Origin of the sequence: Pseudomonas sp. Irchel 3H7 (assembly GCF_900187605.1) — a bacterium.
Taxonomy (GTDB): domain Bacteria; phylum Pseudomonadota; class Gammaproteobacteria; order Pseudomonadales; family Pseudomonadaceae; genus Aquipseudomonas.
In genome coordinates this window covers 1-57,671 of the sequence record NZ_FYEA01000009.1, presented here as the reverse complement: position 1 = coordinate 57,671, position 57,671 = coordinate 1, and the positions used below count along the sequence as shown (strand labels likewise).

The 57,671-nt window shown below is 60.2% G+C and carries 53 protein-coding genes and 1 pseudogene (1 of these 54 running past the window's edge); 31 read left to right on the top strand and 23 right to left on the bottom strand.

What is annotated here, in order from left to right; translation table 11 throughout:
• The 7 genes from CKW38_RS17980 to CKW38_RS17950 all read left to right on the top strand — a co-directional run.
• Positions 1–683 carry the 3' portion of a class I SAM-dependent methyltransferase gene (locus CKW38_RS17980; protein WP_095113445.1) on the top strand. 43 nt of this gene lie to the left of the window's left edge, so 683 of the gene's 726 nt are visible here — the last part of the coding sequence; its start codon lies off the left edge, out of view; its stop codon occupies positions 681–683.
• 140 nt (positions 684–823) lie between these two features.
• The gene (locus CKW38_RS17975) at positions 824–1,291 is read left to right on the top strand and encodes a hypothetical protein (RefSeq protein ID WP_095113444.1); all 468 of its coding nucleotides are present in this window, start codon (positions 824–826) and stop codon (positions 1,289–1,291) included.
• Positions 1,288–2,484: a beta-ketoacyl-[acyl-carrier-protein] synthase family protein gene (locus CKW38_RS17970; protein WP_095113443.1), complete on the top strand. Its 1,197-nt coding sequence runs from the start codon at positions 1,288–1,290 to the stop codon at positions 2,482–2,484. The genes CKW38_RS17975 and CKW38_RS17970 overlap by 4 nt, the downstream gene beginning before the upstream one ends.
• The gene (locus CKW38_RS17965; protein ID WP_095113442.1) at positions 2,481–2,945 is read left to right on the top strand and encodes a hotdog family protein; all 465 of its coding nucleotides are present in this window, start codon (positions 2,481–2,483) and stop codon (positions 2,943–2,945) included. Before CKW38_RS17970 ends, CKW38_RS17965 begins: the two co-directional genes overlap by 4 nt.
• Entirely contained in the window at positions 2,938–3,666 is a 729-nt protein-coding gene (gene fabG / locus CKW38_RS17960; protein WP_007909450.1) for a 3-oxoacyl-ACP reductase FabG, read from the top strand. The genes CKW38_RS17965 and fabG overlap by 8 nt, the downstream gene beginning before the upstream one ends.
• Positions 3,666–4,892 (top strand): beta-ketoacyl-ACP synthase, encoded by a 1,227-nt coding sequence (locus CKW38_RS17955; protein ID WP_007909449.1) that lies wholly within the window; start codon positions 3,666–3,668, stop codon positions 4,890–4,892. Before fabG ends, CKW38_RS17955 begins: the two co-directional genes overlap by 1 nt.
• Before the next feature lie 25 nt (positions 4,893–4,917).
• Complete coding sequence (locus CKW38_RS17950) at positions 4,918–5,721, top strand: hypothetical protein (RefSeq protein WP_007909448.1); 804 nt, start codon at positions 4,918–4,920, stop codon at positions 5,719–5,721.
• Positions 5,722–5,934: 213 nt separating this feature from the next.
• On the opposite strand, the gene CKW38_RS17945 is transcribed toward CKW38_RS17950, so the two are convergent.
• On the bottom strand, positions 5,935–6,318 hold the full coding sequence (locus CKW38_RS17945; RefSeq protein WP_042704943.1) for a type II toxin-antitoxin system PemK/MazF family toxin: 384 nt from the start codon (positions 6,316–6,318) through the stop codon (positions 5,935–5,937).
• Between the two features lie 216 nt (positions 6,319–6,534).
• On the opposite strand from CKW38_RS17945, the gene CKW38_RS17940 reads away from it, so the two are divergent.
• Positions 6,535–6,972 (top strand): hypothetical protein, encoded by a 438-nt coding sequence (locus tag CKW38_RS17940; protein ID WP_007909447.1) that lies wholly within the window; start codon positions 6,535–6,537, stop codon positions 6,970–6,972.
• Between the two features lie 86 nt (positions 6,973–7,058).
• Here CKW38_RS17940 and CKW38_RS17935 read toward each other — a convergent pair whose 3' ends face one another.
• Positions 7,059–7,955: a LysR family transcriptional regulator gene (locus CKW38_RS17935; protein WP_095113441.1), complete on the bottom strand. Its 897-nt coding sequence runs from the start codon at positions 7,953–7,955 to the stop codon at positions 7,059–7,061.
• Positions 7,956–8,073: 118 nt separating this feature from the next.
• On the opposite strand from CKW38_RS17935, the gene CKW38_RS17930 reads away from it, so the two are divergent.
• Entirely contained in the window at positions 8,074–9,348 is a 1,275-nt protein-coding gene (locus tag CKW38_RS17930; RefSeq protein ID WP_095113440.1) for an MFS transporter, read from the top strand.
• A gap of 178 nt (positions 9,349–9,526) precedes the next feature.
• On the opposite strand, the gene hemE is transcribed toward CKW38_RS17930, so the two are convergent.
• The 11 genes from hemE to CKW38_RS17870 all read right to left on the bottom strand — a co-directional run bounded on the left by hemE (position 9,527) and on the right by CKW38_RS17870 (position 25,336).
• Complete coding sequence (gene hemE / locus CKW38_RS17925; RefSeq protein WP_016983859.1) at positions 9,527–10,594, bottom strand: uroporphyrinogen decarboxylase; 1,068 nt, start codon at positions 10,592–10,594, stop codon at positions 9,527–9,529.
• Positions 10,595–10,842: 248 nt separating this feature from the next.
• A complete protein-coding gene (locus tag CKW38_RS17920) occupies positions 10,843–12,261 on the bottom strand; it encodes an FAD-dependent oxidoreductase (RefSeq protein WP_007909438.1) in 1,419 nt (472 codons plus the stop codon).
• A gap of 33 nt (positions 12,262–12,294) precedes the next feature.
• Complete coding sequence (gene gltB, locus CKW38_RS17915) at positions 12,295–16,740, bottom strand: glutamate synthase large subunit (protein ID WP_095113439.1); 4,446 nt, start codon at positions 16,738–16,740, stop codon at positions 12,295–12,297.
• 350 nt (positions 16,741–17,090) lie between these two features.
• Positions 17,091–18,683, bottom strand: coding sequence for an AAA family ATPase (locus CKW38_RS17905; RefSeq protein ID WP_095113438.1), 1,593 nt, complete (start codon positions 18,681–18,683; stop codon positions 17,091–17,093).
• Positions 18,684–18,693: 10 nt separating this feature from the next.
• Positions 18,694–19,794 carry a 3-dehydroquinate synthase gene (gene aroB / locus CKW38_RS17900; protein ID WP_095113437.1) on the bottom strand — a complete coding sequence of 367 codons (1,101 nt, stop codon included), beginning with the start codon at positions 19,792–19,794 and terminating at the stop codon, positions 18,694–18,696.
• Between the two features lie 152 nt (positions 19,795–19,946).
• Positions 19,947–20,465, bottom strand: a complete 519-nt coding sequence (aroK, locus tag CKW38_RS17895; RefSeq protein ID WP_025110261.1) for a shikimate kinase AroK — start codon at positions 20,463–20,465, stop codon at positions 19,947–19,949.
• 4 nt (positions 20,466–20,469) lie between these two features.
• Positions 20,470–22,548, bottom strand: coding sequence for a type IV pilus secretin PilQ family protein (gene pilQ / locus CKW38_RS17890; RefSeq protein ID WP_095113436.1), 2,079 nt, complete (start codon positions 22,546–22,548; stop codon positions 20,470–20,472).
• A 13-nt stretch (positions 22,549–22,561) separates the two neighbouring features.
• Complete coding sequence (locus tag CKW38_RS17885) at positions 22,562–23,089, bottom strand: pilus assembly protein PilP (RefSeq protein ID WP_095113435.1); 528 nt, start codon at positions 23,087–23,089, stop codon at positions 22,562–22,564.
• The gene (gene pilO / locus CKW38_RS17880; protein ID WP_007909415.1) at positions 23,086–23,709 is read right to left on the bottom strand and encodes a type 4a pilus biogenesis protein PilO; all 624 of its coding nucleotides are present in this window, start codon (positions 23,707–23,709) and stop codon (positions 23,086–23,088) included. The genes CKW38_RS17885 and pilO overlap by 4 nt, the downstream gene beginning before the upstream one ends.
• Positions 23,706–24,272, bottom strand: coding sequence for a PilN domain-containing protein (locus CKW38_RS17875; RefSeq protein ID WP_095113434.1), 567 nt, complete (start codon positions 24,270–24,272; stop codon positions 23,706–23,708). Before CKW38_RS17875 ends, pilO begins: the two co-directional genes overlap by 4 nt.
• A complete protein-coding gene (locus tag CKW38_RS17870; protein WP_095113433.1) occupies positions 24,272–25,336 on the bottom strand; it encodes a pilus assembly protein PilM in 1,065 nt (354 codons plus the stop codon). Before CKW38_RS17870 ends, CKW38_RS17875 begins: the two co-directional genes overlap by 1 nt.
• A 219-nt stretch (positions 25,337–25,555) precedes the next feature.
• Between CKW38_RS17870 and CKW38_RS17865 the strand changes: the two genes are divergently transcribed.
• The gene (locus tag CKW38_RS17865) at positions 25,556–28,000 is read left to right on the top strand and encodes a penicillin-binding protein 1A (RefSeq protein ID WP_371857969.1); all 2,445 of its coding nucleotides are present in this window, start codon (positions 25,556–25,558) and stop codon (positions 27,998–28,000) included.
• A gap of 315 nt (positions 28,001–28,315) precedes the next feature.
• Here the strand turns inward: CKW38_RS17865 and CKW38_RS17860 are convergent, their stop codons facing one another.
• The 3 genes from CKW38_RS17860 to rpmE form a co-directional block, all read right to left on the bottom strand.
• The gene (locus CKW38_RS17860; RefSeq protein WP_007909407.1) at positions 28,316–29,584 is read right to left on the bottom strand and encodes a malic enzyme-like NAD(P)-binding protein; all 1,269 of its coding nucleotides are present in this window, start codon (positions 29,582–29,584) and stop codon (positions 28,316–28,318) included.
• Between the two features lie 183 nt (positions 29,585–29,767).
• Positions 29,768–30,568, bottom strand: a complete 801-nt coding sequence (locus CKW38_RS17855) for a thermonuclease family protein (RefSeq protein ID WP_095113554.1) — start codon at positions 30,566–30,568, stop codon at positions 29,768–29,770.
• A 14-nt stretch (positions 30,569–30,582) separates the two neighbouring features.
• A complete protein-coding gene (gene rpmE / locus CKW38_RS17850; RefSeq protein WP_007909403.1) occupies positions 30,583–30,810 on the bottom strand; it encodes a 50S ribosomal protein L31 in 228 nt (75 codons plus the stop codon).
• 288 nt (positions 30,811–31,098) lie between these two features.
• Between rpmE and CKW38_RS17845 the strand changes: the two genes are divergently transcribed.
• Positions 31,099–33,318 carry a primosomal protein N' gene (locus CKW38_RS17845; protein ID WP_095113431.1) on the top strand — a complete coding sequence of 740 codons (2,220 nt, stop codon included), beginning with the start codon at positions 31,099–31,101 and terminating at the stop codon, positions 33,316–33,318.
• A gap of 93 nt (positions 33,319–33,411) precedes the next feature.
• On the opposite strand, the gene CKW38_RS30400 is transcribed toward CKW38_RS17845, so the two are convergent.
• Complete coding sequence (locus CKW38_RS30400) at positions 33,412–33,534, bottom strand: hypothetical protein (protein WP_256579857.1); 123 nt, start codon at positions 33,532–33,534, stop codon at positions 33,412–33,414.
• Between CKW38_RS30400 and argS the strand changes: the two genes are divergently transcribed.
• The 9 genes from argS to CKW38_RS17800 all read left to right on the top strand — a co-directional run bounded on the left by argS (position 33,533) and on the right by CKW38_RS17800 (position 43,994).
• Complete coding sequence (gene argS, locus CKW38_RS17840; protein ID WP_095113430.1) at positions 33,533–35,269, top strand: arginine--tRNA ligase; 1,737 nt, start codon at positions 33,533–33,535, stop codon at positions 35,267–35,269. The genes CKW38_RS30400 and argS overlap by 2 nt on opposite strands.
• A 1-nt stretch (position 35,270) precedes the next feature.
• Positions 35,271–35,987 (top strand): SPOR domain-containing protein, encoded by a 717-nt coding sequence (locus tag CKW38_RS17835; RefSeq protein ID WP_007909385.1) that lies wholly within the window; start codon positions 35,271–35,273, stop codon positions 35,985–35,987.
• A 232-nt stretch (positions 35,988–36,219) separates the two neighbouring features.
• Positions 36,220–36,750: an ATP-dependent protease subunit HslV gene (hslV, locus tag CKW38_RS17830; RefSeq protein ID WP_003186641.1), complete on the top strand. Its 531-nt coding sequence runs from the start codon at positions 36,220–36,222 to the stop codon at positions 36,748–36,750.
• 54 nt (positions 36,751–36,804) lie between these two features.
• A complete protein-coding gene (gene hslU / locus CKW38_RS17825; protein ID WP_007909384.1) occupies positions 36,805–38,142 on the top strand; it encodes an ATP-dependent protease ATPase subunit HslU in 1,338 nt (445 codons plus the stop codon).
• Positions 38,143–38,268: 126 nt separating this feature from the next.
• A complete protein-coding gene (locus tag CKW38_RS17820) occupies positions 38,269–38,646 on the top strand; it encodes a gamma-butyrobetaine hydroxylase-like domain-containing protein (RefSeq protein WP_095113429.1) in 378 nt (125 codons plus the stop codon).
• A gap of 258 nt (positions 38,647–38,904) precedes the next feature.
• Entirely contained in the window at positions 38,905–40,584 is a 1,680-nt protein-coding gene (gene phaC / locus CKW38_RS17815) for a class II poly(R)-hydroxyalkanoic acid synthase (protein ID WP_007909380.1), read from the top strand.
• An 85-nt stretch (positions 40,585–40,669) separates the two neighbouring features.
• Positions 40,670–41,524: a poly(3-hydroxyalkanoate) depolymerase gene (gene phaZ / locus CKW38_RS17810; protein ID WP_007909378.1), complete on the top strand. Its 855-nt coding sequence runs from the start codon at positions 40,670–40,672 to the stop codon at positions 41,522–41,524.
• Positions 41,525–41,663: 139 nt separating this feature from the next.
• Positions 41,664–43,343, top strand: a complete 1,680-nt coding sequence (phaC, locus tag CKW38_RS17805) for a class II poly(R)-hydroxyalkanoic acid synthase (RefSeq protein ID WP_095113428.1) — start codon at positions 41,664–41,666, stop codon at positions 43,341–43,343.
• 30 nt (positions 43,344–43,373) lie between these two features.
• Positions 43,374–43,994, top strand: coding sequence for a TetR/AcrR family transcriptional regulator (locus CKW38_RS17800; RefSeq protein ID WP_007909369.1), 621 nt, complete (start codon positions 43,374–43,376; stop codon positions 43,992–43,994).
• Between the two features lie 268 nt (positions 43,995–44,262).
• Here the strand turns inward: CKW38_RS17800 and CKW38_RS17795 are convergent, their stop codons facing one another.
• The 3 genes from CKW38_RS17795 to CKW38_RS17785 form a co-directional block, all read right to left on the bottom strand.
• Positions 44,263–45,186 (bottom strand): phasin family protein, encoded by a 924-nt coding sequence (locus CKW38_RS17795; protein WP_007909367.1) that lies wholly within the window; start codon positions 45,184–45,186, stop codon positions 44,263–44,265.
• 10 nt (positions 45,187–45,196) lie between these two features.
• The gene (locus CKW38_RS17790) at positions 45,197–45,619 is read right to left on the bottom strand and encodes a phasin family protein (RefSeq protein WP_095113427.1); all 423 of its coding nucleotides are present in this window, start codon (positions 45,617–45,619) and stop codon (positions 45,197–45,199) included.
• Between the two features lie 205 nt (positions 45,620–45,824).
• Entirely contained in the window at positions 45,825–46,100 is a 276-nt protein-coding gene (locus CKW38_RS17785) for a polyhydroxyalkanoic acid system family protein (RefSeq protein ID WP_007909364.1), read from the bottom strand.
• A 166-nt stretch (positions 46,101–46,266) separates the two neighbouring features.
• Here CKW38_RS17785 and ubiE point away from each other — a divergent pair, with 166 nt between their 5' ends.
• The 11 genes and pseudogenes from ubiE to CKW38_RS30675 all read left to right on the top strand — a co-directional run bounded on the left by ubiE (position 46,267) and on the right by CKW38_RS30675 (position 54,457).
• On the top strand, positions 46,267–47,037 hold the full coding sequence (gene ubiE, locus CKW38_RS17780) for a bifunctional demethylmenaquinone methyltransferase/2-methoxy-6-polyprenyl-1,4-benzoquinol methylase UbiE (RefSeq protein ID WP_008080626.1): 771 nt from the start codon (positions 46,267–46,269) through the stop codon (positions 47,035–47,037).
• Positions 47,037–47,660 carry an SCP2 domain-containing protein gene (locus CKW38_RS17775; protein ID WP_007909360.1) on the top strand — a complete coding sequence of 208 codons (624 nt, stop codon included), beginning with the start codon at positions 47,037–47,039 and terminating at the stop codon, positions 47,658–47,660. Before ubiE ends, CKW38_RS17775 begins: the two co-directional genes overlap by 1 nt.
• Entirely contained in the window at positions 47,657–49,261 is a 1,605-nt protein-coding gene (gene ubiB / locus CKW38_RS17770) for a ubiquinone biosynthesis regulatory protein kinase UbiB (protein WP_007909358.1), read from the top strand. The genes CKW38_RS17775 and ubiB overlap by 4 nt, the downstream gene beginning before the upstream one ends.
• 81 nt (positions 49,262–49,342) lie before the next feature.
• Positions 49,343–49,744 carry a phosphoribosyl-AMP cyclohydrolase gene (gene hisI, locus CKW38_RS17765; RefSeq protein WP_007909357.1) on the top strand — a complete coding sequence of 134 codons (402 nt, stop codon included), beginning with the start codon at positions 49,343–49,345 and terminating at the stop codon, positions 49,742–49,744.
• Positions 49,737–50,069 (top strand): phosphoribosyl-ATP diphosphatase, encoded by a 333-nt coding sequence (locus tag CKW38_RS17760; RefSeq protein ID WP_007909355.1) that lies wholly within the window; start codon positions 49,737–49,739, stop codon positions 50,067–50,069. Before hisI ends, CKW38_RS17760 begins: the two co-directional genes overlap by 8 nt.
• A gap of 25 nt (positions 50,070–50,094) precedes the next feature.
• Positions 50,095–50,376 (top strand): twin-arginine translocase TatA/TatE family subunit, encoded by a 282-nt coding sequence (locus CKW38_RS17755; RefSeq protein ID WP_003220847.1) that lies wholly within the window; start codon positions 50,095–50,097, stop codon positions 50,374–50,376.
• Between the two features lie 10 nt (positions 50,377–50,386).
• Positions 50,387–50,845: a Sec-independent protein translocase protein TatB gene (tatB, locus tag CKW38_RS17750; protein ID WP_095113426.1), complete on the top strand. Its 459-nt coding sequence runs from the start codon at positions 50,387–50,389 to the stop codon at positions 50,843–50,845.
• The gene (tatC, locus tag CKW38_RS17745; protein ID WP_007909342.1) at positions 50,842–51,633 is read left to right on the top strand and encodes a twin-arginine translocase subunit TatC; all 792 of its coding nucleotides are present in this window, start codon (positions 50,842–50,844) and stop codon (positions 51,631–51,633) included. Before tatB ends, tatC begins: the two co-directional genes overlap by 4 nt.
• Complete coding sequence (locus CKW38_RS17740; RefSeq protein ID WP_095113425.1) at positions 51,630–52,337, top strand: 16S rRNA (uracil(1498)-N(3))-methyltransferase; 708 nt, start codon at positions 51,630–51,632, stop codon at positions 52,335–52,337. The genes tatC and CKW38_RS17740 overlap by 4 nt, the downstream gene beginning before the upstream one ends.
• Before the next feature lie 203 nt (positions 52,338–52,540).
• Positions 52,541–53,602 (top strand): annotated as a pseudogene (locus CKW38_RS30680) (methyl-accepting chemotaxis protein); the annotation flags it as partial.
• Positions 53,585–54,457, top strand: coding sequence for a methyl-accepting chemotaxis protein (locus CKW38_RS30675; RefSeq protein WP_371857741.1), 873 nt, complete (start codon positions 53,585–53,587; stop codon positions 54,455–54,457). The pseudogene CKW38_RS30680 and the gene CKW38_RS30675, both read left to right, overlap by 18 nt.
• 155 nt (positions 54,458–54,612) lie before the next feature.
• Here the strand turns inward: CKW38_RS30675 and CKW38_RS17730 are convergent, their stop codons facing one another.
• From CKW38_RS17730 to CKW38_RS17720, 3 genes are all read right to left on the bottom strand, one after another.
• Positions 54,613–55,347, bottom strand: coding sequence for an amino acid ABC transporter ATP-binding protein (locus CKW38_RS17730; protein ID WP_095113423.1), 735 nt, complete (start codon positions 55,345–55,347; stop codon positions 54,613–54,615).
• Complete coding sequence (locus CKW38_RS17725; protein WP_095113422.1) at positions 55,340–56,299, bottom strand: amino acid ABC transporter permease; 960 nt, start codon at positions 56,297–56,299, stop codon at positions 55,340–55,342. Before CKW38_RS17725 ends, CKW38_RS17730 begins: the two co-directional genes overlap by 8 nt.
• A gap of 153 nt (positions 56,300–56,452) precedes the next feature.
• A complete protein-coding gene (locus CKW38_RS17720; protein WP_007909335.1) occupies positions 56,453–57,250 on the bottom strand; it encodes a transporter substrate-binding domain-containing protein in 798 nt (265 codons plus the stop codon).
• Positions 57,251–57,671 lie beyond the last annotated feature (421 nt).

The window sequence follows — 57,671 nt, the reverse complement described above, 5'->3', positions numbered from 1 at the left end:
GTGTCTGGTTCCTGCGCAGCCACACCTGGCAGCACCATGTGTTGCGGGTGGCGATCAATGATTTGCGTGGTTTGTTCAGTGAAGCGCTGCCGGAACATCCGGTGTTGCTGGACGCTGGTTGCGGACAGGGCAAGTCGTTCGGTCATCTGCGCCAGACCTTCGCGCCACAGCGTTTGATCGGTGTTGACGCCGATCCGCACAGCCTGGAGTTGAGCGCTGAAGAAGCGACGCGTCTGGGCCTCGATGTAGAGCTGATCGGCAGTGACTGCGCGACGCTCAATGTGCCGGACGCCAGCGTTGATCTGCTGTTCTGCCACCAGACCTTTCATCATCTGGTCGAGCAGGAAAAGGCTTTGGCCGAGTTTTACCGGGTGCTGAAACCGGGTGGCTATCTGCTGTTCGCCGAGTCCACCGAGGCTTACATTGATACTTGGGTGATCCGCTGGTTGTTCCGCCATCCGATGCACGTGCAAAAGAGTGCGGCGCAGTATCTGCAGATGATTCGCGGGCAGGGTTTCGAGTTTGCCGAGAAGAATGTCTCGTACCCGTATCTGTGGTGGAGCCGGTCGAAGGATTTTGGCTTGCTGGAACGGTTTGGCTTACGCAAACCGAAACCGTTTGGGCAGCGTGAGGAAACGCTGGTCAACGTGGTAGCGCGCAAGCCGCTGCAAGGTACTTTCTGATGCACAGCTATCGACCTGCACACCCGAAACCCTGTTGGAGCTGGCTTGCCAGCGATAGCGGTGTGTCAGTCAACAAAAATGCTCGATGTGCCGGCGCCATCGCTGGCAAGCCAGCTCCCACAAGGTTTGTGGTGTGGCTAATGTTGGTGGTATTTGTCCTCCTGAGTGCCTGCGCCAGCCAGGCGCCGTTGCCGGCGGGCAATCCGACACTCCCGCTGCCGCTGCAATTGCACATTGAACGCAATCAAGCCGAACAACGCCAGGACTGGCTGCTGGTGATCCAGCGTGAAGGCCCGGGCATCCGCTGGTCGATGATGGATCCGCTGGGTATTCCGCAAGCGCGTCAGCAACTGATCGACGGCCACTGGCAGGCCGATGGGCTGTTGCCGCCGAACCCGGAAGCCCGCGAATTGTTTGCTGCGCTGTTATTCGCCCTGACCCCGTCCGGCGAGCTGCTGCGAAATTACCCCGCCGCGCAACAACAGGGACAGCAACGCGCTCTGCCGGCGCGCTGGGATATCCGTTATTCACAACCGTTGAGCTTCGAATTGAACCTGCCCCAAGGCCCGCACTACCGCGTTTCTCCGCTGGGTGAACCGACACCATGACCGCTTACCTGAATGCCCTCGGCGTGATTTGCGCACTGGGCCGCGACAAACATGCCGTCGCGCGCAACCTGTTCGCCGGCGACTGCTCAGGCATGCGCCGCGAGTCCGGCTGGGTGGCGGAGCGTGAGTTGCCGGTCGCTGCCGTCCAGGGTGAACTGGCGCCGATCCCGGCAGAACTCGCCGATCAGCGCAGCCGCAATAACCAGCTGTTGCTGGAAGCGGCATTGCAGATTCGCAATGAGATCAACCAGGCGATCCAGACTTATGGCCGCGAGCGCATCGGCGTGGTCCTCGGCACCAGCACTTCGGGCATCGACGAGGCCAGCCGTGGTCTGGCGCACTACATCCGCGAGCAGCGTTTCCCGGCGGAATACGACTACCGCCAACAGGAGCTCGGCGCCCCGGCCAATTTCCTCGCCGACTGGCTGCAACTGAGCGGCCCGGCCTATGTGATTTCCACGGCGTGCACCTCCAGCGCCCGCGCATTGATGAGCGCTCAGCGTCTGCTCGATCTGGGCCTGTGCGACGCGGTGCTGTGTGGCGGCGTCGACAGCCTGTGCAAACTGACCCTCAACGGTTTCTCGTCACTTGAAGCGATATCCGACGAGCGCTGCAATCCATTCTCGGCCAACCGCAGCGGCATCAATATCGGCGAAGCAGCTGTGCTGTTCGTCATGAGCAAACAACAGGGCGAAGGCCCGGCCATTGCCTTGCTCGGCGCCGGTGCCAGTTCCGACGCGCATCATATTTCCGCCCCCGAGCCGACCGGGCGCGGTGCCCTGCAAGCCATGCAAAAAGCCTTGAACCGCGCGCACCTGCAAGCGACGCAGATCAACTACCTGAACCTGCACGGCACCGCCACCCAACACAACGACGCGATGGAAAGTCTGGCGGTTGCGACGCTGTTCCCTGAGGGCGTCGCCTGCTCCTCGACCAAACCGATGACCGGCCATACCCTCGGCGCGGCCGGTGCGCTGGAAGCGGCGTTCTGCTGGCTGAGCCTGAGCGCCGACAACCCCGCTCACGCCTTGCCGCCGCACGTCTGGGATGCGCAGGCCGATCCCGCGCTGCCGTCGCTGCAGTGGGTGACCGCGAGCGAGCGCCTGACGTCCATTGCACCCCGCTACCTGATGAGCAACTCGTTTGCCTTCGGCGGCAACAACGTCAGCCTGATTATCGGAGACGCCCCATGACTGATTGGCCGCTCGCCGAACTGCTGCCCCATGCGGGCGACATGATTCTGATCGACAGCATCTCAAGCTTTGACGATGAGCAGATTTTCACCTGCCTCACGGTCAAGCCCGATGGCTTGTTCAATCTGCCCGACGGCAGCCTGCCAGCCTGGGTCGGCATCGAGCTGATGGCGCAAAGCGTCGCAGCATTTGCCGGTTGCCACGCAAAGCAGAAAGGCAATCCGGTGGAGTTGGGCTTTCTGCTCGGCACACGCAAGTTCGAGTGCAACGTCGAAGCGTTTCCCGCCGGCACCGATCTGACCATTCATGGTCTGCGCTCGCTGGAAGACGACAACGGCATGGGTGTCTTCGAATGCCATATCAATGGCGATGGCATTCATGCCAGCGCGCGCCTGAATGTGTTCCGTCCGCCTCAGGTCAATCAATATCTGCAACAGACACAGGAGTCGAACGATGACTGAATCCGTACTGGTCACCGGCTCCAGCCGTGGCATCGGCCGGGCCATTGCCTTGCGTCTGGCGCAGGCCGGGCACGATATCGTCCTGCATTGCCGCAGCGGCGTGACTGAGGCGCAAGGCGTTCAGGCGCAAATCGAAGCGCTGGGGCGCAAGGCGCGGATTCTGCAATTCGACGTTGCCGACCGGGAAACCTGCAAGGCCATCCTTGAAGCTGACGTGGAAACTCACGGCGCCTATTACGGCGTGGTGTTGAACGCCGGGCTGACCCGCGACGGCGCGTTTCCAGCGCTGAGCGACGACGATTGGGACGTGGTCCTGCGCACTAACCTCGACGGTTTCTACAACGTTCTGCACCCGGTGATGATGCCGATGATCCGCCGCCGCGCCGCCGGTCGCATTGTTTGCATCACCTCGGTGTCGGGGCTGATCGGCAACCGTGGCCAGGTCAACTACAGCGCCTCCAAGGCCGGCGTGATCGGTGCGGCAAAGGCGTTGGCGATCGAGCTGGGCAAGCGCAAAATCACCGTTAACTGCGTCGCGCCGGGCCTGATCGACACGGCGATGCTCGACGAAAACGTGCCGGTGGAAGAATTGATGAAAATGATCCCCGCGCAACGCATGGGTACCCCGGAAGAGGTCGCCAGTGCGGTGAATTTCCTGATGTCGGCGGAAGCCTCGTACATCACCCGCCAGGTCCTGGCGGTCAACGGAGGCTTGTGCTGATGAAGCGCGTCGTCGTCACCGGCATGGCCGGCATCACTTCGCTGGGCAGCGACTGGGAGACCATCGCCGGCAATTTCGCGGCCAACCGCAGCGGCATTCGCCGCATGGACGAGTGGGATCGCTTCAGCGAACTCAATACGCGCCTGGCCGGGCCGATCGATGACTTCGAAGTACCTGCGCACTGGACCCGCAAGCAATTGCGCAGCATGGGCCGGGTATCGCGGCTGGCGGTTCGTGCGGCGGAAAACGCCCTGGCTGACGCCGGTTTGCTCGGTGACGAATCGATCAAGGATGGGCGCATGGGCGTGGCTTGTGGTTCGTCCACTGGCAGCACCGACGAGATCAAAGCGTTCGGCAACATGCTGCTCAACTCGGTGGCCGAAGGCCTCAACGCCAACTCCTATGTGCGGATGATGCCGCACACCACCGCCGCCAACATCAGCATCTTCTTTGGCCTCACCGGGCGTTTGATCCCGACGTCCAGCGCCTGCACCAGCGGCAGCCAGGGCATCGGTTACGCCTACGAGGCGATCAAGTTCGGCCGTCTGCCGTTGATGCTCGCCGGCGGCGCCGAAGAGCTTTGCCCGACCGAGGCCATGGTCTTCGACGCACTCTACGCCACCAGCCTGAAAAACGATGCGCCGCAAACCAGCCCACGCCCGTACGACAAGGGCCGCGATGGCTTGGTGATCGGTGAAGGTGGCGGCATGCTGGTGCTTGAAGAGCTGGAACATGCTTTGGCGCGCGGTGCGCACATCCACGCCGAGATTGTCGGTTTCGGCAGCAACGCCGACGGCCAGCACACCACGCGCCCGGAGCAAGTAACCATGCGCCGCGCCATGGAACTGGCGCTGGAAGACGCCGGACTCGCGCCGGATGCCATCGGTTATGTAAATGGCCACGGCACCGCTACAGAACAGGGCGACATTGCCGAAACACTGGCGACCAGCAGTTTGTTCGGTGAACACATGCCGATCAGTTCGCAGAAGAGCTTCCTCGGCCACACCCTCGGCGCCTGCGGTGCGCTGGAGTCATGGTTCAGCATCGAGATGATGAACCGCGATCTGTACGTGCACACGTTCAACCTCGACGAGGTCGATCCGCACTGCGGCAAGCTCGATTACCTGCGCGGTGAATTCCGCCAGATGCATCACGACTACGTGATGAACAACAATTTCGCTTTTGGTGGCGTCAACACCTCGTTGATTTTCCGCCGCTGGCACTGACCGCAACACCTTTGGAGTGAAGGGAATGACTCAGTTTCACCGCATCGCCGCTCTGTTGGCACTGTTTTTTGTGCTCGGCGGTTGCACCAGTAAACCGGTTTACAACGCCAGGGAAGAATTCTCGCCCAATCTCGGCTTCACCCAGCAACAGATGAGCCGCGCGATCGTCACCGCGCTCAATGACCGCCAGTGGGTCGTGCAGTCGGTACGTCCGGGCATGATCAAAGCGGCAATCACTGTACGCGGTCGCCATCACGCCGAAGTCGACATCCCGTTCACCCCGACTTCGTTCGAAATCGACTACCGCAGCAGCTACGGCCTCGATGCCAAGGACGGCAAGATCCACGGCAACTACAACCGCTGGGTCAACCGCCTGCGCGACAACGTGCTCAAAGAGCTGTCGATCAACCCCGACATCGAGTTCGTCAACGATCTGGGCATCGTTAAACAGGGCGCCGACGAGCCGACCTACCTGAGCTTCCGCGAAGGCGTCAAACGCGCTACCGACGCCGGCCTGCTCGACGGCAGCGTGAAGTTCTACCTGGCCGGCGAAACGCTGCCCAAGCAAGTGCGCAAACTCGACACCGTGAGCAGCAGCCGCAAGACCAACGGCTCGAACAAATCCGACGAAGACGCCTGCTTCTGGGCTCTGCAATCGGCGCTGGCCACCCTGCAGAACGCTGCGAAAAAAGCCGACGCCAATGCGGTGATCAACATCGCCAGCGTCGACCAGCGCGATCTGTACAAAGACACCGAGAAATTCCAGTGCCGTGCCGGGCTGGTGGTGTCGAGCGTGGCGTTGCGCGGGGACTTGGCGCACGTGGATTGATGGGATTGTAGAAACGACAAAGGGCGCCATTCGGCGCCCTTTCACAAACAGGTTGGCTTGTCATCGCCGATCACCTGTCCGGCTCTGCGATGGCTGGTCGCCCAGGATCCTCAGAGTCTCACAAGCCCCTTGCGGGAACGCTCGCAGTATTGCCCGAATCATCAATCAGGACAACGGCTGGCGTTTGGCCTCACTGCGCCACTTCTGTTGCCATTACAGCCCAAGCGCCCGCCTGACTGCGGCTTTAACGGCGCAGAACTCTTCTGTTTCAAGGTGTGAGATCAAATAGACGCGCCGTCCTTCACGATCTCTGCTTTTGATCCGGTCCAGTCGGGAAAGGCTGACAGTGGCCACCATATCGCACTTCGCCCAACAGATCGGGCTGGCGCCTTGAAGATGGCTGGAGAGTTCGAAATGGTGATCAAGTAAACAATCCGGTGCAGTGGTACTGAGCGGTACGACCGTCACCAACATACTGTTGGTTCTGTGTTTTCGTATCACGACAACGGGTCTGACCTTGACCATCTCAGGTACTTCATAACCTCTGAAGTCGCAGATCAGAACACTACCTTCCTTGGGCTGGTATCGAAGTGGCATCCATGGCACTCACTTAAAGAAATCGATTCTGCGCAAGAAAACAAACGCTCGCTAAAACAGTTCGTAACCGCAAATGTGGTGAACACGGCTCCACAAGCTGAACACTCGCCACACAGCATCTACACTCGCTCATGCAGGCCATCGATACGCCTGTCAGAACGGCGGGCCCGGTCGGTCGAGCACTCGCGGTTCTCTTTCACCGTCAAGGAGATGACCATGCAAGTGAAAGCCCTGATCGCCGCTGCGCTTTTCGCGCTACTGCCCAGCGCCAGCCACGCCACCAACCTGATGTACATGCCCTTCGAAACCGTGCTGTCGGACGCGATTCGCGCCGGGCGGCTGGATGGCAGTGTGAAGTTCTATCTGCTCGGCAATGGGCCGCAGGGCACGCAGCAGTTGTTGCGGCGTGGGGTAGTCAGTGATCTGAAAACCAACGGTTTCAACAAGAGTGACCACGATTCCTGCGAGTGGGTGTTGCAGTCAAATCTGATTAAGTTACAGGCTGATGCCAAGCGGGTCGGGGCGAATGCGGTAGTGAATATCGTCAGTTACTACGACCAGCATGTGCGCAAGGATTTGAATACGTACGAGTGCCGGGCGGGGATATTTGTCACGCGGGTGGCGCTGAAGGGGGATTTGGTGCGGTTGCCCTAACGGCAAGATCAAAAGATCGCAGCCTTCGGCTACTCCTACAATGGAATTCGCGTTTCCCTGTAGGAGTTGCCGAAGGCTGCGATCTTTTAAGCGGACTCGACCTTGCGTGTGAGCAGTTCGACAAACGCCTTGGCCATCGGTGACTTCTGATCCTTGCGCTGCACCAGCCACACCGCAGACACCGCTTCCGGATCGAGCAACGGTCGGTAGACCACGCCGTCGATGCGCATCCGCTGATAGGACGCCGGCAGCACCGAAACCCCCAGCCCCGCTGCGACCAGACCGATAATGGTCATCGCCTCGCCCGCCTCTTGGGCGAAGTGCGGGCTGAACCCGGCATCGCGCGCCAGGCTCAGCAATTGCGCATAGAGCCCGCTGCCGTAGCTGCGCGGAAAGAACACGAACGGCTCCAGCGCCAGCGCCGAGAGGAACAGCCCTTCTTCACTGCCCTGCGCCAGTGGATGCTTGGAACCAAGCACCGCGACCAGCGGCTCACGCATCAACTCCACCACGCTGAGCGAATCCGGCAAACCCAGCGGGCGCATGATACCGACCTCGATCGACTCATCCACCAAACCCTCGGCGACTTGCGTGCTACTCATCTCGCGAAGGTTGAGATGCACCGCCGGAAAACGCTGACGGAAGGAAAAGATCGCCTGTGGAATCGTCGAGTTGAACGGCGCCGACGAGGTGAAACCAATCTTCAACTCGCCCAGTTCACCGAGTTGCGCACGCCGGGCGACATCCGCCGCCTTATCGACCTGCGCCAGCACCAGCCGCGCCTCCTCCAGAAACAATCGCCCGGCCTCACTCAGCTCGACCCGGCGATTGGTGCGTTCGAACAGCCGCGCGCCAACCTCTTGCTCCAGCGCCTGAATCTGCTGGCTCAGCGGCGGCTGCGAGATGCCAAGCACCTGTGCGGCGCGGCCGAAATGCAGTTCTTCGGCAACGGCGATGAAGTAGCGCAGATGACGCAATTCCATGGAAACCCAATTAGGTCGTTAAAGCTATCAAACAGGTCGAACAATATATTGGATAGAAACATTAGCCAGCTATATGATTTTTTCATTGCCTGCCTGGCCGTGCCCTCCGAGGTCTGAAGTGAAAACTGCTGTCGCGCCCCTAGCCCATGAAGTCCCGCCTGCTGCGGCCGACGATGTCGACGCCGAGCTGCAAGAGATCTACATCGAAAAAGGCACGCCGATGTTCATGCGCACGGTGCTGGCGCTGTTCAGCGGCGGCTTCGCGACGTTTGCCCTGCTCTATTGCGTGCAGCCGATGATGCCGCTGCTGTCCCACGAGTACGGAATCAACGCCGCGCAGAGCAGCCTGATCCTCTCGGTGGCCACCGGCATGCTCGCCATCGGCCTGCTGATCACCGGGCCGATCTCTGATCGGATCGGGCGCAAACCGGTGATGGTGACTGCGCTGTTCGCAGCGGCGCTGTGCACCATGGCCAGCGCAATGATGCCGAGCTGGGAAGGCGTGCTGATCATGCGTGCGCTGATCGGGCTGTCGTTGAGCGGTCTGGCAGCGGTGGCGATGACCTATCTGAGTGAAGAAATTCACCCGCAACACATTGGCCTGGCGATGGGTTTGTACATCGGCGGCAACGCGATTGGCGGGATGAGCGGGCGCTTGATCACCGGCGTGTTGATCGACTTTGTCAGCTGGCACACGGCGATGCTGGTGATCGGCGGTCTGGCGATGATTGCCGCAGCGGTGTTCTGGAAGATCCTCCCCGAATCGCGCAACTTCCGCTCACGCTCACTGCACCCGCGCAGTCTGCTCGATGGTTTCACCATGCATTTTCGCGATGCCGGTCTGCCGTTGCTGTTTCTTGAAGCGTTCCTGTTGATGGGCGCGTTTGTCACGCTGTTCAACTACATCGGTTATCGCTTGCTGGCCGCGCCGTACAACCTCGATCAGGTGTTCGTTGGCTTGCTGTCGGTGGTGTACCTGTCGGGGATCTACAGCTCGGCGAAGATTGGTTCGCTGGCGGATAAGCTGGGGCGACGCAAAGTGCTGTGGGCGACCATTGCGCTGATGTTTGCCGGCCTTGCCTTGACGATGTTTACGCCGCTGTTGCTGGTGATTGTCGGCATGTTGATTTTCACCTTTGGCTTCTTTGGCGCGCATTCGGTGGCGAGCAGCTGGATCGGTCGACGCGCGACGAAGGCCAAGGGGCAGGCCTCATCGTTGTATCTGTTCAGTTATTACGCCGGGTCGAGCATTGCCGGGACGGCGGGCGGGGTGTTCTGGCATCTCGGCGGGTGGAACGGGATTGGCCTGTTTATCGGCTCGTTGTTGCTGATCGCGCTGCTGGTAGCGTTGAAACTGGCGAAGTTGCCGCCGTTGCAGGGTGTTAAGGCCTGACACAAAACCCCTGTAGGAGTGAGCCTGCTCGCGATAGCGGTGTGTCAGCCAACACATCGGTCGACTGACTCACCGCTATCGCGAGCAGGCTCACTCCTACAAATGATCTGTGTCCGACGTTGGATCGCGGAAACAAAAACGCCCGGCATTTAGCCGGGCGTTTTTTATTGTGTGGCGATCACTCGTGATACTGCGCCGACAGCTCATGCACCGCACGCAGGAACGCACCCGCATGCTCCGGATCAACCTCAGGGGTGATGCCATGGCCGAGGTTGAACACGTGGCCGCTGCCCTTGCCATAGCTGGCCAGAATGCGCCCGACTTCAGTGCGGATCGCTTCCGGTTTGGCGTAAAGCACGGTCGGGTCCATGTTGCCTTGCAGCGCAACTTTGTCGCCAACGCGGGCGCGGGCGTTGCCGATGTCGCAGGTCCAGTCCAGACCCAAGGCGTCGGCGCCGGCGTCGGCGATGCTTTCCAGCCACAGGCCGCCGTTTTTGGTGAAGAGGATCACCGGCACTTTGCGACCGTCGTGCTCGCGGATAAGGCCGCTGACGATTTTCTTCATGTAAGCCAGCGAGAACTCCTGATACGCCGCTGCCGACAGGTTGCCGCCCCAAGTATCGAATATCTGCACCGCTTGCGCGCCGGCCATGATCTGGCCGTTGAGGTACGAAGTCACCGACTGCGCCAGTTTATCCAGCAGCAGGTGCATGGCTTGCGGGTTGTCGTAGAGCATCGCCTTGGTCTTGCGGAAGTCCTTCGACGAGCCGCCTTCAACCATGTAGGTCGCCAGTGTCCACGGGCTGCCGGAGAAACCGATCAGCGGCACGCGACCGTTCAGTTCGCGACGGATGGTGCTGACCGCGTCCATCACGTAGCCGAGGTCTTTGTGCGGATCAGGGATCGGCAACGCTTCGATATCAGCGAGGGTGCTGACGACTTTTTTGAAGCGCGGACCTTCACCGGTCTCGAAGTACAGGCCCTGGCCCATGGCATCGGGGATGGTGAGGATGTCGGAAAACAGGATCGCCGCGTCCAGTTGTGGATAGCGGTCGAGCGGTTGCATGGTGACTTCGCAGGCGAATTCCGGATTCATGCACAGGCTCATGAAATCACCGGCCTGGGCGCGGCTGGCGCGGTATTCCGGCAGGTAGCGACCGGCCTGACGCATCATCCACACCGGGGTGACGTCAACGGGTTGCTTGAGCAGGGCGCGGAGGAAACGGTCGTTCTTCAGGGCAGTCATGTCGGCATCCGGAAAAAAAGTGCGGGCATTTTCTCAGAGCGCGACGCAAAAGGCACGGATGCAGGTCAGCCTTTTGTCTATCGGGTCAATTTATTGCGTTGGAATGCAGATTTTTGCAGCAACACAAAGCACTGTGGGAGCTGGCTTGCGAGCGATGCAGACACCTCGTTTTGTCAGATTGACCGAGGTGATGCTATCGCTGGCAAGCCAGCTCCCACAGGTATTGCATTGCGGTCAGCTAGAAGGGTTTAGACGCCCAAGTAATCGAGGATCCCTTCGGCAGCATTGCGGCCTTCGAAGATCGCCGTCACCACCAGGTCGGAACCGCGCACCATGTCGCCACCGGCAAAGATTTTCGGATTGCTGGTCTGGTGCTTGTACTGACCTTGCTCAGGCGCAACAACGCGGCCCTGGCTGTCGGTCTGGATCTCGAACTGCTCGAACCACGGCGCCGGGCTCGGGCGGAAGCCGAAAGCGATAACCACGGCATCGGCCGGGATAATCTCTTCGGAACCCGGGATCGGCTCGGGGCTGCGACGGCCACGGGCGTCCGGTTCGCCGAGACGGGTCTCGACCACTTTGACGCCTTCGACCTTGTCCTCACCGACGATAGCGATCGGCTGGCGGTTGTAGAGGAATTTCACGCCTTCTTCCTTGGCGTTCTTCACCTCTTTGCGCGAGCCGGGCATGTTCGCTTCGTCACGACGATAAGCGCAGGTCACCGACTTGGCGCCCTGACGGATCGACGTGCGGTTGCAGTCCATCGCCGTGTCACCGCCGCCGAGTACCACAACCTTTTTGCCTTTCATGTCGACGAAATCTTCCGGCGACTTTTCAAAGCCCAGGTTGCGATTGACGTTGGCGATCAGGAAATCCAGTGCGTCATACACGCCCGGCAGATCCTCACCGGCAAAACCGCCCTTCATGTAGGTGTAGGTGCCCATGCCCATGAACACTGCATCGTATTCGGCGAGCAGTTGTTCCATGGTCACGTCTTTGCCGACTTCGGTATTCAGACGGAACTCGATGCCCATGCCGGTGAAGACTTCGCGACGATTGCTCAGCACGGTCTTTTCCAGCTTGAACTCGGGGATGCCGAAGGTCAGCAGACCGCCGATTTCCGGGTTCTTGTCGAACACCACCGGGGTCACGCCGCCGCGTACCAGCACGTCGGCACAACCCAGACCCGCCGGGCCCGCACCGATGATCGCGACACGTTTGCCGGTCGGTTTGACCTTGGACATGTCCGGGCGCCAGCCCATGGCGAACGCGGTGTCGGTGATGTACTTCTCGACCGAACCGATGGTCACCGCGCCGAAACCGTCGTTAAGGGTGCAGGCACCCTCGCACAGACGATCCTGCGGGCACACCCGGCCGCAGACTTCCGGCAGGGTGTTGGTCTGGTGCGACAGCTCGGCGGCCTGAAGGATGTTGCCCTCGGCCACCAGTTTCAGCCAGTTGGGAATGAAGTTGTGCACCGGGCACTTCCATTCGCAATACGGGTTGCCGCAACCCAGGCAGCGGTGGGCCTGATCGGCCGACTGCTGGGGTTTGAACGGTTCGTAGATTTCGACGAACTCTTTCTTGCGTTGACGCAACAGTTTCTTCTTCGGATCTTTGCGCCCGACATCGATGAACTGGAAGTCGTTATTCAGACGTTCAGCCATTGTTAAAACCTCATCAAACTCTTCAGGCGCATATCACTGCGGGTTGGCACGAGTGCTGGAAAGCAACGATTTCAGGTTGGCAGCCTTGGGCTTGACCAGCCAGAAACGGCGCAGGTAGTCATCGAGGTTTTCGGCGAGTTCACGACCCCACTCGCTATCGGTTTCCGCGACGTACTCGTTCAGCACGTTTTGCAGGTGGCTGCGATAGGCTTCCATCGCCTCGCCGCTGATCCGCTGGATTTCCACCAGTTCGTGGTTGACCCGGTCAACGAAGGTGTTGTCCTGATCGAGCACGTAGGCGAAACCACCGGTCATGCCAGAGCCGAAGTTGTAACCGGTCTTGCCCAGCACGCAGACGAAACCACCGGTCATGTACTCACAGCAGTGATCGCCAGTGCCTTCCACAACCGTGTGGGCACCGGAGTTACGCACGGCGAAACGCTCGCCTGCGGTGCCGGCGGCGAACAACTTGCCGCCAGTGGCGCCGTACAGACAGGTGTTGCCGATGATGGCGCTTTCCTGAGTTTTGTAAACGCTGCCCTTCGGCGGCACGATGGTCAGCTTGCCACCGGTCATGCCTTTGCCGACGTAGTCGTTGGCATCGCCTTCGAGGTACATGTTCAGACCGCCAGCGTTCCACACGCCGAAGCTCTGACCGGCAGTGCCTTTGAAGCGGAAGGTGATCGGCGCTTTCGCCATCCCTTGGTTGCCATGCTTGCGGGCGATTTCGCCGGAGATCCGCGCGCCGATCGAACGGTCGCAGTTGCAGATATCCAGATCGAACTCGGCGCCGCTCATGTCGTTGATCGCCGACGAAGCCATCTCGACCATTTTCTCGGCCAGCAGGCCTTGGTCGAATGGTGGGTTGCGCTCAACGCCGCAGAACTGCGGTTTGTCCGCCGGGATGTGATCGCTGCCCAACAGCGGCGTCAGGTCCAGGTGGTTTTGCTTGGCGGTCTGGCCTTCGAGGATTTCCAGCAGATCGGTGCGACCGATCAACTCTTCGAGGGAGCGTACGCCGAGCTTGGCCAGCCACTCACGGGTTTCCTCGGCGACGTAGGTGAAGAAATTCACCACCATGTCGACGGTACCGATGTAGTGATCCTTGCGCAGCTTCTCGTTCTGCGTCGCAACGCCGGTGGCGCAGTTGTTCAGGTGGCAGATACGCAGGTATTTGCAGCCCAGCGCGATCATTGGCGCGGTGCCGAAGCCGAAGCTTTCGGCGCCAAGGATTGCTGCCTTGATCACGTCGAGGCCGGTTTTCAGGCCGCCGTCAGTCTGCACCCGGACTTTGCCGCGCAGGTCGTTGCCGCGCAGGGTCTGGTGGGTTTCAGCGAGGCCGAGTTCCCACGGTGCGCCAGCGTATTTGATCGAAGTCAGCGGCGAAGCACCGGTGCCACCGTCGTAGCCGGAGATGGTGATCAAGTCCGCGTAGGCCTTGGCCACACCGGCGGCGATGGTGCCGACGCCTGCTTCTGCAACCAGTTTCACCGAAACCAGCGCCTTCGGGTTGACCTGTTTCAAGTCAAAAATCAGCTGCGACAAGTCTTCGATCGAATAGATGTCGTGGTGCGGCGGTGGCGAAATCAGGGTTACGCCCGGCACTGCGTAACGCAGCTTGGCGATCAGCCCGTTGACTTTACCGCCCGGCAGTTGCCCGCCCTCGCCCGGCTTGGCGCCCTGTGCGACCTTGATCTGCAGCACTTCAGCGTTGACCAGGTATTCCGGGGTTACGCCGAAACGGCCAGTCGCGACCTGCTTGATTTTCGAGCTCTTGATGGTGCCGTAACGCGCCGGATCTTCACCACCTTCGCCGGAGTTGGAACGCGCACCGAGGCGGTTCATGGCTTCAGCCAGGGCTTCGTGAGCTTCCGGCGACAAGGCGCCCAGCGAGATACCGGCGGAGTCAAAGCGCTTGAGCACCGATTCCAGCGGCTCGATTTCACTGATGTCCAGCGGCGTATCGAGGGTCTTGACCTTGAACAGGTCGCGGATCATCGACACCGGACGGTTGTCCACCAGTGCGGTGTATTCCTTGAACTTGGCGTAGTCGCCCTGCTGCACAGCGGCTTGCAAGGTGTTGACCACGTCCGGGTTGTAAGCGTGATATTCGCCACCGTGGACGAACTTCAGCAGACCGCCCTGCTGGATCGGCTTGCGCGGACTCCAGGCTTCGCTGGCGAGTGCTTTCTGCTCGGCTTCGATGTCGACGAAACGCGCACCCTTGATGCGGCTCGGCACACCACGGAAGCTCAGGTCGCAGACTTCTTCGGACAGGCCGATGGCTTCGAACAACTGAGCGCCACGGTACGAAGCGATGGTCGAGATGCCCATCTTCGACAGAATCTTCAGCAGACCTTTGGTGATGCCTTTGCGGTAGTTCTTGAACACCTCATAGAGGTCGCCCAGCACTTCACCGGTACGGATCAGGTCGCCCAGCACTTCGTAGGCCAGGAACGGATAGACCGCCGAGGCGCCGAAACCGATCAGCACCGCAAAGTGATGCGGGTCACGGGCGGTAGCGGTTTCAACAAGGATGTTGGAATCGCAGCGCAGGCCTTTTTCGGTCAGCCGGTGGTGCACGGCACCGGTCGCCAGCGAGGCGTGGATCGGCAGCTTGCCTGGGGCGATATGACGGTCGCTCAGAACGATCTGGGTACGACCGGCGCGCACGGCTTCTTCAGCCTGATCGGCAACGTTGCGGATGGCCGCTTCGAGGCCAACGCTTTCGTCGTAGTTGAGGTCGATGATCTGCCGTTCGAAACCCGGGCGGTCGAGGTTCATCAGCGAGCGCCACTTGGCCGGCGAGATCACTGGCGAGCTGAGGATCACGCGCGAGGCGTGTTCCGGCGACTCCTGGAAAATGTTGCGCTCGGCACCGAGGCAGATTTCCAGCGACATCACGATCGCTTCACGCAGCGGGTCGATCGGCGGGTTGGTGACCTGCGCGAACTGCTGACGGAAATAGTCGTACGGCGTGCGCACACGCTGGGACAGCACGGCCATCGGCGTGTCGTCGCCCATCGAGCCAACGGCTTCGTAGCCTTGCTCGCCAAGCGGACGCAGGACCTGATCGCGCTCTTCGAACGTGACCTGATACATCTTCATGTATTGCTTGAGCTGATCGACGTCGTAAAACGCCGAACCGTGGTCGTTGTCTTCCATGGTCGCCTGAATGCGCAGGGCATTCTTGCGCAGCCATTGCTTGTACGGATGACGGGATTTCAGACGGTTGTCGATCGCATCGGTGTCGAGGATCTGCCCGGTTTCGGTGTCCACCGCGAAGATCTGCCCAGGGCCGACACGGCCTTTGGCAATCACGTCTTCCGGCTTGTAATCCCACACGCCGATTTCCGACGCGAGGGTAATGAAACCGTTGGTGGTGGTGACCCAACGCGCCGGGCGCAGACCGTTACGGTCAAGCAGGCACACCGCGTAGCGACCGTCGGTCATTACCACGCCGGCCGGGCCGTCCCACGGTTCCATGTGCATCGAGTTGTACTCGTAGAACGCACGAAGATCCGGGTCCATGGTTTCGACGTTCTGCCACGCCGGCGGAATGATCATCCGCACGCCACGGAACAGGTCGATGCCACCGGTGACCATCAGTTCAAGCATGTTGTCCATGCTCGAGGAGTCGGAACCGACACGGTTGACCAGCGGGCCGAGCTCTTCCAGATCCATCAGATCGTTGCTGAACTTGGTCCGACGGGCCTGCGCCCAGTTACGGTTACCGGTAATGGTGTTGATCTCGCCGTTGTGGGCGAGGAAGCGGAATGGCTGCGCCAGCGGCCATTTCGGCAGGGTGTTGGTGGAGAAGCGCTGGTGGAACACGCAGATCGCGGTTTGCAGGCGCTCGTCACTCAGGTCCGGATAAAACGCGGCCAGATCGGCCGGCATCATCAGGCCTTTATAGATGATGGTTTTGTGCGAAAAGCTGCAGATGTAGTGGTCGGAGTCGACGGCGTTGGATACCGACGAACGGCGACGGGCACTGAACAGCTTCACGGCCATGTCCTGATCGCTCAGGCCTTCGCCGCCGATGTACACCTGCTCGATCTGCGGCAGGCGCTCGAGAGCGAGGCGGCCGAGGACGCTGGTGTCGATTGGCACTTTACGCCAGCCGATCAGTTGCAGGCCTTCAGCGAGGATCTCGCGGTTCATGTTCTCGCGAGCGGCTTCGGCCTTGACCGGATCCTGGTTGAAGAAAACCATGCCCACCGCGTATTGCTTGGGCAACTCGACGCTGAAGGTTTCCTGGGCAATGGCTCGCAGGAACGCGTCAGGTTTTTGAATCAGCAGACCGCAACCGTCACCGGTCTTGCCGTCGGCATTAATCCCACCGCGGTGGGTCATGCAGGTCAGGGCCTCGATGGCCGTTTGCAAAAGGGTATGACTGGGCTCGCCCTGCATATGGGCTATCAGGCCGAAACCGCAGTTATCCTTGAATTCATCTGGTTGGTACAGACCTGCTTTCATAGACACTTTCTCACCAGGCTGCCTCTTTTCGAGGCAAATTTCTTTTCAATTCAACCACTTGCGTCCTGCGCCGAACGTACGCCGGCTTGGCGGGGGCAAAAGGGTGGTCATTGTACACAGCGACACAGAGGCTCACAAATTTGACGACGAAATGTCGCAAATTCATGTCGCATTTGTGAAAGGTTTAAAGCGATCTGCTGTGCTAGTCAAAACTTTTTTAATTTTGACCGCAACGACTCAAAGACTACTGTAACGCAGACACCACAAGGCACGCGGTCTGTAGAGACGGCGCGCACTTGCAGAAATTTTGAGGTGCTTGGAGAGGCGGCCTGGGTAAGGCCGCCGAATCTTCAGCGAGTTGTTGCCAGTTCCTGTTGGACGCTGGCGACAGTGCGAGGCCAAGGTTTACCAGCCTGAACCTTCGCTGGCAAGGCCTTGATGGCAGAAACGGCTGCATCACGATTGGCGAAGTTGCCGTAGGTGATCACATAGAGAGGCTTGCCGTTGAGCACTTTCTTGAAATAACGGTACTCGCCGCCCTGCTCTTTGACGAAGTTTTGCGCCGCCGCTTCAGAGCTGGTGCCGAGGATCTGCACCACGTAGTTGCCGGTCGGCTGACCGGCGTACCAGCTGCCACCGGCGGCTTTGGCAACGGTCACCGGCTTATCGGCCGGTTTGGCAGCGGCGACTGGCTTGGCTGGCGCTGGAGCCGGTTTGGCGACTGGCGCGGCTGGAGCAGGCTTGGCGGTGGCAACTTGCGTCGGCGCCGGGGTGGGCTTGGCGGCTGGCAACGGAACCGGTGTCGGCGCGGGACCGGCCGGAACGCCCGCAGGCGGTGCGGAAGTGGTTACGGTCGGCGGGGTATTGCTGGAACCTTCCAGTGGCACACCATCGTCGCCTTCGGTAATACCGCCGGCCGCTTCGGCCAACGGGCCGCGCATGACCGGTTGCGAGTTGCCGACCAGCGGCAACGGCATCGGCTGTGTATTACCGGCGAACTCGACGTTCGGCGCGCCGCCATTGGCTGCGCCCTGGCCCAATGGCAACTGTGCCTGCTCATTGGCCGGTGCACCGGTGGTCGGCGCCTTGTTGCGACCCGGCATCAGCCAGGCGGCAGCGACCGCGACCACAACGACGGCGGAAATGGCCAATACGTGTTTCTTCGGCATGTTGAACCCCATACTTGGACGCTTGACCGCTGAGCGGCTGGCAATCATGACTTCGATCAGAGCATCGCGAGCGACCTGGTTGATGTTGCCCGGCCAACCCTCGGCACTTTCGTGAATATCAGAGATCTGATCTGCGGTGAAAAGTTCGACACCCCGGCCGGCACCTTCGAGCCGTTGGTCGAGATATTCGCGAGTCTCTTCTTCGGTGTAAGGCTGCAACTCGATGACGTGAAAGCGCTCTTCCTCAAGGTGCAAAGCCTCGAGCTGAGCGATCAGCGACGACTCACCGAACAGGAACACGTGCGGGCGACCTTCCGGTGCGCCGGCACCTAGCGCCATCAGTGCTTCAAGGGCGGATTCATCGAGCTGCTCGGCGTCGTCCACCAACAGATAGACTTCCTGACCGGTCAGCGCGAGTTGCACCACTTGTTCCAGAATCGCGCCAACCTCGGCCTGAGCGACGTTCAGAGCCTGCGCCACTTGGCGCAGCACGCCAGCGGCATCACCGGCGCCACGGGCGGAAACCACCACGCTCTGCACCGACTGCTTGTTGGTGCTGGCGACCAGCGCCTGGCGCAGCAGCGTCTTGCCGCTGCCTTGCGGACCAGTGACCACCAGTAGCAACTGGCTGTAACGCGCCAGATGATGCAACTGCCCCAGCACCGGTTTGCGCTGGGCCGGGAAGAACTTGAAGCCCGGTACGCGTGGCGCGAACGGGTCGTGACTTAACTGGAAATGGCCGAGGAACGCCTCGTCGGCATGCAAACTAGTCATCGGAATCTTATTAACCTTTAAGCTGAGCCAGGGCGCGGTAATCCGCTCCCAGCGTGGCCTGTAGAACCTCTTTCGGATAATCGTCGGTCACTACCGCTTCGCCCATCCGGCGCAGCAGCACCAGGCGCAGACGACCGTCGATCACTTTTTTGTCGATTGCCATGTGTTGAAGAAAATCGGCCTCGGTCATTTCAGTCGGTGGCACCACCGGCAGACCGGCGCGCTGGAACAGGCGGATACCGCGATCGCGTTCCTCATCACTGATCCAGCCCAGACGCGCAGACATCTCCAGCGCCATCACCGTGCCAGCTGCGACCGCTTCCCCATGCAACCAGACACCATAGCCCATGTGGGTCTCGATGGCGTGACCAAAGGTGTGGCCAAGGTTGAGCGTGGCGCGCACACCGGTTTCCTTCTCATCGGCGCCGACCACCGCAGCCTTGGCTGCGCAGGAGCGCTCAATGGCGTAAGTCAGGGCTTTCTGGTCCAGCGCGCGCAGGGCGTCGACGTTGTCTTCGAGCCAGGTCAGGAACGGCTCGTCGCAGATCAGCCCGTACTTGATGACTTCCGCCAGGCCGGCAGACAGTTCGCGCTCTGGCAGGGTTTTCAGGGACGCCGTATCGATCAGCACCACGTTCGGCTGATAGAACGCGCCGACCATGTTCTTGCCCAGCGGATGGTTGATACCGGTCTTGCCGCCCACCGATGAGTCGACCTGAGAAAGCAAAGTGGTTGGAATCTGGATGAAGTCGACGCCGCGCTGATAGCAGGATGCGGCGAAACCGGCCATGTCGCCGATCACACCGCCGCCCAAGGCGATCACGGTGGTGCGGCGATCATGACGGGCGGTCAGCAGACCGTCGAAGATCATTTGCAGGGTTTCCCAGTTCTTGAAGGCTTCGCCGTCCGGCAGCACCACGGAGATCACCGAGAACTGCGCGAGGCTGCGGGTCAGACGTTCAAGATAGAGCGGCGCAACGGTCTCGTTGGAGATGATTGCCACTTGCCGCCCATGGATGTGCGGAGCCAGCAACTCGGGCTGATCCAACAAACCTTCGCCAATATGAATCGGGTAGCTGCGCTCGCCTAGATCGACCTTGAGTGTCTGCATGTGTCCCCACAGTGAAGATGGAAGCAGGCGTCCTGCCCTGAATTATTGGTTGTCTGCGGCCTACAGCGGGTATGACGCCGCTCGCACGCCATCCGCCACAACCTCGACGGGCTGTGACAGGACGCCGAGGATAGCGCATTTCGAACGATGCTTTAACGGGGTGGAAGCTGCGCCAGACGATCAAGAATGTCGAGCACCACCATGCGTGGCGGCCGTTCGTCGGTTTCCACCACCAGATCGGCGATTTCCCGATAGAGCGGATCGCGGATCGCCAGCAGGTCGCGCAGGGTTTTCTCCGGATTGGCGGTGCGCAGCAACGGCCGATTGCGGTCGCGCGCCGTGCGGCCGACTTGCTGTTCGACGGAGGCGTGCAGATACACCACTCGCCCACCCTCATGCAGGGCCTTGCGATTGGCATCGCGCATGACGGCGCCACCGCCGGTCGCCAAGACCACGCCGTCGAACGCGCACAGCTCGGCAATCATCGCCTGCTCACGGTCACGAAAGCCGGGCTCGCCTTCCTTGTCGAAGATCCACGGGATATTGGCGCCCGTGCGCAGTTCAATTTCCTTGTCGGAATCTTTGAACGGCAGGCGCAGCTCTTTGGCCAGCAACCGGCCGATGGTGCTTTTGCCAGCGCCCATCGGTCCTACAAGAATCAAATTTCGCACAGAATCAACGACTCACAGCAATCGCCTGGTTATTCATGATACGTGGTGTGAGAAATACCAGCAGCTCGGATTTTTTCTCCGAAACCACATCACGCCGGAAAAGGCGGCCAAGATACGGCACATCGCCAAGAAATGGCACCTTATCTACAACCTTGCTTTGAGTATTTGAGAAAACACCGCCAATCACGATGGTTTCGCCGTCATTGACCAGTACCTTGGCGTTGACCTCGTTTTTCTTGATTGGCGGCACATCCTGCACTTTGTTCAGGTAATCCGGCTCGTCCTTGGTGACCTTGACCTCCATGATGATGCGGTTGTCGGGGGTGATCTGCGGCGTCACTTCCAGCGATAGCGAGGCTTCCTTGAACGACACCGAAGTCGCACCACTGGAGCTGGCTTCCTGATACGGAATTTCAGTGCCTTTGAGGATTTTGGCGGTTTCCTTGTCGGAGGTGACCACTTTCGGTTGCGAGACGATTTCACCGTTGCCGGTTTTCTCCATCGCTGTCAGCTCAAGATCGAGCAGGACATTGTCAGTGATGAAGGCAATGCCAATCCCCGAAGTATTGCCCACGGTACCCATGTCGACGAACGGTGAGTTGGTGCTGGTGCTGCCGGGTGTACCAATGGTGGTCGACGAACCGTTGACTCCGGAGGCGTTCCAGTTGCCCTTGTTCTGAATCGACCCGCCCCAGCGCACACCCAGACTTTTATCGTAATCGACGTTGGCCTCGACAATTCGCGCCTCGATCATTACCTGACGCACCGGGATATCCAGCTGTGCCACGATTCGCCGCAGTTCGTCGAGGCGATCCTGGGTCTGGTAGGCGATGATGTTGTTGGTCCGCTCATCGACGGTAATCGAACCGCGTTCATCGATTTTCGCTTCGGCACTGGTCACCGACTGGAACAACTTGGCGATGTCTGCTGCCTTGGCGTAGTTCACTTGCAGCAGCTCACGGCGCAACGGCGCCAGTTCGGCGATCTGTTTCTGCGACTCCAGTTCCTGGCGCTCGCGTGCTGCGATTTCATCGGCTGGAGCGACCAGCAGCACGTTACCGATCTTGCGTTTATCCAGGCCTTTGGTTTTCAACACCAGATCCAGCGCCTGATCCCACGGCACGTTTTGCAGGCGCAAGGTGATGCCACCCTGCACCGTGTCGCTGGCGACCAGATTGAGATTGGTGAAGTCGGCGATCAGTTGCAGCACCGAGCGCACATCAATGTCCTGGAAGTTCAGCGAAAGCTTTTCGCCCACGTACGCCTGACGGTCAGCGTTGCGTTTTTGCAGGTCATCGACCGTCATTGGGCGGATGCTGACGGTCAGTTTGTTGTCGGTCTGGAAGGTGGAGTACTCGTAGGTGCCGCTGGGCTCGACGGTAATAACCGTGCGATCAGCGGTCACTGCGGCATTGACGAACTGCACCGGGGTGGCGAAATCCTTGACGTCGAGGCGCACCCGCAGCTTCTCCGGCAACTGCGTGCGGGCGAAACTGAGAATGATCTTGCCGTCATGCTCCTGGATATCCGGGGCGTTGGTCGGATCGGAAAGGTCGATGACGACATTGCCTTCGCCTGCTGTTCCACGCTGGAAATCCACACCGCGAATCGCCCGGCTTTTCGGTACAAATGCCTTGGTGGGCGCAGTAGCTTTTGCAGTAGCACGAGGCGCAACGACAGCAGGACGCGGCGCAGTTGCCGGTGCGCCCTGACCGACGACCACGAACAGGTTATTGCCCTCGACCCGCGTGGTGTAAGGCGCCAGCTGCGTCAGGCTGACAATCAGCCGCGTGCGCTCCTTCGCTTCGACCACCGTGGCCGTTCGCGCATTGCCACTACCCAGATCGAGGTTCTTGCTGGCCAACTGACTGACAACACCGGGCAGATCCAACGCAATCCGCGCCGGTGATTCAGTGGTGTAGCCCTTGGGCTGCGGCGGCGGGCCGTCGAACGACAACTTCAGCTCGACGCGATCACCCGGCAACGCCGCGACATCCAGCGTCTTCAGATTGGCCGCGAGTACCATCGGCGACATCAGCGCTATCCATAGCGAAAAACCGAGGGTGGAGAAAATCCTGTTCATTGTTCGACTTCCACTATGAGTGCTCTTTCAAAGGAATGGTGCGCGGACGCTCCAGCCAGGCGCCTTCGCCGTCGGGCACGATCTCGACCACATCGACCTGGGTGGCGCTGATGGCGACGATGCGACCGTCGTTGCGCCCCAGGTAATCGCCGACTTTCAGCCGGTGCACCGCGCCCGCTCCGCGCAACAACGCGAAGGAGCCGGAAGCATTGGCAATCGTGCCGACCATCTCGAACTGCTCGATGTTGAAACCTTCGAGGTATTGCTTGACCCGGTTGGGGTCGGGTTTGACGTTGCGTGAGCCATGTTTCTGCCCGGCCAGATCGACCCGCACCTGGCGCGAGAACGGACTGCGCAGGTTGGCCGCGCTGTAAGTGAATGTGGGGTAAGACCGGAATGTCGGGGTTGGTTCAATCTTGCCTGCCGGGCGCAGGCGCACTTCGTTCAGGTAGGCATCGAGATCGCTGAAGTCATCGCTGCCACCACAACCGTTCAGCGCGAGCAGCGTCATCGACAACGCGATGTAACGAATCGGGCTCATTTCTGCAGCCCCTTGTCGTTATAGCGATAGGTCTTGGCAAGGATGCTCATGCGCAGCTTCGGCCCGCCCTCTTTATCGGCAGGAGCGAGTTCGAAATCATGCAAGGTGACAATGCGCGGCAGCCCGGCCACGCCACTGACGAAAGTGGCCAAGTCGTGATAGGCGCCGGTGACGGTGATCTGGATCGGTAGCTCGATGTAAAACTGCTGAGTGACCTCCGGCAGCAGTTTGATCTCTTCGAACTCCAGGCCACTGCCCAGGCCAGTACGGGTGATGTCTTCGAGCAGGCCCGGCACTTCGGTGTCACTGGGCAATTGCCGCAGCAGCACGCCGAAGGTATTTTCCATTTCCTTCATTTGCTGGGTGTACAGCTCGAGATTGGCTGACAGGCGCGCCTTGCTGGCGAACTGTTCCTTGAGCGCGACTTCTTCTTCGCGCTTGGCCTCCAGCTGGTTTTCCAGATCGCTGATGAAAAAGTTATAGCCAAGCGCCAACACCAGCACCATCAACAGCGCTCCGGCCATGGCTTTCACGGCGGCCGGCCAGGAACCGATGTTGCTGGTGTCGAGATCGTTGAAATCAATGTCGCGCAGACTTTCCAGCCATTCGGACGGCTTCATTGCTCGTCCTCCACGGTGCGGGGTTGGGTCTGCCGTACCGTCAGTTCAAAGGTGTTGGCCTGATCCACCTGGCCTGCAGTCGTTGCCTTCACCTCATTGAGGCTCGGTGCGTCGAACCAGTCGGAGGCCTCCAGATTGCGCATCAAGTCTGAGACCCGATTGTTCGATTCGGCAGCACCACTGATCGACAGGGTTTTGCCGACCATCTTCACATCGGTGAAATACACGCCGTCCGGCAGCGTACGCGCCAGCTGATCGAAGATTCGCCCGCTGATCTGCCGGTTGCCCTGCAAATCCTGAATGATGCGCATGCGTTCGACCAATTGCTGACGGCGCGCCTTGAGTTCGCTGATCTGCTTGATTCGTTCGTCTACCACGGCGATCTGCTTGCCGATGTAGTCGTTGCGCGCCACTTGCCGCTCAATGGCCGCGCTGATCACCTGATCGGCAATCAGCACCGCTCCGACCGAGCCGACCACCACTCCGATCAAGGCCAGCAGAAAGCGTTTGCGCCGTTCTTCGCGACGCTCTTCGCGCCACGGCAGGAGGTTGATCCGCGCCATCAGTCGAAACTCCTGAGCGCGAGCCCGCAGGCGATCATCAGCGCCGGCGCATCGCTGGCCAATGCTCCAGCGTTGACCTTGCTGCTCAAGGCCATGCTGGCAAAGGGATTGGCTACTTGCGTCGGCGTATTCAGGCGCTGCTCGATCAAACGGTCCAGCCCTGGCACCGACGCCGTGCCGCCGGCCAACAGAATGTGATCGACCGCGTTGTATTGGCCGGAGGCGAAGAAGAATTGCAGCGAGCGCGACACTTGCTGCACCAGCGCCTCGCGAAACGGCTGCAAGACCTCGCTGATGTAATCATCGGGCAGACCACCCTGTTTTTTCGCCAGCCCGGCCTGCTCGAGGGTCAGGCCATAGCGGCGCTGGATTTCCTCGGTCAGTTGCCGGCCACCGAACAATTGCTCGCGGGTATAGATGATCTTGCCGTTGTGCAGGACGCTGAGGGTGGTCATGGTCGCGCCGATGTCGACCACCGCGACGGTCAGACGCTCCTGCGAGGCCGCCAGTTGCGTCGCAAGCAGGCCGAATGAACGCTCCAGCGCATAGGCCTCGACATCGACCACCCGCGCCGTCAGGCCGGCGAGGGCAAGCGCCGCTTCACGGACTTCGACGTTTTCCTTGCGACAGGCGGCGAGCAACACGTTGACCCGCTCGGGATTGCGCGGCGATACACCCTGGACTTCAAAATCGATGGCGACTTCGTCCAGCGGGTAGGGAATATATTGGTCGGCTTCGATCTTGAGCTGGTTTTCCAGCTCGTCGTCGGACAGCCCGGCGTCCATTTCGATGACTTTGGTGATCACCGCAGAACCGGCCACCGCGACCGCCACGCTCTTGAGCCCGGTGCGCGCCTTGACCAGCACACGGCTCAGGGCCTGACCGACGCCTTCAAGTTCGGCGATGTTTTTTTCGACCACGGCGTTGACCGGCAACGGCTCTACCGCATACGCCTCGACCCGGTAGCGATCACCCTGACGGCTCAGTTCCAGCAGCTTCACTGACGTGGAACTGATGTCGATCCCCAGTAACGTATTGGCCTTTTTATTGAAGAGTCCCAGCACTACCAATTCCCTATGACTTTCCGTGAGTTACGGACTCTGTAATACGCATTGCGTTCCTTCACCCCGTCTTGACAGAAGCGCAAATGACGCCCCCAGCAGAAAAGTGCTTATAATGCCCAGCGTTTTTTTCCGCTTTTTACTGCAAGCGCGGATGGTTCTGTGTGTAGCCGGAGCCCCGTCGCCAAATTCATTCTTTGCCCTGGATGTCCAAAAGCCTTGATTCGTCTGCTGAAATTTTTCGGTTGGTCCATCGTCGCCGTTTTCTGCGGACTGCTTTTAGGTCTCAGCGGCGCGTTTCTTTACCTTAGTCCGGGTTTGCCGTCTGTGGAGGCTCTGCGAAGCATTCAGTTGCAGATTCCGTTGCGGGTCTACAGCAGCGACAACAAGTTGATCGCAGAATTTGGCGAAATGCGCCGTACACCGATCCGTTTCGCCGACATTCCCCCCAATTTCATTAATGCGTTACTAAGTGCTGAAGACGACAATTTCGCCAACCACTATGGCGTCGATCCGAGCAGCCTGATGCGCGCCGCGACCCAACTGGTCAAAAGCGGACACATTCAGTCCGGCGGCAGCACCATCACCATGCAGGTGGCGAAGAACTTCTTCCTGACCAGCGAACGCAGTTTTTCGCGCAAAACCACCGAAATCCTTCTGGCCCTGCAGATCGAGCGGCAGCTGACCAAGGATGAAATCCTTGAGCTGTACGTGAACAAGATCTATCTGGGCAACCGCGCCTATGGCATCGAAGCGGCGGCGCAGGTGTATTACGGCAAGTCGATCCGTGATGTCAGCCTGGCGCAGATGGCGATGATCGCCGGCCTGCCGAAAGCGCCTTCGCGCTTCAACCCGCTGGCCAACCCGGCACGCAGCAAAGAACGCCGCGACTGGATCCTCGGGCGCATGTACAAGCTCGGCAAGATCAGCGAAGCGGACTACACCGCCGCGATCAACGAGCCGCTGAACGCCAGCTATCACGTGCCAACCCCGGAAGTGAACGCGCCGTACATCGCCGAGATGGCCCGCGCCGAAATGGTCGGCCGCTATGGCAGCGACGCTTACACCGAAGGTTTCCGCGTCACCACCACGGTGCCGAGCAACCTGCAGGAAATGGCTAACACCGCGCTGCACGAAGGCCTGATGACCTACGACCAGCGTCACGGCTACCGTGGCCCCGAGTCGCGCCTGCCGGGCAAGACCCGTGAGGCCTGGGCCAGCGAACTGACCAAACAACGCACGATCAGCAGCCTCGAACCGGCCATCGTCACCCAGGTCGACAAGAACGGCCTGCAAGTGCTGACGCGCACCGGCGAAGAGCACGTCGCCTGGGACACCATGAAATGGGCACGACCGTTCCTCAACACCAACAGCATGGGCGCCAATCCGCGTCAGCCGTCGGATGTTGCACAGGTCGGCGATCTGGTTCGCGTGCAGCGCCAGAAAGACAATTCGCTGAAATTCAGCCAGATCCCGCAGGCACAAGGTGCACTGGTGTCGCTGGACCCGCAGAACGGTGCGATTCGCTCGCTGGTCGGCGGTTTCGCCTTCGAGCAGAGCAACTACAACCGTGCCATGCAGGCCAAGCGTCAGCCGGGTTCGAGCTTCAAACCGTTCGTCTACAGCGCCGCGCTGGATAGCGGCTATACCGCTGCCACGCTGGTCAACGACGCGCCGATCGTGTTCGTCGACGAGTACCTGGACAAGGTCTGGCGTCCGAAGAACGACACCAACACCTTCCTCGGCCCGATCCGTTTGCGTGAGGCGCTGTACAAGTCGCGCAACCTCGTGTCGATCCGCCTGCTGCAGGCGATGGGCGTGGGCAAAACCATCGACTACATCACTCGTTTCGGCTTCAACAAGCAGGATCTGCCGCCAAACCTGTCGCTGGCGCTGGGCACTGCAACGCTGACGCCGATGGAGATTGCCACCGGTTGGAGTACGTTCGCCAACGGCGGCTACAAGATCACTCCGTACATCATCGACAAGATTGAAAGCCGCAACGGCGACACGCTGTTCGTCGCCAACCCGCCGACCGTGCCTCAGGGTGGTTCGGCGACGGACGGTATCGCAGCGCCGCACACCGATTCGTTTACGGTCAACGCCACACCGGTTGCGGGCGAAGTGCCGGGCAGCGCGGCCGTGCCGCAAGCACCGGCAGTGGCTGAGCGAATTGTCGATGGTCGCACTACGTACATCCTCAACAGCATGTTGCAGGACGTGATCAAGCTTGGCACCGGCCGTCGCGCACTGGCCATGGGCCGCAGCGATATCGCCGGGAAAACCGGTACCACCAACGAATCGAAAGACGCGTGGTTCTCCGGGTATAACGCCGACTACGTGACCACGGTGTGGACCGGCTTCGATCAGCCGGAAAGCCTCGGACGCCGTGAGTTCGGCGGTACTGTGGCGCTACCGATCTGGATGAACTACATGTCGGCTGCGCTCAAGGACAAGCCGCCGCACGTGCAGCCTGAGCCGGAAGGTTTGCTGAGCTTGCGTGTGGACCCGGTCAGTGGCCGTGCGGCGACGCCGAGCACACCCGGCGCGTACTTCGAGCTGTTCAAGTCTGAAGACACGCCACCGTCGGTGAATGAACTGGGCAATGGCGCCGTACCGGGCAGCCCGCTGCCAGCAGATGAGCAGGCGCCGATCGACTTGTTCTGATCTGCTGCTAATGAAAAGCCCCGCCTTCGGTTGAAGTGCGGGGCTTTTTATTGCCTGAGGATCAAGAGCCCCTCACCCTAGCCCTCTCCCGGAGGGAGAGGGGACTGATTGGGGGATGCTGGTGAGTGATGCCGACCTGAACGTGCTGTGCTGAATCCATAGGCGCTAACGCACTTTCAGATCGGTGTATCTCGCGAATCTTCCACGGTCAGTCCCCTCTCCCTCAGGGTTAGGGTGAGGGGGCTCTTGATCTTCGGGCAATAAAAAACCCCGACTCTCACGAGCCGGGGCTTCTGTTTGAAGTGCTACAACGAATTAACCGTTGAACACGTCATCCACGCTTTTCAGCGGGTAGTTCTTCGGATACGGCAGGGTCGCCACACCGGTCTCGATCGCAGCTTTGGCCACAGCGTCGGAGATCAGGGTGATCAGGCGCTTGTCCATTGGCTTCGGAATGATGTACTCACGGCCGAATTCCAGCGGAGCACCGCCGTAGGCATCGCACACGTCCTGTGGAACCGGCAGCTTGGCCAGTTCACGCAGGGCGTTGGCCGCAGCCACTTTCATTTCTTCGTTGATGCGCTTGGCGCGAACGTCCAGGGCACCACGGAAGATGAACGGGAAGCCCAGTACGTTGTTGACCTGGTTCGGGTAGTCCGAACGGCCGGTGGCCATGATCACGTCGCTACGGGTGGCGTGCGCCAGCTCCGGGGAGATTTCCGGATCCGGGTTCGAGCAGGCGAACACGATCGGATTGGCCGCCATCGACAGCAGGCCTTCAGCGCTCAGCAGGTTCGGGCCGGACAGACCGACGAACACGTCAGCGCCTGCCAGTGCGTCAGCCAGGGTGCGCTTGTCGGTGGCGTGAGCGAACACGGCTTTGTACTGGTTCAGGTCGTCACGGCCGGAGTGGATCACGCCGGTACGGTCAACCATGAAGATGTTTTCGATGCGTGCGCCCATGCTCACCAGCAGTTTCATGCAGGAGATGGCGGCAGCACCGGCGCCCAGGCAGACGATTTTCGCGTCCGGCAGGGTTTTGCCAGCGATTTCCAGAGCGTTGATCATGCCCGCAGCGGTCACGATCGCGGTGCCGTGCTGGTCATCGTGGAATACCGGAATGTCGCACTGCTCGATCAGAGCACGTTCGATCTCAAAGCACTCTGGCGCCTTGATGTCTTCCAGGTTGATGCCACCGAAGGTGATGGAGATGCGTTTTACGGTGTCGATGAAGGCTTGCGGGCTTTCGGAGTCGACTTCGATGTCGAAAACGTCGATGCCGGCGAAGCGCTTGAACAGTACGCCTTTACCTTCCATCACTGGCTTGGAAGCCAATGGGCCGAGGTTGCCCAGGCCGAGAATCGCGGTGCCATCGGAAATGACTGCAACCAGGTTGCCCTTGCCGGTGTATTTGTAGGCCAGTTCAGGATCGCGAGCGATCTCACGCACTGGTTCAGCTACGCCGGGGCTGTAGGCCAGCGACAAGTCGCGAGCGGTAGCAGTGGCCTTGGTGAGCTCGACACTCAGCTTCCCTGGACGAGGATTGGCATGATATTCGAGAGCGGCAGTTTTCAGATCAGACATTTTGGCATTCCGCTTTTTACTGTTGGACAGACTGGTCAGCGAGGATACGCGCCTCGCAAAGTCCCCACAAGACTGAGCGGTCACCCCTGTCAAGCGCCCTGCCCTACGACTTTGGGCCAAGAGCCACGGCGCACAAGGGCTGGACTGTTCACAATCGACAGAAAAAATGTCTACAATTTTTCTTCAACGCGGCGTCTGCAACATCGATGGATCTGTCAGCGGAAGTAGCCAACGCGACTGACCGGATTGCAATCCGCCGCGCCGCGAACGATCGACGATCCAGCCGCGAGCCTCAATTTGCTTGCCTTTGAGTGCCAGCAAACGGGCATTGTCGAATTGTCCGACCAGATTGGGTGCAACGCGCAACACAAGCGCGCCCTGCAACTCGATCCAAATTCCACCGCGATTGCGCTGAACCTTGCTCACACGCCCACTGATCACGGCGAAACCCGAGCGTTGAACCTGCGCCGCTTTCAGTACAGGTGACTGCCGCCAGAGGCCCAGCCCGGCCTTTCGCGCACTGCGTTCGGCGGCTTGCTGACAGGCAACAAGATCGACATTCGGCGCAACGGCGACCTGATAACCGAGGCCATCGGCGAGCATTTGCGCTTCGAGATTGGCGCCGCTGGCACTGTAAATATGCGCGAGCGTACGCCCATAGTGGTCTTTGGCTTGCGTGCCGGGGAGCAAGCCGACACGTCCGCCGCTGGCATCGACCAGCGCTTGCAGGCGCTTGCGTGCCGCCACCGCGAAAGGTTCATCGCTGCGGCCCTGCTTGCCCAGCTCAGGCGTGTTGAGGCCGATCATCCGCACGCTGCGGCCGTCGCTCAAACGCAAGGTGTCGCCATCGACCACGCGCTGCACCGTAACGCTGGTCAATCCAGTCGGCGCCGGGCAATAGGCTTGCGCGCCGGACAGCCAAATCGCGGACACAAAAAAGGCGCCCGCGAGGGACGCCTTTTTCAGCAACGAGGAAAAGCCCACCGGGCCCTTCAACCTTACTCTGCAGCAGCAGGTTTCTTGCCGAAAGCACCGAAACGGTCTGCGAACTTCTGAACGCGACCACCGGTGTCCAGAGTCTTCTGCTTACCGGTGTAGAACGGGTGGCATTCGTTGCACACGTCGATTGGCAGAGCTTTGCCGAAAGTCGAACGGGTTTCGAACTTGTTGCCACAGCTGCAGGTAACAGCGATGACTGGGTAATTCGGGTGAATATCAGCTTTCATGGTGTCTTCCTCAGCTAGCGTGCCGCCACCCAACACTATTGTTGAATACCGCACGTAATTAGGCCGCGGATTCTACCAGACCTTTTCAAACACGCAAGCTGTCACCGAGACCGACCGTCTGCTAGGCTCCCGGCCCATTGCACTACCGCTGTGGGAGCGAGCCTGCTCGCGAAGACGATCTATCTGCCAGCATCTTCGTCGCCTGACACACTGCTTTCGCGAGCAGGCTCGCTCCCACAGGTTATGTAAGCAGTCCTTTTAATCGCCTGTTGATCGAGATCCCCCCGCGTGCCCGATGCCATTCTGCGCCTCGCCCTGCCTTCGCCCTTGCGCCGCCTGTTCGATTACCGGGCGCCGGCCGGCGTGCTGCGCGAGCAATTGCAGCCGGGCATGCGCTTGCGGGTGCCGTTCGGTCGGCGCGAGATGATCGGGATTCTGGTCGAGGTCACCGACACCAGCGAAGTGCCGGTGGAGAAACTCAAACCGGCGCTGGCCCTGCTCGATGCCACCGCGCCGCTACCACCGGCGCTGTTCAAGCTGTGCCTGTGGACATCACAGTATTATCAGCACAGCCTCGGCGACACCCTGAGCTGGGCACTGCCGGTACTGCTGCGCCAGGGTGAGCTGGCCGAGGCCCGGCAGGAACGTTTCTGGTCGATCGTGCCTGGCGCCAGCCTTGATGATCCGCGCATCGCCCGCGCACCGCGCCAGCGTGAAGCACTGGCGACGCTGGCCCAGCACCCCCACGGCGTCGCCCATCAGTTGCTGAGCAAACTGATGCTGAGCAAGGACAGCCTTGATCTGCTGCTGGCGAAAAACCTGGTGCAAGTGGAAATTCGCCGCCATGCACCCGGCGTGCGCCATGAGCATTGGCTGGCGCAACCGGAATTGCCGCTGAACACCGAGCAGCGCGCCGCGTATGAAGCAATTCGCGCCGGTTTCGACAGTTATCACGCCTTTCTGCTGGCCGGGGTCACCGGCAGCGGCAAGACCGAAGTCTATTTGCAACTGATCCGTGAAACCCTCGAAGCCGGCAAACAGGCACTGGTGCTGATCCCGGAGATCAACCTCGGCCCGCAGACCCTGGCGCGCTTCGAGCAGCGTTTCAATGCGCGCATCGCCCTGCTGCACTCGGCAGTCAATGACCGCGAGCGCCTCGAAGCCTGGCTCGCAGCGCGCGATGGCGAGGCCGACATTATTATCGGCACGCGTTCGGCGCTGTTCACGCCGATGAAAAACCCCGGGCTGATCATCATCGACGAAGAGCACGACGGCTCTTATAAACAGCAGGAAGGTTTGCGTTACCACGCCCGCGATCTGGCGCTGGTGCGCGCACGGCAGGAAAACATCCCGATCGTGCTCGGTTCAGCCACGCCATCGCTGGAGAGCCTGCACAACGCCTACACCGGCCGTTACGGCCTCCTACGACTGAATGAACGTGCCGGCGGCGCCAAGCAGCCGCGTTTCCTGCGTCTGGATGTAAAAAGCCGTCCACTGGACAGCGGTATTTCCGGGCCGATGCAGCAAGCCATCGGCCAGACGCTCGCAAACGGCCAACAAGTACTGGTGTTCCTCAACCGTCGCGGTTTCGCGCCGACGCTGCTCTGCCACGACTGCGGCTGGATGTCCGAGTGTTCGCGTTGCGATGCGCGGATGACCGTGCACCAACGCTACGGCGAACTGCGCTGCCACCACTGTGGCTACGTCGAACGCACCCCGCGCCAGTGCCCGAAGTGCAACAAGGTCGATCTGCGCCCGGTCGGCGCCGGCACCGAGCGTGCCGAGGAACGTCTGGCGATTCTGTTTCCCGATTACCCGGTACTGCGCGTCGACCGTGACAGCACGTCGCGCAAGGACGCGATGAATCAACTGTTCGCAACCATTCAGAAGGGTCAGCCGTGCATTCTGGTCGGCACGCAGATGTTGGCCAAGGGGCACCATTTTCCACGGGTGACGCTGGTGTCGATTCTGGATGCTGACGGCGGCCTGTTCTCCGGCGACTTCCGCGCCAGCGAACGGATGGCGCAGTTGATCGTGCAAGTCGCCGGCCGTGCCGGGCGAGCCGAAGAGCCGGGCAAGGTGATCATCCAGACCCACCTCGCCGACCATCCTTTATTAGTACAACTTACCGAACAGGGTTATTTCGCCTTCGCCGAACAGGCGCTGAGCGAGCGTCGCGCCGCCGGCCTGCCGCCGTTTGCGCATCTGGCGTTGTTGCGTGCCGAAGCGCACAAGCCGGGGCAGGCGGAGGGCTTTCTCGATGAGGCGTGCAGCGAGGCCGAGCGTTTGCTGGCTGAGCAAAATTTGACCGGCATAGAACTGCTCGGGCCGGTGCCGGCGCCGATGGAACGCCGCGCAGGGCGTTATCGCGCGCAGCTTTTGTTGCAGGCGACAGCGCGGGCACCGTTGCATCGGTTGCTGGCCAGTTGGCTGCTGGTGCTGGAGCAGATGCCGAGCGGGCGCGCGGTGCGCTGGTCGCTGGATGTCGACCCCGTCGATTTGTATTGAAGATCAAAAGATCGCAGCCTTCGGCAGCTCCTACAGGAAAATGCCTATCGCCGTGTAGGAGCTGCCGCAGGCTGCGATCTTTTGATCTGAATGTCACCACATATCCATAAGCTGCCTGCTAAGGTTGGCAAGCCCGTCTTCGCAACGGATAATGCCCAGTTTTTCCACCCGCGCATCGATGCGCCCGCCGCGCTTGCGGTCGAAAGAGAAGACCATGAAAGACACCATTCGCCAGCTGATCCAACAAGCCCTCACCCAACTCGTCAACGAAGGTGTGTTGCCTGAAGGCCTGTCGCCGGCGATCCAGGTGGAGAACGCCCGCGACAAGACCCACGGCGACTTCGCCAGCAACATCGCGATGATGCTGGCCAAGCCTGCGGGCATGAAGCCGCGCGATCTGGCGGAAAAAATCATCGCCGCACTGCCGGCTGACGAGAACGTCACCAAGGCCGAAATCGCCGGCCCGGGCTTCATCAATTTCTTCCAGAACACTCAGGCGCTGGCCTCGCGTCTCGACGCTGCCTTGGCTGATGCCCATGTTGGCGTGCGCAAGGCTGGCCCGGCGCAGCGCACTGTAGTCGACCTGTCGGCACCGAACCTGGCCAAAGAGATGCACGTCGGCCATTTGCGTTCGACCATCATTGGCGACGGCGTGGCCCGCGTCCTCGAATTCCTCGGCGACGAAGTGATCCGTCAGAACCACGTTGGTGACTGGGGCACCCAGTTCGGCATGCTGATGGCGTATCTGCAGGAAAACCCGATCACCAGCGACGAGCTGTCTGACCTGGAAAACTTCTACCGCGCCGCCAAACAACGTTTCGACGAGTCCGCAGAATTCGCCGACCGCGCCCGTGGTCTGGTGGTCAAGTTGCAGGCCGGCGACGCCGAGTGCCTGGCCCTGTGGACCAAGTTCAAGGACATCTCGCTGTCGCACTGCCAGAAGATCTACGAACTGCTCAACGTCAAACTGACCATGGCCGACGTGATGGGCGAAAGTGCCTATAACGACGACCTGATCAACGTGGTCAACGACCTGAAAGCCGCTGGCATGCTGGTCGAGAGCAACGGCGCCCAGTGCGTGTTCCTCGACGAGTTCAAGAACGCCGACGGCGACCCGCTGCCGGTGATCATCGTCAAGGCTGACGGCGGCTACCTCTATGCCACCACTGACCTGGCAGCCGTGCGCTACCGCAGCGGCAAGCTGAAAGCCGATCGCGCGCTGTACTTCGTCGACCAGCGTCAGGCCCTGCACTTCCAGCAAGTGTTCGCCGTGGCGCGCAAGGCCGGTTTCGTCACCCATCCGATGGAAATGGAACACATGGGCTTCGGCACCATGAATGGCGCCGATGGCCGTCCGTTCAAGACCCGTGACGGCGGCACCGTGAAGCTGATCGACCTGCTGACCGAAGCACAGGAACGTGCCTACAGCCTGGTGAAGGAGAAGAACCCGGAGCTGGCCGAAGACGAACTGCGCAACATCGCCAAAGTCGTCGGCATCGGCGCGGTGAAGTACGCCGACCTGTCGAAGCACCGCACCAGCGACTACAGCTTCAACTTCGACCTGATGCTCAACTTCGAAGGCAACACCGCGCCGTATCTGCTCTATGCCTACACCCGCGTCGCCGGTGTGTTCCGCAAACTGGGCAAGGACTTCAGCGAAGTCGATGGCCAGATCGTGCTGGAAGCCGCACATGAGCAAGAGCTGGCGGCGAAACTGGCGCAGTTCGGCGAAGTGCTGAACAACGTGTCCGAGAAAGGCACGCCGCACATTCTCTGCACTTATCTGTACGACGTTGCCGGTCTGTTCTCCAGCTTCTACGAGAACTGCCCGATCCTCGCCGCCGAAACCCCGGCCCAGATGCAGAGCCGTCTGCGTCTGGCCGCGCTGACCGGTCGCACCCTCAAGCAAGGCCTGGAGCTGCTGGGTCTGGAAACTCTGGAGCGTATGTAAGTTGGCTGCCAAGAAAAAACCTGCACCCAAGCGTGGCGCCAGCCGTTACCAAGCTCCTGCGAAGCAACCGATTCCGGGCTGGCTGTGGATGGCAATCGGCCTCACGGTCGGCGCGTTCATCGTGTTCCTGATGAAGCTCGAGCCGGGCAAGGGTAGCGACACGGTCAAGCGTGAGAAGGTCGAACAGGCGCAACAGCAGAAAGCGTCGAAGATCGCCGAGGCCAACAAGACTCCGCCGAGTCCGACTCAGCCAGTGAAGCCGAAGTACGACTTCTACACCCTGTTGCCGGAATCGGAAGTGATCGTGCCGCCGGACGCGGTGCCGGAGAAGACTCTACCGACGCCACAAGTGCCGGCCATCCCGACCACGCCAGTGACCCCGGCGGAAGCGGCGAAGATCGACACCGCGCGCGCGCAGGCAGCACTGGCCGGGATTACCCCACCGCCCGCGCCACCGGTGAGCAAAGCCGCGCCGGTGACCAAATTCTTCCTGCAGGCCGGTTCGTTCCGCAAGGAAACCGATGCCGACAAAGTCCGCGCGCAGATCATTCTGCTCGGTCAGGCGGTAGCGGTTGAGTCCGGCACGGTGAAAGATGAAACCTGGTATCGCGTGTTGGTCGGCCCGTTCAGCAACCGTGAACAGCTGACCACCGCACAGAAACAACTGGCCGGCGCCGGCTTCAGCAACCTGTTGTTACAACAACGCCAAAGCCGCTGACCCTCGGCCGATCATTCCCACGCTCTGCGTGGGAATGCCTCAAGGGACGCTCCGCGTCCCAGCGGTGAAGGGACGCAGAGCGTCCCGGGCTGCTTTCCCACGCAGAGCGTGGGAACGATCAAATACAAGACACCGCTCGTCCCCTCTCCTACGCTACGGTTGAAATCCTCTCCAGCACCCCCATATGAATGGGCATAAGGCACTTTCGCCCCGCTGTGTGGAGACTCTTCCCTTGACCACCATCGTTTCAGTCCGCCGTCACGGCAAAGTCGTCATGGGCGGCGACGGCCAGGTTTCTCTCGGCAATACCGTGATGAAAGGCAACGCGAAAAAAGTCCGTCGCCTTTACCACGGCCAGGTCATCGCCGGTTTTGCCGGTGCCACCGCTGACGCCTTTACCCTCTTCGAACGTTTCGAAGGCCAGCTCGAGAAACATCAGGGCCACCTGGTACGCGCCGCTGTCGAACTCGCCAAAGAATGGCGCACCGACCGCTCCCTGAGCCGCCTCGAAGCCATGCTCGCGGTGGCCAACAAAGACGCTTCGCTGATCATCACCGGCAACGGTGACGTGGTTGAACCCGAAGATGGCCTGATCGCCATGGGTTCCGGCGGCGCCTACGCGCAAGCCGCCGCCAGCGCGCTGCTGAAAAAGACCGACCTGTCGGCCCGTGAAATCGTCGAAACCGCCCTCGGCATCGCCGGCGACATCTGTGTATTCACCAACCACACTCAGACCATTGAGGAGCAGGATCTCGCTGAATAAGCCTGACGCGGCCCTGTGCCACGGCTTGTTTCTGCTTGAGGACCGTCAATTATTATGTCCATGACTCCCCGCGAAATCGTCCACGAACTCAACCGCCACATCATCGGCCAGGACGATGCCAAGCGCGCCGTCGCGATTGCCCTGCGCAACCGCTGGCGCCGCATGCAGCTGCCTGAAGAGCTGCGTGTTGAAGTGACCCCGAAGAACATCCTGATGATCGGCCCGACCGGCGTCGGTAAAACCGAGATCGCCCGTCGTCTGGCGAAACTGGCCAACGCGCCGTTCATCAAGGTCGAAGCGACCAAGTTCACCGAAGTCGGCTACGTTGGCCGTGACGTCGAATCGATCATCCGTGATCTGGCCGACGCCGCGATCAAGATGCTCCGCGAGCAGGAAATGACCCGCGTGCGCCATCGCGCCGAAGACGCTGCCGAGGATCGTATCCTCGACGCACTGCTGCCGCCGGCACGCATGGGCTTCAGCAATGAAGAAACCCCAAGCAGCGATTCCAACACCCGTCAGCTGTTCCGCAAGCGTCTGCGCGAAGGTCAGTTGGATGACAAGGAAATCGAAATCGAAGTCGCCGAAGTGGCCGGCATCGAGATCGCCACGCCGCCAGGCATGGAAGAGATGACCAACCAGTTGCAGTCCTTGTTTGCCAACATGGGCAAGGGCAAAAAGAAAGCGCGCAAGCTCAAGGTCAAAGAAGCGCTGAAGCTGGTGCGCGACGAAGAAGCCGGGCGTCTGGTCAATGAAGAAGAACTGAAGGCCAAAGCGCTGGAAGCGGTTGAACAGCACGGTATCGTGTTCATCGACGAGATCGACAAAGTCGCCAAGCGTGGCAACGTTGGCGGCGCCGATGTGTCCCGTGAAGGCGTACAGCGCGACCTGCTGCCGCTGATCGAAGGCTGCACCGTCAACACCAAACTGGGCATGGTCAAAACCGACCACATCCTGTTCATCGCTTCCGGTGCTTTCCACCTGAGCAAGCCGAGCGATCTGGTGCCTGAGCTGCAAGGTCGTCTGCCGATCCGCGTCGAACTCAAGGCCCTGAGCCCGTCGGACTTCGAACGTATCCTCAGCGAACCGCATGCCTCGCTCACCGAGCAATATTGCGCACTGCTGAAAACCGAAGGCCTGAACATTCAGTTCGAGCCCGAAGGCATCAAGCGTCTGGCGGAGATCGCCTGGCAGGTCAACGAGAAGACCGAGAACATCGGTGCCCGTCGTCTGCACACACTGCTTGAGCGTCTGCTTGAAGAGGTGTCGTTCAGCGCCGGCGATCTGGCCAGCACCCACGATGAGAAGCCGATTCTGATCGACGCCGAATACGTCAACAGCCACCTCGGCGAATTGGCGCAGAACGAAGACCTGTCCCGTTATATCCTGTAGGTCACCGTCCCTGTAGGAGCTGCCGAAGGCTGCGATCTTTTGATCTTTGATTTTTAAAAGACAAGATCAAAAGATCGCAGCCTTCGGCAGCTCCTACAGGGTGTTCCTCTAGTCGGATGACCTGCAATGACTACTATCCCTACCGACATCAAACTGCACAAAGCCTCGAAAACCCTGACGCTCACCTACGCGTCCGGCGAGGAATACACCCTGCCCGCCGAATTCCTGCGCGTGCATTCCCCCTCCGCCGAGGTCCAGGGCCACGGCAAACCGATCCTGCAATTCGGCAAGCTCAACGTCGGCCTGAGCAAACTGGAACCGGCCGGTCACTACGCACTGAAACTGACCTTCGACGACGGTCACGACAGCGGCTTGTTCACCTGGGATTATCTCTACGAGCTGGGGCGACGTCATGACGCACTCTGGGCCGATTATCTGGCCGAGCTCAAAGCGGCGGGCAAGACCCGCGATCCGAACGAGTCAGTCGTCAAACTGATGCTCTAGCTCGTGCCTTGCGCTCATTAGAGGGCATTTTCTAAATTCATCTGTTTGAATGCTCTGCTGTGTGGCCGAGGATCGGCCCGCTTGCGAAAAAAATTAAACTCGGGTAACCAATGGAGCTGGCAAGTTCCCTGCAGTGCTCTACGACTGTAAAGCAGCTATGCAGAATTAACGGTCACCCGAGCAGTAGTACCTGGCATTGGCTGTGGAACTGCACAGCAGAAAACCGGGTACTCGTCTCAGGACAATGGAGCGTCGTAGATGAGTAACAAGAATAACGATGACCTGAAGTACCAAGCCTCGGAAAACACCCTGGGGCTTAATCCCGTCGTTGGGCTACGCGGAAAGGATCTGCTGGCCTCTGCTCGTATGGTGCTGAAACAGGCCATCAGACAACCGATCCATAGCGTCAGGCACGTTACCCATTTCGGCCTCGAACTGAAGAACGTGCTGTTTGGTAAATCCGAACTGCAACCGGCTGGCGATGACCGTCGCTTCGCCGATCCTGCGTGGAGCCAGAACCCGCTCTACAAACGTTATCTGCAAACTTACCTGGCGTGGCGCAAGGAACTCCATGCCTGGATCGATGACAGCAGCCTGTCACCCAAAGACATCGCCCGCGGCCACTTCGTCATCAATCTGATGACCGAAGCCATGGCCCCGACCAACACCGCGGCCAACCCGGCCGCCGTCAAACGCTTCTTCGAAACCGGTGGCAAGAGCCTGCTCGATGGCCTCTCGCATCTGGCCAAGGATCTGGTCCACAACGGCGGCATGCCGAGCCAGGTCAACATGGGCGCGTTCGAGGTCGGCAAGAGCCTCGGCGTCACCGAAGGCGCGGTGGTGTTTCGCAACGACGTGCTGGAGCTGATCCAGTACAAGCCGATCACCGAGCAGGTCCACGAGCGTCCACTGCTGGTGGTGCCGCCACAGATCAACAAGTTCTACGTATTCGATTTGAGCCCGGACAAGAGTCTGGCGCGCTTCTGCCTGCGCAATAACGTGCAGACGTTTATCGTCAGCTGGCGCAACCCGACCAAGGCGCAGCGCGAGTGGGGCCTCTCGACGTATATCGATGCGCTGAAAGAAGCGGTCGACGTGGTCACCGCGATCACCGGCAGCAAAGACGTAAACATGCTCGGCGCCTGCTCCGGCGGCATCACCTGCACCGCCCTGCTCGGCCACTACGCGGCGATCGGCGAGAAGAAGGTCAATGCCCTCACGCTGCTGGTCAGCGTGCTCGACACGACACTGGACAGCGACGTCGCCCTGTTCGTCGACGAGCAGACCCTGGAGACCGCCAAGCGCCACTCGTACCAGGCCGGCGTGCTCGAAGGCAAAGACATGGCCAAGGTCTTCGCGTGGATGCGTCCCAACGACCTGATCTGGAACTATTGGGTCAACAACTACCTGCTCGGCAACGAGCCGCCGGTGTTCGACATCCTGTTCTGGAACAACGACACCACACGGTTGCCCGCCGCATTCCATGGCGACCTGATCGAGATGTTCAAAAACAATCCACTGATTCGCCCGAATGCACTGGAAGTGTGCGGCACGCCGATCGACCTCAAGCAGGTCACCGCTGACATCTTCTCGCTGGCCGGCACCAACGACCACATCACACCGTGGAAGTCCTGCTACAAGTCGGCGCAGTTGTTTGGTGGCAAGGTCGAGTTCGTGTTGTCGAGCAGCGGGCATATCCAGAGCATTCTGAACCCGCCAGGCAACCCGAAATCGCGTTACATGACTGGCGAAGAAATGGCGGCCAATGCCGATGAGTGGCAAGAGAACTCGACCAAGCACACCGATTCCTGGTGGCTGTACTGGCAGGCGTGGCAGGCCGAGCGCTCGGGCAACCTGAAAAAGGCCCCGCTGAAACTGGGCAACAAGGCGTATCCGGCGGGTGAAGCATCGCCGGGCACTTACGTTCACGAGCGGTAACTGACACCACCACACCCCGTGTAGGAGCAGCCTTCGGCAGCTCCTACACGGGGTGTGGTGAATTTAAATCCACAGGGCCTGACGCATGCCGCAACCGTTCATATTCCGTACCGTCGATCTGGATGGCCAGACCCTCCGCACGGCGGTACGCCCCGGCAAGCCTCACTTGACGCCCTTGCTGATTTTCAACGGCATCGGCGCCAACCTGGAGCTGGTTTTTCCGTTTGTCGCGGCGCTGGACCCGGATCTGGAAGTGATCGCCTTCGACGTGCCCGGTGTCGGCGGTTCCTCGACGCCGAACCGACCGTATCGCTTTCCCGGGCTGGCCAAGCTGACGGCGCGGATGCTCGATTACCTCGACTACGGTCAGGTCAACGTCATCGGCGTGTCGTGGGGCGGTGCGCTCGCGCAGCAGTTCGCCTACGACTACCCCGAGCGTTGCAAGAAACTGGTGCTGGCGGCGACCGCGGCCGGTGCGGTGATGGTGCCGGGCAAACCGAAAGTGCTGTGGATGATGGCCAGTCCGCGGCGCTACATTCAGCCTTCCCATGTGATCCGCATCGCCCCGCTGATCTACGGCGGCTCGTTCCGTCGTGACCCGACGCTGGCGGCCAGCCACGCCGCGAAAGTGCGTTCGGCGGGCAAGCTCGGTTATTACTGGCAACTGTTCGCAGGCCTCGGCTGGACCAGCATTCACTGGCTGCACAAGATCCACCAGCCGACGCTGGTGCTGGCCGGCGATGACGATCCGCTGATCCCGCTGATCAACATGCGCATGCTCGCCTGGCGCATTCCCAACGCCCAACTGCACATCATCGACGACGGTCATCTGTTCCTGATTACCCGTGCTGAAGCGGTGGCGCCAATCATCATGAAATTCCTCCAGGAGGAACGTCAGCGCGCGGTGATGCACCCGCATCCGACACCGCTGGGCGGTTAACCCCGGCGGCAGGCTTTATGCAGGCCTTTGGCAAAGAGTGCGCGGCAGGACGCCGCGCAGGCAGCAACCCGCAACAGCGTCTATGGTGTTCTGGTTCGGTGAGTTTGTTTTTGGCCTGAAGACGAAGGAGTGTTGAGTCATGCGCGACAAACCAGCGACGGGCGTGCCCAGCCCCGCCGTGTTCATCAACGCACAAAGTGCGATCACCGGCCTGCGTGGCCGGGACCTGATCTCGACCTTGCGCAGCGTCGCCGCCCATGGCCTGCGCAATCCGATTCACAGTGCGAAGCACGCGTTGAAACTCGGCGGTCAATTGGGCCGCGTGCTGCTCGGCGAAACCCTGCACCCGACCAATCCGAACGACAGCCGCTTCGCCGATCCGGCGTGGAGCCTCAACCCGTTTTACCGGCGCAGCCTGCAGGCCTATCTGGCCTGGCAAAAACAGGTCAAAAGCTGGATCGATGAAAGCAACATGAGCCCGGACGATCGCGCTCGTGCGCACTTCGCCTTCACCCTGCTCAACGACGCCGTGGCGCCGTCGAACACCTTGCTCAATCCGCTGGCGGTCAAGGAGCTTTTCAACTCCGGCGGGCACAGTCTGGTGCGCGGCCTCAGTCACCTGTTCGATGACTTGCTGCACAACGACGGCCTGCCACGTCAGGTGACCAAACAAGCCTTTGAGGTCGGCAAGACCGTCGCCACCACCACCGGCTCGGTGGTGTTTCGCAACGAAATGCTGGAGCTGATCCAGTACAAACCGATGAGCGAAAAGCAGTACGCCAAGCCGCTGCTGGTGGTGCCGCCGCAAATCAACAAGTACTACATTTTCGACCTGAGCCCACACAACAGCTTCGTCCAGTACGCACTGAAGAATGGCCTGCAAACGTTCATGATCAGTTGGCGCAATCCGGATGTACGTCATCGCGAATGGGGCCTGTCGACCTACGTCGAAGCGGTGGAAGAAGCGATGAACATCTGTCGGGCGATCACCGGCGCCCGCGAGGTCAACCTGATGGGCGCCTGCGCCGGCGGGCTGACCATCGCCGCCCTGCAAGGCCATTTGCAGGCCAAGCGGCAACTGCGACGGGTCTCCAGCGCGACCTATCTGGTCAGTTTGCTCGACAGTGAAATCGAAACCTCAGCCACGCTGTTTGCCGATGAACAAACCCTCGAAGCCGCCAAGCGCCGCTCCTACCAGAAAGGCGTACTCGACGGTCGCGACATGGCCAAGGTCTTCGCCTGGATGCGCCCCAACGATTTGATCTGGAGCTACTTCGTCAACAACTACCTGTTGGGCAAAGAACCGCCGGCCTTCGACATCCTCTACTGGAACAACGACAACACGCGCTTGCCCGCCGCGTTCCACGGTGACTTGCTGGACTTCTTCAAGCACAACCCGTTGACCCATCCGGGCGGTCTCGAGGTGTGCGGCACACCGATCGATTTGCAGAAAGTCACCGTCGACAGCTTCAGCGTAGCTGGCATGAACGACCACATCACCCCGTGGGACGCGGTGTATCGCTCGACCCTGTTGCTCGGCGGCGAGCGACGTTTCGTGCTGTCCAACAGCGGTCATGTGCAGAGCATCCTCAACCCGCCGAGCAACCCGAAAGCCGCCTATGTCGAGAACGCCAAGATGAGCAGCGACCCGCGCGCCTGGTACTACGACGGCAAGCACGTCGACGGCAGTTGGTGGCCGCAGTGGCTGGAATGGATTCAACAGCGCTCCGGGGCGCAGCACGAAACCTCGTTCACCCTTGGCAACCCGAACTATCCACCGATGGAGGCCGCGCCCGGTACTTACGTGCGTGTGCGCTGACGCTTAACCGAACTTTTCTAAGAAGACTGGATGAAAACCCGCGACCGGATTCTCGAATGTGCTTTGCAACTGTTCAACGAAAAGGGCGAGCCGAATGTCTCCACCATGGAGGTGGCCAATGAAATGGGGATCAGCCCGGGCAACCTCTACTACCACTTCCACGGCAAGGAACCGCTGATTCTCGGGTTGTTCGAACGCTTCCAGAATGAACTGGCGCCACTGCTCGATCCACCGGCGGATGTGGAGCTGGCGCCGGAGGATTACTGGCTGTTTTTGCATTTGATTGTCGAGCGGCTGGCGCAATATCGGTTTTTGTTTCAGGACCTGTCGAACTTGGCCGGACGCTTGCCGAAGCTGGCCAAGGGCATTCGTCATCTGCTCAATGCGTTGAAGCGCACGCTGGCGTCGTTGTTGGCGCGATTGAAGGCGGCGGGGCAACTGGTCAGTGATACGCAGGCGTTGGGGCAACTGGTGGAGCAGATCACCATGACGTTGCTGTTTTCGCTGGATTATCAGCGGATTCTGGATCGTGAGGGGGAAGTGAGGCTGGTGGTTTATCAGATCATGATGCTGGTGGCGCCGCATTTGCTGCCGCCGGTTAAGGTCGCCACGGAGCGGATGGCTCTTCAGTATCTTGAAGACCATGACTAAATCAAAAGCCCCTCACCCTAGCCCTCCCGAAACGTCGGACCGCCCGTAGGGAGAGGGGACTGATTGGGGGATGCTGATGAGCTACACCGACCTGAAAGGGTTTTGTTGAATCCATAATCGACTCGATCGTTCAGGTCGACGTACGACGCAAGACACCTCGGTCGGTCCCCTCTCCCTCTGGGAGAGGGCTAGGGTGAGGGGCTGTTGGAATTCAGATACAAAAACGCCCGACCTTCACAGGCCGGGCGTTTTCTTTTGCCCTGAAGAATCAGGACTGACTGGTTGGCGTCGACGGCGTCGATGCAGCAGTCGGGGTGGCCGCCGGAGTCGGTGCTGCGGCGGAGTTCGACGCACTTACCGGAGCTGCCGGAGTGGCCGGTTTGGCTGCAGCAGGTGCGGCCGGTTTCGGCGCGGCGGCTTTCGCTGCGGCCGGTTTTTTCACGGCAGGCTTCTTCGCCGCAGCGGGTTTGGCCGCAGGCTTGGCAGCCGGTTTGGCGGCAGCGGTTTTCGCGGCTGGCTTGGCGGCTGGTTTCGCTGCCGTTTTGGCCGCAGGTTTTGCTGCCGGTTTGGCGGCGGCTTTGGCAGCAACCGGTTTGGCTGCAGCTTTAGCAGCTGGCTTGGCCGCTGCGGTTTTTGCTGCAGGCTTGGCCGCTGCTTTAGCTGCGGGTTTAGCCGCTGCTTTTGCCAGTGGCTTGGCAGCGGATTTTGCCGCTGGTTTGGCCGCCGCAGTTTTCGCTGCCGGTTTTGCCGCAGCGGTTTTCGCCGCCACAGGTTGAGCCTTCAGACCGGTGAGTTTTTCGATCTGTTTGGTCAGTGTGTCGACCTTGCTGTTAAGTGCCTTGACCTCATTGCGGCTCGGTACACCCAGGCGCGAAATCGCGCTGTTCAGGCGCTTGTCGAAAGCCCCTTCCAGCTCGTCCCACTTGCCCAGTGCGCGATCTTTCACGCCGCTGATGCGCGACTTGGCCGAAGAAGCAGAGTCCTTGGCGGCATCGACTTTTTTGCCGACTGCGGACTTGGTGAGCTTCTCGGCTTTCTCGCCGTCTTTGACCAATGTATCGAAGAGCTTGCTGCCGTCAGTGTCGATCTTCGAGTACACGCCTAAACCAGCCAGCCAGATTTTGCGGGAGTAGTCTTCGACTTTCCCGATCCACGAGCTGCCTTCTTTATCGGTGTTCTTTTTACCAGCCATCCCGTTCTCCTTAAGATTTACGCGCGACGCGTTCGAGCAATGCCGTCAGCTCATCGAGCTTAGCAGAGAGTGTCTCAACGTCATGTTTAGACGGAATGCCGATACGATTCAAGGCGCTTGCTACACGGGAGTCGAACGCCTTCTCGACCTTGTCGAGCTGAACTTCGACACGACCTTTGAAAGAACTCACTTCGCTCTTGGCTTCATCGATCTCGGCGTTGGCCGCTTCGAGTTTTTCGGTGACGGCTTTTTTGCCTTTCTTTTCAACAGTTTGACCAGCCTTGATCAACTCTTGAAAGTAGTCACTGCCCTCTTGGCCGACCTTGGCGTAGGCACCCAGGCCTGCCAGCCAGATCTTGCGGGCATAGGATTTGACGTCGCTCAGAGCAGAAGTCGAAACGTCGATTTTTTTCTTCAAAATAACTTTGGCCATGGTGCACCTCACGCGCAGAAGGTTTGAGGAACTGCCCGGGAAAGTGTCGGGCTCAGGCACAAAGTAGGCAGAAAAATTAGAAACGGCACCCTAACAACTGACATGAATCGGTGGTGCCTAAATGAAAAGATCGCAGCCTTCGGCAGCTCCTACAGGGGAATGTGTACGTCTGTAGGAGCTGCCGAAGGCTGCGATCTTTTGATGTTCAAACCAAAGCTTTGTCGAGGGCTTTTTCGATTTCGGCTTTGATCATGCCGCTCATGGCCGACATCATCAGGCCCAGCTCAACGTCGACCTTGATCGAATCGTCCGCCACATGCACCGCGCCTTTCACGCCCGAGCGCTTGAGGTTCAGGGTGTCGCCGGACCATTGCGGCTCCAGGCCATATTGCTCGGAGAGTTTTTGCGCCAGCTTGTCGGCCTTCTCGCGGGCGGCTTCCTTACCCAGATTGTGGGCACGCTCAACAGTGATTTTGGCCATTGATTGACTCCTGTTTTTTGAATGGGGCGAAAAAGATGTGTCGGTAAATCTTGACCGCCGCTGCGGCAAATCGTCCCGAGGGTTGCCCATCTTACCTTTAGCCATTCCAAGACAAAGCATGGCTTGGGGATTAGAATGTCGCGCATTCTCTTTTGGTGACAGCGATATGACTGATCAGCGCAAAGGCAGCGATGCCGAACCCACCACTCACTTCGGCTTCAAAAACGTTCCGGAAAGCCAGAAAGCGGAAAAAGTCGCTGAGGTTTTCCACTCGGTAGCCGCCAAGTACGACCTGATGAACGACCTTCTGTCGGGCGGCATGCACCGTCTGTGGAAGCGTTTCGCGATCGAACTGTCGGGCGTGCGCAGCGGTAACCGCGTGCTGGACATCGCCGGCGGTACCGGTGACCTGACCAAAAAGTTCTCGCACCTGGTCGGCCCGACCGGTCAAGTGGTGTTGGCCGATATCAACGAATCGATGCTCAAGGTCGGTCGTGACCGCCTGCTCGATCTGGGTGTCGCCGGCAACGTCGAATTCGTTCAGGCGGACGCGGAAAAACTGCCGTTCCCGGACAATCATTTCGACTGTGTGACCATCGCCTTCGGCCTGCGCAACGTGACGCACAAAGAAGACGCCCTGCGCTCGATGCTGCGCGTACTCAAGCCGGGCGGTCGTCTGCTGGTGCTGGAGTTCTCCAAGCCGACCAATGCGCTGATGTCGAAAGCCTACGACGCCTATTCGTTCGCCTTCATGCCACTGATGGGCAAGCTGATCACCAACGACTCGGAAAGCTATCGCTACCTGGCCGAATCGATCCGCATGCACCCGAATCAGGAAACCCTGAAGTCGATGATGGTCGACGCCGGTTTCGACCGCGTGACCTATCACAACATGACCGCAGGCATCGTCGCCCTGCACCGCGGCATCAAGCCCTGATGTTGCTCACCGGGCTGCTCGCCAGCGTTGAACTCGGCCTCAACCGGGTGCTGCGTCTCGACAGCACGGCGCTGCCGCGGCTGGCGCATTTGACCGGCAAGGTGATTGCCGTCGACTGCCGCAGCCCGGCGCTGCAACTGTTCATTCTGCCGAGCGACGAAGGTTTGATGCTGGCCTCGCACTGGGAAACCGGTGTCGACTGCACCCTGCGCGCGCCGGCCTCCAGCCTGATCAAACTGGCCGTGAGCAAAGACAAGACCGCGGTGTTGCACGCCCCGGAAGTCGAGCTCGATGGCGACAGCGGCGTGCTGCTGGAGCTGGCCGGTGTCCTGCAAGACCTTGAGCTGGACTGGGAGTACGAACTCTCGCGCTGGCTCGGCCCGGTCGCCACGCAACTGGTCGGTGGCCATCTGCGCAGCCGCGCGCGCTGGTATCAACAAGGATTTGCCAGCCTCAACCAGAACCTCGCCGAATACCTCGCCGAAGAATCGCGCACCCTAGTCGGGCAGCGCGAAGCCGAAGCGCGGTTCAGCGAACTGGACCGGATCAAACTTGATCTGGAACGTCTCGAGGCGCGTTTCGAGCGCCTTTCCCGATCCCTCGACCCAAGCGATAACGCATGAAGCTGCTCGCCGTCCGCCGTCTGTTGCGCATCCAGTCTGTCGTGATCCGCTACCGCCTCGATGACCTGCTGTTCGATCTGCCGCTGCCCTGGTTCCTCCTGGCGCTGCGCTATGTGCTGCCGTGGCGCTGGTTCCCGCGCAAGCCGCTGGACCTGAGCCGTGGCGCGCGTCTGCGTCTGGCGTTGCAGGATCTGGGGCCGATTTTCATCAAGTTCGGGCAGATTCTCTCGACCCGCCGCGACCTGCTGCCGGAAGACATCGCCGATGAGCTGATGCTGTTGCAGGACCGTGTGCCGCCGTTTGACTCGCAACTGTCGATCAAGCTGATCGAAGAACAACTGGGCAAGAAAATCAGCGACGTGTTCAGCCGTTTCGACGTCGAGCCGCTGGCCTCAGCCTCGGTTGCGCAGGTGCATGCCGCGCAGCTGAAAACCGGCGAAGAAGTCGTGGTCAAGGTGATCCGCCCGGGCCTGAAGCCGATCATCGCGCAAGATCTGGCGTGGCTGTTCATCCTCGCCCGCGCCGCCGAAAAACTCTCGGCCGACGCGCGTCTGCTGCACCCGGTCGACGTGGTCCAGGACTACGAAAAAACCATCTACGACGAACTCGACCTGCTGCGCGAGGCGGCCAACGCCAGCCAGTTGAAGCGCAACTTCGAAGGTTCGCCGCTGCTCTATGTACCGCAAGTGTATTGGGACTGGTGCCGGCCGAAAGTGCTGGTGATGGAGCGCATCTACGGCATTCAGGTCACCGATCTGGCGACCCTCGCCGATCAGCGCACCGACATGAAAATGCTCGCCGAACGCGGTGTGGAGATTTTCTTCACCCAAGTGTTCCGCGACAGTTTCTTCCACGCCGACATGCACCCGGGCAACATCTTCGTCAGCACCGTCAACCCGTGGAGCCCGCAGTACATCGCGATCGACTGCGGCATCGTCGGCAGCCTGACCCCGGAAGATCAGGATTATCTGGCGCGCAACCTGTTCGCCTTCTTCAAGCGTGACTACCGTCGTGTGGCGCAACTGCACATCGACTCGGGCTGGGTGCCGGCGGAAACCAAACTCAACGAATTCGAAGCGGCGATCCGCACCGTGTGCGAACCGATCTTCGAAAAACCGTTAAAAGATATTTCATTTGGCCAAGTGCTGATGCGCCTGTTCCAGACTGCACGGCGCTTCAACATGGAAGTGCAACCGCAACTGGTGCTGCTGCAAAAGACCCTGCTGAACATCGAAGGCCTCGGCCGTCAGTTGTATCCGGATCTGGATCTGTGGAACACCGCGCAGCCATTCCTCGAACGCTGGATGCGCGAGCGCGTCAGCCCCAAAGCCTTGCTGGGCAACGTGCAGAGCCAGTTCGAACAACTGCCGCATCTGGCCAACATGGCCCGCGACCTGCTCGAACGCATGTCGCAACCGCACGCCTACGATCCACCGCCGCCATGGCATAAACGCAAGGACGACTGGTTCCTGCGCTTGCTCGGTTGCGCGCATCTGGCCGGCGGGGTGATCCTCGCTATCGGTGGCCCGCTTAACGAGTTGGGGCATTGGCCTGCGGGAATCATGGTGGCAGTCGGCTTGTATCTGGTCGTTCGCCGATAGCCAGTTTCGTGATCGGCTGGCACACTGTTTCAATGCCTGAACCCGACTATTGAAGTGTGGGGTTCGCTGTCGGAGTCGAAGATGAAAAACTGGCTGGACGAGATCAAGTGGGACGCTGATGGCCTGGTGCCGGCGATTGCCCAGGATCACAAGACCGGACGCGTGCTGATGATGGCCTGGATGAACCGCGAAGCGCTGGAACTGACCGCCGCGGAAAACCGTGCAATCTACTGGTCACGTTCCCGTGGCAAGCTGTGGCGCAAGGGCGAGGAGTCAGGGCATGTGCAGACGCTGCATGAGATGCGTCTGGACTGTGACGCCGACGTGATCATCCTGATGGTTGAACAGATCGGCGACATCGCTTGCCATACCGGCCGTCAAAGCTGCTTTTACCGTGTCTTCGAGAACGGCGACTGGAAAACCGTCGACCCGGTCCTGAAAGACCCGCACGCTATCTATTCCGCAGGACACAAACATGAGTGACACCCTGACCCGCCTGGCCGAAGTGCTCGAAGAGCGCAAAGGCGCAGCCGCCGACAGCTCCTATGTGGCCAGTCTGTATCACAAGGGTTTGAACAAGATTCTGGAGAAAGTCGGCGAAGAGTCGGTCGAAACCATTATTGCCGCCAAGGACGCCGCGATCAGTGGCGACTGCAGCGACGTGATCTACGAGACCGCCGACCTGTGGTTCCACAGCATGGTCATGCTCGCCCAACTGGGGCAGCATCCGCAGGCCGTGCTGGATGAACTGGACCGTCGCTTCGGCCTGTCCGGACACGTCGAGAAAGCCTCGCGTCCGTCCGCCTGAACAACTTTTAGAGAGGAACAGCAACATGGGCATTTTTGACTGGAAACACTGGATCGTCATTCTGGTTGTCGTGGTGCTGGTGTTCGGCACCAAGAAACTGAAAAACCTCGGCACCGACGTTGGCGAGTCGATCAAGGGCTTCCGCAAAGCCATGAACGACGATGAAAAACCGGCTGCCGATCCAACCGTGACACCTGCGCAGCCAGTGCCACCGGTGCAGCCGCAAGCCACCGCTCAGGCCAACCCGCCGCACACCATCGACGTGCAGGCGCAGAAAGTCGAAGAGCCGATCCGCAAAGACGTGTGAGCACTGACTAATGTTTGGTATCAGCTTCTCTGAACTGCTGCTCGTCGGCCTCGTCGCCCTGCTGGTGCTGGGCCCCGAGCGTCTGCCGGGCGCTGCACGCACCGCCGGCCTGTGGGTCGGTCGGCTGAAGCGCAGCTTCAACGCGATCAAACAGGAAGTTGAACGTGAAATCGGTGCCGACGAGATTCGTCGGCAACTGCACAACGAGCACATTCTGTCGCTGGAGCAGGAGGCGCGGAAGATTTTCTCGCCGGTTCAGCAGGAGCCGACGCCGGTTGAGCATGTGGGTCAGCAGACGATTCATGCGCCGACTGCACCCGTCGCGCCTGCTCCGACACCTGCACCTGCTGCCGTTGTAGCGCCGGCAGAACCAGCGCCTGCACAAACCTCGGTTGAACACGTAGCCCCAACCGCCGCGCCGATTACACCCGCGCCTCACGACCCAACATTGCCGCCGCGAGCCCTATGAGCGATCTCCCCGAAAACGACCAGCACATGCCGCTGGTTTCGCACCTCACCGAGTTGCGCACCCGCCTGCTGCGTTGTGTGGCGGCGATCTTCATCATCTTCGCCGGGCTGTTTGCGTTCACCCAGCAGATCTACACCTTCGTCTCGACGCCGCTGCGCCAATACCTGCCGGTCGGCGCGACGATGATCGCCACCGATGTGTCGTCGCCGTTCCTGACGCCGCTGAAGCTGACGATGATGGTCTCGCTGTTTCTCGCGATCCCGGTGATCCTGCATCAGATCTGGGGCTTTATCGCGCCGGGCCTGTACAAGCATGAAAAGCGCATCGCGGTGCCGCTGCTGGTTTCCAGCATCTTGCTGTTCTATACCGGCATGGCGTTCGCCTATTACTTCGTGTTCCCGCTGATCTTCAAATTCTTCGCTGCGGCCACCCCGGCCGGCGTGGAAATGATGACCGACATCGCCAGTTACCTCGATTTCGTCATGACGCTGTTCTTCGCCTTCGGCGTGGCGTTCGAGATTCCGGTGGCCGTGGTGCTGCTGGTGTGGATCGGTGTAGTCGACGTCGCCTACCTGAAGAAAATCCGCCCGTACGTGATCATCGGCTGCTTCGTGGTCGGCATGATCCTGACGCCGCCGGACATCTTCTCGCAGACCCTGCTGGCCGTGCCGATGTGGATGCTGTTCGAAATCGGCATCCTGTTCGGTGGTTTGATCAGCAAGCGCGAACGCCCGGACGAGAATCCGGCCGACGACCACAACGACCAGCCACCAGCGACCCAGGCATGAACCTGCTGTTGCTCGAAGAGGCCGATTTCATTGCGGCCGACCGCGTGGTGCTGCGTGATCGCCGCTTGACGCACATGCAGGAAGTTCATCGCTCGGAAGTCGGTGACAGCCTGCGTGTTGGCCGGATCAACGGGCTGATGGGTTCGGCCGAGTTGCTGCGCCTCGAAGCGGGTGAAGCCGAGTTGCGCGTCAGCCTCGATCAGCCACCGCCGGCCAAGCTGCCGCTGACGCTGGTGCTGGCCCTGCCGCGCCCGAAGATGCTCCGCCGGGTGTTTCAAACCGTGGCGACCATGGGCGTGTCCAAGGTGATTCTGGTCAACAGCTATCGGGTCGAGAAGAGTTTCTGGCAGACGCCGTTTCTTGAGCCTGAGGCGATTCGCGAAAATCTGATCCTTGGCCTCGAACAGGCGCGCGACACCGTGCTGCCGGAGATCATCATCGAGAAGCGCTTCAAGCCTTTCGTTGAAGATCGGTTGCCGGCGATTACCGACGGCACCCTCGGTCTGGTCGGTCATCCCGGCAACTTCCCACCGTGCCCGCGCGCGCTCAAAGAACCGGTGACGCTGGCCATCGGCCCTGAAGGCGGCTGGATTCCTTACGAAATCGATCTGCTGGCCAAATCGGGCCTGCAACCGGTGCAACTCGGCGAGCGCATCCTGCGCGTCGAAACCGCCGTCACCGCCCTGCTCGCCCGTCTCTTCTAACCAAACACAGCTCCCCCGTAGGAGCTGCCGCAGGCTGCGATCTTTTGATGTTGTTTTTAGAAGCGAGATCAAAAGATCGCAGCCTACGGCAGCTCCTACATTGATACCGTGCGGGTCCGGTGGATAAATGGCGTTACAGATTGCCATCATTCGGCCGATACCTTCTCCATAAGTCCAATTAGTGGTCCGAAGGGAGTGGTCGCATGTACCGTTGGTTAGCCGAGAGTCTTGGAAACGTCAGCGTCAAACGCAAGCTGGGCATCGGTTTCGGCCTGGTGCTGTTGCTGACACTGTTGATCACCTTCACCGGCTGGACCGGCATGAGCGGCATTATCAGCCGCGGTGACAAACTCGGCTTTATCTCCAGCCTCAATGAGCTGACCAAGGACCTGCGCCTGGCGCGTCTGGACTACGAAGCACGCCGTGGCGAACAAGGGCCGGGCGCGGTCACCGATCTGCTCAACAAACTCGACAGCGGCCTGCAAACCGCACGCAGCCTGATTGAACAGCCGTCCGACGCGGCGATGGTCGATCAACAACTGGCCGCCGTCGCCGAGTACAAACGCGCCTTTGCCGACATGACCCAAGCCACGGTGCAGCGCGAAGATGCCCGTAGCAAGCTTGGCGCGAGTGCCGACAACGCCGTGGCCAAGGTCGCGGAAGTGGAAAAATCCATGCTGGCGGGTGACAGCGTCGCGCAATTCAACAGCGTGATCGAGCTGAGCAAACTGCTACAGCAAGCACGCTACCAAGTGCGCGGTTACACCTACAGCGGCAAGGCCGAAGCCGAACAACCAGCGCTGGATGCCATCGACAATGCGCTGAAGAATCTCGACAGCCTGCCGGCCAAACTGCCGGAACAGCACATCGCCAACCTGCAACAGGCCACCGATTCGATCAAAGCCTATCGCGCCGCGGTAGCTCAGTTCCGCGACTCGCAGGTCAACAACGCCAAGGCCGCCGCGCGCATGTCGACTCAGGGCGACATCCTCATCGACGTCAGCAAGAAACTCACTGAATCGCAAACCGTGGTGCGCGATACCGATGCCGCGCACGCCAAAAACATGCTGATCATCGCCACCCTGCTCGCCGTGGCCTTCGGCCTGCTGGCCGCCTGGGCGATCACCCGCCAGATCATCATCCCGCTGAACCAGACCCTGAAAGTTGCCGAGCGCGTGGCCGCTGGCGACCTGACCCACAACCTGGTGTCCCTGCGCCGTGACGAACTCGGCCAACTGCAACGCTCGATGCAGAGCATGACCCAAGGCCTGCGTGAACTGGTCGGCGGAATCAGCGATGGCGTCACTCAAATTGCCAGCGCCGCCGAAGAACTTTCGGCCGTGACCGAGCAGACCAGCGCCGGGGTCAACAATCAGAAAATCGAGACCGATCAGGTCGCCACCGCCATGAACGAAATGGCCGCCACCGTGCAGGAAGTCGCGCGCAACGCCGAGGAAGCGTCTGAAGCTGCCGTGGCTGCCGACCAACAAGCCCGCGAAGGCGACAAGGTCGTCGGCGAAGCGATCGCGCAGATCGAGCGTCTGGCGGTTGAGGTTGGTCATTCCACCGAAGCCATGGGCGAACTCAAGCGCGAAAGCGACAAGATCGGCAGCGTCCTCGACGTGATCAAGTCGGTGGCCCAGCAAACCAACCTCTTGGCCCTCAATGCGGCCATCGAGGCGGCGCGTGCCGGTGAAGCCGGGCGTGGGTTTGCCGTGGTGGCCGATGAAGTGCGCAGCCTCGCGCAGCGCACGCAGAAGTCCACCGAAGAAATCGAAGAGCTGATCGTCGGCCTGCAGAACGGCACCCAACAAGTGGCAACGATCATGGACAACAGCCGTACCCTGACCGACAGCAGCGTTGAGCTGACCCGTCGCGCGGGCGGGTCGCTGGAAAGCATCACCCGCACGGTTTCGGCGATTCAGGCGATGAACCAGCAGATTGCCGCAGCGGCCGAGCAGCAGAGCGCGGTGGCGGAAGAGATCAACCGTAGCGTGCTGAATGTGCGGGATGTGTCGGATCAGACGTCGGCGGCGAGTGAAGAGACCGCGGCGTCCAGCGTTGAGCTGGCGCGCCTGGGTACTCACTTGCAGATGCTGGTGGGGCGCTTCAAGGTTTGAGGTGATTCATCCACCTCGGTTCGCTCTGAACCGAGGTGATGCTATCGCTGGCAAGCCAGCTCCCACAGTGAATGGGTTGAACACAAACTTTGTGATCGACTACAAACCCTGTGGGAGCTGGCTTGCCAGCGATGGCGGCCGAGAGAACGCCGCAGTTACAGAACCTGACGCAGGAAGGCCTGCGCACGCAGATCCTTCGGTGTATCAAAGAATTCGGCAGGCGCGGCATCTTCCAACAGCTTGCCGTGATCGAAGAACAACACCCGATCCGCCACTTCCCGGGCAAAGCCCATTTCGTGGGTCACGCAAACCATGGTCATGCCTTCCACGGCCAGGTTCTTCATCACGTCCAGCACCTCACCGACCATCTCCGGGTCGAGGGCTGAGGTCGGCTCATCGAACAACATCACCTTCGGCTCCATCGCCAGCGCCCGGGCGATCGCCACGCGCTGTTGCTGACCGCCGGACAGACGTGACGGAAACTCGTTGGCCTTCTGTGCAATCCCGACCTTTTTCAGCAACTCCATGGCCTTGGCTTCGCGCTCTTTCTTGCCGCGCTTGCGCACGACTTTCTGCGCCAGACAGAGGTTTTCCAGCACGGTCATGTGCGGGAACAGGTTGAAATGCTGAAAGACCATGCCGACTTCGCGGCGATAGGCGTTGACGTCGGTTTTCGGGTCGGCCAGTTGCAGGCCGTCGATGCTTACCGAACCGGAATCGAACTCTTCCAGGCCATTGAGGCAACGCAGGAAGGTCGACTTGCCGGAACCCGACGGGCCGATAACTACCAGCACTTCGCCCTTGGCGACTGTGGTGCTGACGTTATCCACCGCACGCACCACTTGCCCACGGGTGTCGAAGACTTTTACCAGATCGCGGACTTCAATCACTTTGCGCGAGCCTCCGCTCAAGCCGGCTGGCGATTTTCGACAGCGGCAGGTTGATCAACAGGTACAGACCGGCGACGCAGAACAGAATCTCGAACGGCGAGAACGAGGTGGTGATGACTTCACGGCCGCTTTTCAGCAGCTCGGTGATGGCAATCACCGACACCAGCGAGGTGTCCTTGACCAGACTGATGAACTGCCCGGCCAGCGGAGGCAGCACGCGTTTGAATGCTTGCGGCAGCACCACGTGACGCATCGATTGACCGGCACTCAGACCGAGCGAACGCGCCGCTTCGTTCTGGCCACGGGCAATCGATTGCACGCCGGAACGGATGATCTCGGCCACGTAGGCGCCAGTGAACAGCGACAGCGCGGCGATCCCGGCGAATTCGCGGGACAGGTTCATCACCGTGCCGATGAAGAAATAGAAAATGAAAATCTGCACCAGCAGCGGCGTACCGCGCACCAGTTCGACGTAAATGGTCGAGAGGTCGCGCAGGGTCGGGTTGCTCGACAGACGGCACAGGCCGGTAACCAGACCAATCAACAGACCGAGTACCCCAGAGACCACTGACAGCCAAAGCGTCGTCCACAGGCCCCACAACAGCGGTCCTGCCGCCCAATGCCGGGTCACGCCCACGACGTCACCTTCGGCCACATCGTCGCCCTGAGCGAATTGCAGGCTGTTCTCGTCGACGGTCAGGTGCTGCTCGCCACCGGCGTCATTACGCAGGGTGACTTGCGCGCTGCTGCCCTTGCGCACCAGTTCGGTGACGGTGGAAATGTCAGTGGCACGCTGGGTTTCTTCGGCCTGATAGGCGAAGTACTGCGGCACACGGTTCCAGCGCCATTCGTAGGACATCAGCGACGTCGCGTAATACAACGCGCCGGCCAGGCCGACCAGCACCAGCACGGTGAGGACGTGCCAGGGCCATTGGGCTTTTTTCTGTTTCATTGCAGGTTCTCGGATGATCGTTCCCACGCTCTGCGTGGGAATGCCGCTCGGGACGCTCTACGTCCCTGCCTGTTCGTGACGCGGAGCGTCACAGGATGCGTTCCCACGCGGACGGTTCGACGCCTCGACGTGGAAACGATCAGCGGATGCGCGTTATTCCATGTCCTTGAGCCACTCGGTGCTCTTGAACCACTTGTCATGGATGCGATCGTAGGTGCCGTCTTCGTGGATCTGGTGCAGGAAGTTGTTGATGAAATTGATGCTGTCGTAATCACCCTTCTTCAGTCCGAAGGCCAAAGGCTCGTAGGTGAACGGCTTGTCGAGGAACACCAGTTTGCCGGCACCAACCTTGGTCACCGCAACGACGTTGTACGGCGCGTCATAGATGAAGGCATCAGCCTTGCCGTTGACCACGTCGAGCACCGCTTCCTGCTCATTGTCGTAGCCGTGGTACTTGGCCTTGGAGATGAGCTTCTTGGCGACCATTTCGCCGGTGGTGCCGAGCTTGGAGGTGATGCGGTAGTCGGCGGTGTTCAGGTCTTTGTACGACTTGATAGTGCCTTCCAGCTCCTTGCGGATCAGCAGGGTCTGGCCGACCACGATGAACGGTTCGCTGAAATTCAGGCGCAGGTTGCGCTCCTGAGTCAAGGTCATGCCGCTGCCGATCATGTCGAACTTGTCGGTCATCAGCGCCGGGATGATGCCGTCGTAACCGGTCGAAACCAGCTCCAGTTTGACGCCCATGGCCTTGGACATGGCTTTGAGGATGTCGACTTCGAAACCGATGATTTCGCCGCGCTTGTTAGTCATTTCGAACGGCATGTAGGTCGGATCCATACCGACTTTCAACGTGCCGCGCTTGACCGCGTCATCGATTGCGCCAGCCTGCGCCGCATTGACTGCAACCAGTGCCGTGACGCCGACCAGCAGCATCGACAGATACTTCTTCATCTTCAAGTCCCCAAAACCATTGCGTGTGCGGCGCGAAAACCAACAGTGACAGGCAAAAAAGCCCGGGTGCGCCAATTCGGGGACGGATGCTAACGCACTCGTTTTTTTGCACAAGGTTTAATGGACGATTTGTTTAACAATCAAGAGCTACCCCCTCACCCCAACCCTCTCCCCCAAGGGGGCGAGGGGGAAAGGGAGCAGATCTTCATGCTGTTCAAATCCGAGCTCGACTGGATATTTCAGGTCGGTGTAACTCGAATATTCAACGCGGTCGGTCCCCTCTCCCTCTGGGAGTGTATGTACCGGAGACATGGTGGACACATGTTCGGAGACATAGTGGACGGTTTTAGATCTTCTTACCTGCCGTAACGGTCTGCAAGTTCAAGTCGATTCGGGCGATACGATGTCTACTCCAGTAGAC

Bases quoted from the DNA above. Each gene is read 5' to 3' on its own strand.
- CKW38_RS17975 (WP_095113444.1), top strand. From the start codon at position 824: ATGTTGGTGGTATTTGTCCTCCTGAGTGCCTGCGCCAGCCAGGCGCCG.
- CKW38_RS17970 (WP_095113443.1), top strand. From the start codon at position 1,288: ATGACCGCTTACCTGAATGCCCTCGGCGTGATTTGCGCACTGGGCCGC.
- CKW38_RS17965 (WP_095113442.1), top strand. From the start codon at position 2,481: ATGACTGATTGGCCGCTCGCCGAACTGCTGCCCCATGCGGGCGACATG.
- fabG (WP_007909450.1), top strand. From the start codon at position 2,938: ATGACTGAATCCGTACTGGTCACCGGCTCCAGCCGTGGCATCGGCCGG.
- CKW38_RS17955 (WP_007909449.1), top strand. From the start codon at position 3,666: ATGAAGCGCGTCGTCGTCACCGGCATGGCCGGCATCACTTCGCTGGGC.
- CKW38_RS17950 (WP_007909448.1), top strand. From the start codon at position 4,918: ATGACTCAGTTTCACCGCATCGCCGCTCTGTTGGCACTGTTTTTTGTG.
- CKW38_RS17945 (WP_042704943.1), bottom strand. From the start codon at position 6,318: ATGCCACTTCGATACCAGCCCAAGGAAGGTAGTGTTCTGATCTGCGAC.
- CKW38_RS17940 (WP_007909447.1), top strand. From the start codon at position 6,535: ATGCAAGTGAAAGCCCTGATCGCCGCTGCGCTTTTCGCGCTACTGCCC.
- CKW38_RS17935 (WP_095113441.1), bottom strand. From the start codon at position 7,955: ATGGAATTGCGTCATCTGCGCTACTTCATCGCCGTTGCCGAAGAACTG.
- hemE (WP_016983859.1), bottom strand. From the start codon at position 10,594: ATGACTGCCCTGAAGAACGACCGTTTCCTCCGCGCCCTGCTCAAGCAA.
- CKW38_RS17920 (WP_007909438.1), bottom strand. From the start codon at position 12,261: ATGGCTGAACGTCTGAATAACGACTTCCAGTTCATCGATGTCGGGCGC.
- gltB (WP_095113439.1), bottom strand. From the start codon at position 16,740: ATGAAAGCAGGTCTGTACCAACCAGATGAATTCAAGGATAACTGCGGT.
- CKW38_RS17905 (WP_095113438.1), bottom strand. From the start codon at position 18,683: ATGACTAGTTTGCATGCCGACGAGGCGTTCCTCGGCCATTTCCAGTTA.
- aroB (WP_095113437.1), bottom strand. From the start codon at position 19,794: ATGCAGACACTCAAGGTCGATCTAGGCGAGCGCAGCTACCCGATTCAT.
- pilQ (WP_095113436.1), bottom strand. From the start codon at position 22,548: ATGAACAGGATTTTCTCCACCCTCGGTTTTTCGCTATGGATAGCGCTG.
- CKW38_RS17885 (WP_095113435.1), bottom strand. From the start codon at position 23,089: ATGAGCCCGATTCGTTACATCGCGTTGTCGATGACGCTGCTCGCGCTG.
- pilO (WP_007909415.1), bottom strand. From the start codon at position 23,709: ATGAAGCCGTCCGAATGGCTGGAAAGTCTGCGCGACATTGATTTCAAC.
- CKW38_RS17875 (WP_095113434.1), bottom strand. From the start codon at position 24,272: ATGGCGCGGATCAACCTCCTGCCGTGGCGCGAAGAGCGTCGCGAAGAA.
- CKW38_RS17860 (WP_007909407.1), bottom strand. From the start codon at position 29,584: ATGTCTGATCTGAAAACTGCCGCTCTCGAATATCATGCCAATCCTCGT.
- rpmE (WP_007909403.1), bottom strand. From the start codon at position 30,810: ATGAAAGCTGATATTCACCCGAATTACCCAGTCATCGCTGTTACCTGC.
- argS (WP_095113430.1), top strand. From the start codon at position 33,533: ATGAAAGACACCATTCGCCAGCTGATCCAACAAGCCCTCACCCAACTC.
- CKW38_RS30400 (WP_256579857.1), bottom strand. From the start codon at position 33,534: ATGGTCTTCTCTTTCGACCGCAAGCGCGGCGGGCGCATCGATGCGCGG.
- hslU (WP_007909384.1), top strand. From the start codon at position 36,805: ATGTCCATGACTCCCCGCGAAATCGTCCACGAACTCAACCGCCACATC.
- CKW38_RS17820 (WP_095113429.1), top strand. From the start codon at position 38,269: ATGACTACTATCCCTACCGACATCAAACTGCACAAAGCCTCGAAAACC.
- phaC (WP_007909380.1), top strand. From the start codon at position 38,905: ATGAGTAACAAGAATAACGATGACCTGAAGTACCAAGCCTCGGAAAAC.
- phaZ (WP_007909378.1), top strand. From the start codon at position 40,670: ATGCCGCAACCGTTCATATTCCGTACCGTCGATCTGGATGGCCAGACC.
- phaC (WP_095113428.1), top strand. From the start codon at position 41,664: ATGCGCGACAAACCAGCGACGGGCGTGCCCAGCCCCGCCGTGTTCATC.
- CKW38_RS17800 (WP_007909369.1), top strand. From the start codon at position 43,374: ATGAAAACCCGCGACCGGATTCTCGAATGTGCTTTGCAACTGTTCAAC.
- CKW38_RS17795 (WP_007909367.1), bottom strand. From the start codon at position 45,186: ATGGCTGGTAAAAAGAACACCGATAAAGAAGGCAGCTCGTGGATCGGG.
- CKW38_RS17790 (WP_095113427.1), bottom strand. From the start codon at position 45,619: ATGGCCAAAGTTATTTTGAAGAAAAAAATCGACGTTTCGACTTCTGCT.
- CKW38_RS17785 (WP_007909364.1), bottom strand. From the start codon at position 46,100: ATGGCCAAAATCACTGTTGAGCGTGCCCACAATCTGGGTAAGGAAGCC.
- ubiE (WP_008080626.1), top strand. From the start codon at position 46,267: ATGACTGATCAGCGCAAAGGCAGCGATGCCGAACCCACCACTCACTTC.
- CKW38_RS17775 (WP_007909360.1), top strand. From the start codon at position 47,037: ATGTTGCTCACCGGGCTGCTCGCCAGCGTTGAACTCGGCCTCAACCGG.
- ubiB (WP_007909358.1), top strand. From the start codon at position 47,657: ATGAAGCTGCTCGCCGTCCGCCGTCTGTTGCGCATCCAGTCTGTCGTG.
- hisI (WP_007909357.1), top strand. From the start codon at position 49,343: ATGAAAAACTGGCTGGACGAGATCAAGTGGGACGCTGATGGCCTGGTG.
- CKW38_RS17760 (WP_007909355.1), top strand. From the start codon at position 49,737: ATGAGTGACACCCTGACCCGCCTGGCCGAAGTGCTCGAAGAGCGCAAA.
- CKW38_RS17755 (WP_003220847.1), top strand. From the start codon at position 50,095: ATGGGCATTTTTGACTGGAAACACTGGATCGTCATTCTGGTTGTCGTG.
- tatB (WP_095113426.1), top strand. From the start codon at position 50,387: ATGTTTGGTATCAGCTTCTCTGAACTGCTGCTCGTCGGCCTCGTCGCC.
- tatC (WP_007909342.1), top strand. From the start codon at position 50,842: ATGAGCGATCTCCCCGAAAACGACCAGCACATGCCGCTGGTTTCGCAC.
- CKW38_RS17740 (WP_095113425.1), top strand. From the start codon at position 51,630: ATGAACCTGCTGTTGCTCGAAGAGGCCGATTTCATTGCGGCCGACCGC.
- CKW38_RS30675 (WP_371857741.1), top strand. From the start codon at position 53,585: ATGCAGAGCATGACCCAAGGCCTGCGTGAACTGGTCGGCGGAATCAGC.
- CKW38_RS17725 (WP_095113422.1), bottom strand. From the start codon at position 56,299: ATGAAACAGAAAAAAGCCCAATGGCCCTGGCACGTCCTCACCGTGCTG.
- CKW38_RS17720 (WP_007909335.1), bottom strand. From the start codon at position 57,250: ATGAAGAAGTATCTGTCGATGCTGCTGGTCGGCGTCACGGCACTGGTT.